This is a genomic window from Candidatus Acidulodesulfobacterium acidiphilum, from assembly GCA_008534395.1.
Classification (GTDB): Bacteria; SZUA-79; SZUA-79; order Acidulodesulfobacterales; family Acidulodesulfobacteraceae; genus Acidulodesulfobacterium_A; species Acidulodesulfobacterium_A acidiphilum.
Map to the genome: position 1 here is coordinate 1 of SHMQ01000011.1, position 57671 is coordinate 57671.

A 57671-nucleotide genomic window follows, 5' to 3' on the forward strand; every position below is an offset into this window, starting at 1 on the left:
TTAAATAACGACGGAAAATCAAAAAAAATAGGATTGTCTATAGGAATATCAGGATTTAAAAAAGGGAAAAAAGCGGATGAAATAATAGAAGAAGCCGATATTGCAATGTATAGGGCAAAACGCGGAAACGGAAACCACGTTTTTATATACGAAGAATAATAAAGCAATATTTTAATATATAACAACATACGCAATTTGATTATAAATTGATATAAAAGAAGCATATACCACTCCCCATTTTTCATAATTATCAATAATTTTTTAACGTTTTTTGAATAATTTGTCAATAATATTTACAAATTATTCCAATCGTTATATAATTTATACATTATGATGATAAAAAGGGAATCTTCATCAAAAATTATAGAATTGTCGAAACATTATCCTGTAATAACTATAACCGGACCCAGGCAGTCTGGAAAAACGACTTTATGTAAATATCTGTTTCCCGAAAAAGAATACGTCAATTTAGAAGATCCTGAAATAAGGATGTTTGCATCTAACGACCCAAGAGGTTTTTTCGGCAGGTTTTCAAAAGGCGCCGTAATAGACGAAGTTCAGAGAGTGCCGGAACTGCTTTCATACTTGCAGGTAATAGTCGATGAACATAAAATACCAGGGGAATTTATAATAACGGGAAGCCAAAATATTCTTCTTTTGTCGGCTATATCTCAATCTCTTGCCGGAAGAACCGCAATTATCCATCTTTTGCCTTTATCTGTTTTTGAACTGAAAGAATACGGCGGATATGAAGTTCCTTCTGAATTATACGAATTTATGTATAAAGGTTTTTATCCTAACGTTTATAACTCTAATCTTAATCCTTCCGAAAATTACGGTTTTTACGTATCTACCTATTTGGAAAAGGATATAAGAGATTTGCTTCGTATTTCCGATTTAAATAAATTTGAACTATTTTTGAAAATCTGCGCTTCCAGAACCGGACAAGTTGTCAATCTGTCGTCCATAGGAAACGATTGCGGTCTTTCGCATAATACGATAAAACAATGGCTGTCGTTGCTAGAAACTAGTTACATTGTAAAATTTTCCAATACATACTACAAAAATTACGGCAAAAGATTTATAAAATCTCCTAAACTTTATTTTATAGATACCGGTCTTTTGTGCTATCTCCTAGGCATAAGGAATAAAGGACATATAGACGTTCATCCGCTAAAAGGGCAGATTTTTGAAACGTTTGTTTTTTCGGAATTTTTAAAAACTCTTTATAACAAAGGGAGAGACGAAAACATATATTTTTTAAGAGATACCAAAGGTTACGAAATAGATTTTATTTTCGATGAAGGTATAAAATTTAAATCGATAGAGGCTAAACTGTCGCAGACGATAAACCAAGACTTTTTTAAAAATATGAATGCCTTAAGCGGCTTGACGGGTACGGATGTAGAAAAATATCTTATATACGGCGGGGAAGAATCGAAAAAATATAAAGATATAAGCATTGTTTCATGGCAAAATATTCATAGTATTTTTTAACGCAATAAAAATTGTGTAAAGATATTTAATATTTACAACTTATATGGTATGGCGAGGTTAGCGAACCTGCCTATATAAAAAATATATAATATTATCTATAAAATACGATTATAAATTATAAGTAATACGGTCGTATAAAAGACTGCAATAATTACAGACGATACCTTCATTATCCTTACGGTTTCAATTATATTTTCTTCATTGGGATTATTATAGTTTTCAAATCCGATAACCGGTCTTCTGCTTTCGACGCCGCCGTAATAATTTACGCCGCCTAATTTAATATTAAGTGCGCCTGCAGTTACGGACTCCAGTTGTCCTCCGTTTGGACTAGGGTGATTTTTCCTGAATTTTATAAAAGATAAAACGGCATCTTTTGCATCATATTTATTTAAAGCAATACTTAAAATAATAGTAGATAACATCATGAATAATGCCGTTATTCTGAACGGTATAAAATTTAACGCATCGTCTAAACGAGCAGAAAATTTACCGAATTTTTCATATTTTTTATTTTTGTATCCGACTATAGAATCTAAAAGATTTACGGTTTTATAAATTACGGCAAATAAAACGCCGAAAAATATAATGAAATTAATCCGTGAAAATCCCGTCTTTAACGTTAAGAAATGTTTGTAAAATAACAATGACGATATTGCTCCCAAAGTGAAATAAAAAACGACGGAGCCTATTCCGTCGCCTGTATTTTCGGAAACCGATTCGACGACGGCTCTGGAAATTTCAGAGCCGTTCAAATTATCTGCGTCTCTGCCGGCAAGAGACGGAAGATTATTTCTTGCGCCTTTTATGTCGCCGGCTTTTAGCATTTTATATATTTTTAATGCTTCGTGTCTAAGTCCTCCGGTAGAAAGAAAAGAGGATATAATATAAACACAAAAAATATCAAATAATATATTGGAAACTTGATAGATTAATAAGTCTAAAAATAAAAATAATATTGAAATAGATATAATGGTTGCAATGTTAAAAAAAAATCCCGAAATTATACCTCTTGAAAGCTTATAGAACTTTCTTTTTAAATATACGGCTATTAAACCAATTATATTTAAAGGGTGTGCCTTATATTTTACATGTCCGATTAAATATTCGACAATAAAGGCTGAAGGCACTATAATAAATATAAAAATAATATTCATTTATTATAAAACTTAAAAAACTTAAAATTTATTATTATTAAATTGCTTGAGATTATTATAAAAAATATTAATCTATTTTGCTTTATAAATTTTATAAAGTCAAATTTAAATACGGCTTAATAATTTAATTTTATGATTTTCGCAAATTAAAGAAATTATTTATAAAAACATGCAATGCACAAATAATATTGGTTCACAAATAATATTGACTATTAATAATAATTATAATAAAATTTATTTCGATTTTTTCTAATTTTATTATTTATAATTCAAAATTATTTAATTATAATTTATTTATATTTAAATAATATATTGATAAATTTAAATTATATATAAAAAATTTAATGAAATTTAAAGTAAATTTTAGAGACGTAAATATAAAAATATTAACAGTTGAAATATTCATTTTTTTTGCAGTTATAGTATTTTCAGGATATTTTATAAATAAACATAATCCTCTTGGTTTAAAAGGAAGCGTAAACTATTTTTTAATATTTTTGACTGTAATAACTTTGTTTTACGGTATTGTCGCAGGTTTGATATCTTTAATTTTGTCTTTGCCGATATTATTATACTTTTATTCGCCTTTTCCTACTAATTTTTTCTTATTCAATCTGCTAATGGTTCTGGTTTTTGGAGAATTTTATTTTTATTGGAACCGTAACGTAAAAAAAGCCGAAGAAAAAAGTGAATATGTTGAGGAAAAATTTAACGAGTTGAGAAAAAATTTTTATTTCTTAAAACTTTCATTCGATCAGATTGAGAAAAGCTATGTTACTAAACAGGTTACCGTCAGAGGTATGATTCAGGATATTAAAAAATTGTTCGCTTACGGCGAAAAACCTTACTCAGAAATGGTTACTATGTTGTCGCAACTGTTTAAAATAGAAAGAGCATCGCTTTTTATAAAAAATAAATCAGGCAAAAAATATGAAGATGTCGGTGATGTAGGAGAGCCCGTAAAATTTGAATTAAACGATTATCTTTTAGAGGAAGCATTTAGAGAAAAAACGCTTACCTATCTTCCTTCATTATTAAACAAAGATGAAAATGAACATTCTGAATATCTTGCAGTAATTCCAGTTTTTAATTTGGACAATTTAGATGCGGTTTTTTTGATTAAAGAGATTGCCTTTGTTGAATATAATAAAGAAAATCTGTTGCTTATATATCTTTTTATTTTTTATTTTTTTGAAAATTTAAAAAATATAAAAGGTTTAAGCCAAGAAACTAAAAAATTTATAGAACTGTTCGATATAGATTTTTTGTTAGAAATTGAAAGACTACATAAAATTTGGGAAAAGTTTAAAATAGAAAGTTCTATTGTAGCTTTTTATTTGAAAGACGATAAGTATTCGAAAGATTTTTATTCTATTATGGAAGACAAGGTTCGAAATCTTGATATGATTGAGGCTGTTGATAACTATAAAATTGCAATAGTAATGTTACCTTTTACGCCAAAATCAGGATGTAAAAGTTTTGTAAGCAGAATAAGCCGCGGTATTATAGACAGGTTCGGCGAAACTTTTTATAAAGATTTAAGACAGGAAATTTTTCAAATCGATAAGGAGCCTGCAGAATTAATTGAAAACATAGTCGTGAAAAAGAAATGATAAGAATATTTTTTATATTTTTATCTCTGGCATGCGAAATTTTAGCAATTATTTCAATTATTTACTGTCACGGTTATTTTTATTCAATATATTTTTTTATTTTTTTACATGCTTTTTCGGCAATATCTCTTGCTTATGTATCTTATATTTCTTTGCCTATAAGAAGATATAAGAAAAACTATCAAACAATATTTATTTTCTTTTTTATATATTTTTTTATACCCATTTTTGAATTTTTGTGCTTTTTAATTATATATCTAATTTTAAAACGAACGCATTCAGAAAAATCTGAAATATTTCATATAAATCCGGAATTTGAAATAGGACATAAAATAATATCGGTGGCAGGAAGACAATATGGAGAAGGTTCCGTAGTATCAAGGCTTACAGATACAAAAGTTCCGATAAATCTCCAGCAATCTTCTTTATTATATCTCATTAATAAATCGCCGGACTTGTCTTATAAGTTCGTCAAACAAAGCCTTTATAATCCGCAAGATGAAATCAGGCTTCTTGCTTTTGGACTCATTTCAAATATCGAAAAAGATATAAATAGTAAAATAATGGAATTGAAAAAATACTTAAACGATTCAAACAATAAAAATAATAAAGGCGAAATATATTTAGATTTAGCAAACTTATACTGGGAATTGGTCTATAAAAATATTTCAGATAACGAATTCGACGATTATAATTTAAAAAAATCTAAACAGTATGCGCTTGAGTCTATAAAGGAAAATTATAAAAAATTTGAAAATTTTTTTCTGCTAGGGAAAATTAGTTTAAAATTGAATGATATAGAACAAGCGCAGAAATATTTTGCTGAATCCTTACATTTTGATTATTTTAAAGATAAAACCATACCTTATATTGCAGGAATATATTTTAACGAAAAAAAATATTCAGAATCAAAAAAAATATTTGAAAATATGAAATCGCATACGCTTAACAATAAACTTAAAAATATTATAGATTTATGGAAAAATCAATAATAGAAAATAAAAATAAACCTATAAAAGTTTTGCTTGTCTGCGAAGGAACATTTCCGTATGTAAGAGGAGGCGTTTCTACATGGATTTATCAAATTATAAAGGGTTTGCCGCATATTAATTTCGGAATAGTTTTTATGGGTGCAGGTAAAAACGACTATAAAGGACTTGAATACGACATACCGGATAACCTTGTTTATATGTCTGCATCATATTTATTCGACGATATTAATAGACAAAATCATAAATATTCGCTTTTAAAAGAAATAATTCCTATAAGAAAAAAAACGCTTTCGGAAAAATTTAATTTTATTAAAAAAATGCACGCACAATTTAATGCACAAATTAAGTCTGATTTTCCGGATAGAATTAAATCTTTAGACTTTTATTTTAATTTTATTAGCGAAGATTTTTTTTTGCGGGACAGAAAGTCATGGGAATTTATAAAAGAAGAATATTTAGAATTTGCTTACGATCTGTCTTTTACTGATTATTTTTGGACTATAAGAAATATTCATGCGCCTATATGGAAAATAGCAAATATTGCACGAGAAATTCCGTCTTTTGAGATAGTCCACAGTCCTTCGACAGGATACGCAGGATTTCTTTCGTCTATACTTAAGCATAACAGGAAATCTCCGTTTATTCTGACGGAACACGGAATTTACGTAAGAGAAAGAAAAATAGATATACTTAACAGCGACATGGCTTCAGTTAAAGAAACCGTTATGAATACTCTTTTTAATGCCGAACATTTAAAAAACGTATGGATAAAATTTTTTGAAGCCTTAGGAAAACTTTCCTATGTATCTGCGGACAATGTTATTTCTTTATTTAACGATGCAAGGACGTTTCAGGTTAATTTCGGAGCAGATTCAAATAAAACGCAGGTCATACCAAATGGCGTAGATATTAAAAAACTGTCTTTGCTTCTTAAACAAAGACAAAAAGAGATACCTAAAATCGTAGCGCTTATAGGACGAGTAGTTCAAATAAAAGACGTTAAGACTTTTATTAAAAGCATTAAATTGGCGTCGGATGCCAATAATCAAATACAGGGCTGGATTGTAGGCCCCGAGGATGAAGATGAAGATTATGTCAAAGAATGTAAAGATATGGTGGCTATGCTTGGCATGGAATCTAACTGTTTATTTTTAGGCTTTAAAAATATTTACGATATATTGCCTAAAATTGGACTTTTAACGCTGACTTCTATAAGCGAAGGCATGCCGCTGGTCGTTTTAGAAGCATTTAGCGCAGGCATTCCCGCAATTTGCACAGATGTGGGAGCATGCTCTCAGCTCATAAACGGCGGATTGGACGAAGACGATATGGCAATAGGCAAAGCAGGAGAAATAGTTCCGATTGCAAATCCGCAAATTATTGCAAAAAATTATGTAGCGTTTTTAACCGACGAACAAAAATGGAGAAAAGCCCAGTCTGCCGCTTTAGAAAGAGTAAACAGGTATTATTCCATTGAAAGTATGCTTGAAAATTATAACCATCTATACGAAGAGGCGTCTTAATAAAAATGGCGGGAATTGCTTTTGAACTTAGAAAAAAATTAGGTAAAAAAAGTTTATCTTCTTTAATTCAAACTTTTGCATATTCTGCGTTTTTAAGTTCTGGAGCTTGGATAATATCTATTTTTAGCATTATTTTAGCATCTTATATTGCCGAAATTATTTTAAAAAACGACAAAATAGTCGCAGATTTTCAAACTTCTATTACTTATCTTATATCATTAAGCCTGATTTTTTCAGGAACTTTTCAATTTTATATATCCCGTTTTACCGCAGACAAAATTTTTACTAAAGAGTATAAAAGCATATTGCCAAATTTTTTAACGGCGGTTCTTTTAAATATGATTATAGCTTTTATAATATATTTTCCTTTAAGTATTTACCTTTTTCATTCCGTATCGTCTTTTTATACTTTACTTTCGCTTCTTTCGTTCGTTGTTTTATGCGGAGAATGGATAGCTGCTTCAATGCTGACAGGATTAAAAAGTTATAATTTGATAGTTTATTCGTTTATTTGCGGTTACGCTTTAACCATTGCAATAGTTTATTTTTTAGGACATCTTGGATTAGATTATCTTATGTTTGCTTTTTTTGCCGGTCAGGCGTTAATATTTGTTTCAATGATAGTTTCTATAATGAATAATTATCCTTCGGATAAACTTTTTTCTTTTGATTTCCTAAAAAGAAAAAATATTTATTTTACGTTAATATTAACCGGTTTTTTTTATAATGCAGGTTTATGGATAGATAAATTTATGTTTTGGTTTTCTCCTTTGACCGGAAACAATGTATTTAGTCATTTAAGAGCCTCTGTAGTTTACGATGCGCCTGTTTTATTGGCATATTTTTCTATGATGCCCGGAATGGCGGTTTTTTTTCTAAAATTAGAGGGAGAATTTGCGGGATATTATTCGGCATATTATGATACTATAACGGAGGGCAAAACATTAGAAGATATATATGAAGCAGGAAATAAGATGATTTTATCCGCAAGAAGCGTTTTTTTTGACGTGATAAGAATACAAGCTATAGCCGATATATTAATAATTCTTACTGATAATATCATATTTGATTTTTTACATATTTCTTATATCTATATTCCTTTATTTCATGTACTTTTGCTAGGAACTATGCTGCTTCAAATATTATTGGTATTAATAGGATTTATGTTTTATTTCGATAAAAGAAATTTTTCCCTTTTTATTACATCGCTTTTTTTTATTCTAAATTTTATTTTTACATATATATCAATTCAGTTAGGTCCTTATTATTATGGTTACGGATTTACTTTAAGCCTTTTAGTCTGCGTAATTTTAGGATCTATTTATATAAGGAGGTTTTTAAATGAAATTCATTATTTTACTTATATGTTTATTTAGTATTATTATTTTATTGCCGTTTAAGGTTTCGGCTAAAACCGAAACTCATGCGGCTATTAAAAATCCTAAGTATGTAGCAATTATATATAATGAAAACATACCTACGGACGTTTATCATTTGTATAACTGGATAGTGACCAATCCCAATAATCCTAGTATTAATATTCTTAAGCAAAAATTTTATTTGAAACATACGGCAAAACTTATTGCATACGTTAGTTTCGGAGAAACCGACAAATCGGTAAATTACTATGAAAACGTAAAACGTTACGGCATAGGAAAAAATAGGGTTTGGCATTCCGAAATCATGAATATAAGAAAAAAAGGCTATAGAAACTATATTCTTAACAACGTTTTACCGAAAATTGCCAAAATGGGTTTTAAAGGATTTATGTTCGATACCCTCGATTCATATAAGCTGGTATCAAATAAAAAAGACTGGCCGGAATTTCAAAAGGCCGAAATTAAATTCATTAAAGACGTAAGGAAAAAATTCCCCAATAAAATCATTATATTAAACAGAGGATTTTCTATTATAGGTAAAGTCCATAAAGACGTAAACGGGATAATAGCCGAGTCTCTTTACAGGGGCTTGGGCGGAAAAAGCGGATTGCATTATGTTAAAATGAGTAAGAGCAATTCGGAATGGATGCTTAAAAAACTAAAAGTTATAAAAAATAAATATAAACTTCCGGTTATAATAATAGATTACGTCAACCCTAAAAACAGGCAAGAAACTAAAAAAGACGTCGTTAGAATTGCAAAAAATGGTTTTATACCATGGGTTACCGACAAAGATTTAAACATAGTCGGAACTACCGATTTTAAATTCATAAAACGAAGAATAATTATAATATGCAATTCCAGTTCAAATCCAAACAGGATTGATCCTGCTTTTTTTATGGCGCCTCTCGAATATATCGGATTTACGCCTGTTTTATTTCAAGTTAATAAAAAACTACCCAAAGGTTTTGTCGCCGACAGATATGCAGGAGCGCTTGTTATAGCAAATTCTATAAAAAATCAAAAAAAATTTTACCGCTGGGTTAGAAAGTCGATTAATAGCGGATTAAAGATATTTTTTGTAAATACTTTCGGATTTCCTAAAAAAAACCGGTTTCTTAATAGATTAGGCATTAAGCTATACAACAATAAAGCCGATATTTCAGACGGCTATACTTATGTTTTCAAATCGAATGGCGGAGATTATGAAGTTCCTTTAAACGTCAGCTACGACAATGTATACTTAATACCTAGAGACGGAAAGCCCGTCGTATGTATAAAAAATAAATATGGACAAAAATCGGTGCCTTTTGCCATTACTCCTTGGGGAGGCTATGCATTAGACAATACTTTGATGAATTCTAAAGGTCTTTGGATTTATAATCCTTTTAAAATTTATAAAAAAATATTTTATAAAACAAGCTTTCCGGTTCCGGACGTTACTACGGAAAACGGAAGGAGAATGCTTTTTGCCCAAATAGACGGCGATGGCGATTTCGGTTATGCTAATTTTAATCCTAATGAATTTATAGCTAGCTACGTTGCAAAAAATATTTTAGAACATTACAAAGTGCCGGTAGATGCATCCGTTATAGTATCCGACTTAATAGGAAAACCTTACGGACTTCATTTAAAAAGAGCCAAACAACTGAGAGCAATATTTAGGAAAATATTTAAATATAAAAATGTTCAGATTGCGAGCCATACTTTTTCCCATCCATTTAATTGGCCGGCGCTGGTAAAGGGGATAGATAAGCCTGGATACGAACTACCCGTTCCGGATTATAAATTCAGCGTAAGAAGTAACGTAATCGGTTCGGTAAACTGGATAAACAAGCATCTTGCGCCTAAAGGAAAAAAGGTAAGGGTTATACTGTGGTCAGGGGATTGCGACGTTCCCGAAAAAGCTGTAAGAATGGCTTACGATATTGGAATTTATAATGTTAATTGGAAAAATACTTCAATTAGATACAGCCATCCATTTTTAAAATACCTAAAACCTATGGGAAGAAACGTAGGAAATTTTTTCCAAAATAATGCGGGAATAGCAAACGAAGACATATATACGCATCTTTGGAGGGGGCCTTTTTACGGATTTGAAAACGTTATACAGACATTTAAAATGACGGACAAACCATATAGATTGAAACCTATTTATATATATTACCACTGGTATTCAGGGCAGAAAGTGGCTTCGGTGAAAGCTTTAAATAAAGTTTATACATGGGCATTAAAACAGCACCCGATACCTATGTTTCTTTCCCAATATGCCAGAAAAAATTTGGATTTTAGAAGCACCGCCATAGCAAAAAAAGGTAACGGCTGGATAATAAAAAATAGCGGTAATTTAAGAACGCTAAGAATTCCTTTAAAATGGGGCTATCCTAATATGAAATTAAGCAAAGGCGTCGTAGGATACAGGATAATTAACGGAAGAGAGTATATAGCTTTAAGCAATTCCGGCAGTTATTACCTAATACTAAGTCATAAAAAACCTAATTTTAGGTTAATCGAAGCAAACGGTATGATTAAATTTTTCAAAAAAACCAAAAACGGTTATCTGTTTAAGTTAAAAAGTAATCCATATGTGCCGCTGCATTTTAAAATACAGTCTTCCGAATGTAAAATTAAGATAAAAGATTCTAAAAAATTTATTAAAACCGTAAATGGAAATATATTTAGCTATAAACTAATTAACGGCAGGAAAGCTTATGTCGAAGCAAAATGTAATTAAAAATTTCTTAGAATACAAAGAGATAGCTTTGTTTTTTTTGATAGTAGTTATAATGCTAATACTGTTATTCCCTAAGAAAGAAATTATAACTACTATCTTAACCGATACAAACTATATTCCGCCTGAATTCATAAAAGCGGTTATAAGGGTTGACCCGAAATCAAATTTAAAAATTGCGCTTATTAAAGATTATTTAAAAGCAAAAAAATTTAAAAAAGCAAGTTTTTATTTTAAAAAAATAAAATATGACGTTAATAGCGCAAGTTTTTTTGATTACGCAAAAATTAAATTTAAAATATTGGAAGACGAATATTATTATACTAAAAATAAAGGCATAAAAAAAAGATATATAGAAAAGTCTATAAAGTCTCTCTTGTCAATTATTGCAGGTACTAAAAACTATAAGTTAAGAAAATATATGGCTGTTAAAGGAAGAAAAAATCTGAAATGGTTGCATGACGGATATAAGTTTGAATCTGATTTAGGAAATAAAATTTTAACTTTGGATCTTTTAAAAAAATATTTGATAGTTTATCCTCAATATAAAAATAAATATTTATCAAAATTAACGGTTTTATATTTAAAATCTAATAATTATATAAAAAGTTATAAGTTACTGATAAAATATTTTAAAATTCATAAAAATATCAAAAAAAAAGAAAAATTATTTGAAAAAGTCATACAAAAATCTATATTAAAAAAGAACCATAAATTTACCTTTCTGTTTTTGAGAATTTATGAAAAGTTTTTTTTACACAGCATAAAAGTTCAATCTTTTATATTGACCTGCGCTTTGCAATCAGGAGATCCTTATTTTGCCAGAGATATTGCGCTTAAAATTATAAAAAGTTAATTTATTTTATTGTAATTTATGTTCATGAATAACAAATCGAAACTTATATCTTATTTATTAATTTTTTTTACGGTATTTTTGCTTGTTTGTTTCTTTTTGCCGGTAAAATCTCAATCTTCTCAGTCAATCATAAGCAATAAAATTATAAAACCATATGTATATGGCAATGCAAAAAAAAATAAACTTTTACGCACACATTTATTTAAAGTAAAAAATAAATTAACTAACAATAAGTATTCAAAATTTAATATATTATTTAATCTTGAATTTAAAATATTTTTAGGAGCCGGCGATTTAAAAAATGCCGCAAAAATTTGTCGTGAAGCGTTAAATATGTTTCCCGGTTATTATCGCTGGTGGCAAAAATGCGGACAGGTTTACATTTGGATGGGAAATACAGAAATAGGTTTGAAATTTTATTATAAGGCTTTTATGCTAAACGGGGATAAAAATATTGCCGAAAAATTATATAAATTTTATATCGGCTCTCATCAGTGGAACATGGCTGTAAAAATGCTGGATACAGGGATGATATCGTCAAGTTTAAAAGATAGGGTTTTCATATATACTATGGCCGGAAGCACAAAAAAACTTATAAATTATTTGACTAATCTTTATAAAGAAAAAAAATCAAAAAAGGTTTTAAATTATATTATATATACTTATTGGCAGTTAGGCAAAATCAATAAAACTATAAAAACTATTAAGCTTTTAAGAAAAACGTTCGGTCTTGGCCCAAAAGATATAGTAATGTATTCTAATATATTGGCTATAAAAATGAATTATAAAAAAGCGTTCGACGTTCTAAAAAATTTTGTATCTAAAGCTCCTTACAACGATTATATATACTGGGATAAACTATCAGATATAGGATGGATGCTGGGACATTATAAAACTGCCGTAAAAGCTTCAATGCATCTGGCAAATTTAAAAACGGTAAGAATAATAGAAACCAAAGAGGATGCCAACGGAAGATTTTACAAAACTTCGGTTAATTATACTCCGGGCAGAAGGCGCGATTTCGAAAGAATTTATCTTTATTATTCGAATATAAATCCTCAAATAGCTATAAAATATGCATTGTCTGGGTGGAAAAAATACCGTATAAAAAATCTTTTTGACGGCGTTATTTATCTTGCTTCAAAAGAAAAAAGAAATAGATTCGTAATAAAATTAATTAAAAGTTTAAGCGTTAAGGATTTTACGGAGCTTTCAAAAAATACTTATTTTGTATTGAATTATGCAAACGCTTTAGTAAAAACGGGACGTTTTAAAAAAGCCGAAAATATATGTTTAAAAGAATTAAATGCGAAATTTAATTCTGCTTTTTTATCGGAACTAATTTATATGGAATTAAATGCCGGTAATATAAAAATGCTTAAATATATATCTTCAAGGTGGGGCGAATATGCCTATGACTATCCCAGTCTTGCCGCTCCCTTTGCTTCATTAAATATGTACTTTGAAAACAGCAGGAAAGCGCTTATGTTGTCTAAAAATTTAAAGAAAAACCCAACCGAAGACAATCAATTAGTTTACTCAGATATACTTTCGCTAAGAGGCGACGTCTACGAAGCAAACGGTATAAGACACGGTATATGGATAAAAATGAAAAAACGGTTGCAAAAAAACCGGAAACTGAAAAGAAACGTAGCTTTCATGGAAAATTTTTTAAGCGTATCTATGAAATTTGAAAGCGGAAAAAATTTTTTAAAAATGCTTAAAAATTCTAAAAAAATATTACCCGTAAAAACGTATAGGGATTTTATTTTGTCTTATAAGTTATACAAAAATGAGCGCGATAAAGTTAAATATTTACGAAATAAAAAAGGTTATAAACTTAAGCCATGGATGAAACTTGATATTGCTATGTCAAGAAAAAATACCTATAGCGAGCGCAAGTTATTAAAACATTGGATATCAACGCTGCCTATAAGAGACAGGGTGGAAGCGCTAAGAGAATCGGGAGATATCGGCGGCGCTTTTACTTATGCGTTTAAAGGGTATGAGGAAAACGGAAAAGATTACCTATTATACAGGCAGTTTAGAGCCTTAGCAGACGAATATTCAAACAGGGCGCACATATCTTTTAAGTACATTAATTGGCAGGGTTACAGGGAGGTATATGAAAATATGTATTTAAAATACAACCTTGCCGACGGTTTTAGCTTAACACCCAATATTAACATAGGCAAAGAAATTTCTTACGACAACGGAGATATAATAGACGCTCCTTATAAACATTACGATGCCGGAGTTACATTAAAAAAAGAGTATTCAGATTTTAATTTTAAAGCATCGGCTGGGGTTATATCGTCTATAGGAACGAATCCTTATTTCAGTATAGAACCTGAGTGTAAAATTACGGATACTACGATTCTAAAACTATTTTATGGAGAGCATATCAAAGACGACGACACATTGTTTACATACTTAGGCGGTTTAAAAAGAGAGATAAAAGCATCTATTTTCCAAAATATAACGAACAGAGCTTCTTTTACGGGATATATTTCTCAAGACTGGTACATGTCGCAGAATAACGTAAATATTGGAAACGGGAACGGGGTTTACGGCGAATTTGATTATAAATTAACGGGAGAATATACAGATATCATATTAAGAGCTTTTGCGCAGTCAAACCGCTATTACGACAGCGGCAACGACGGGGATATGTCTGAAATTTTTCCGGTAAAAGGAACTGCTGCTTTGCCTTCTAGTTATAATCTGGCCGGCGGCGGTTTTACATTGGGAAGTAATTATAAAAATAAGCTTGAAAAGTCATGGCATCCATTTTTATATACCGATATTTTATACGAAACAGGTTCTGGTCTAGGATATGATATGGGTGCCGGTTACGGAGGTTCAATACTCGGTTACGATAACTTAAGCATAGGGTTCAATTATTATTCAGATTTTCAAGGATCTTCGGCTCCTTATATGAATATTTTCTTAAGTTACAGCTTATTTTATTAAATAAATAAAAATAAAATTAAAAAAAAAAAGAAAAAAGGAGGCAGAAATGAAAAAAATGTTTATTTTTTTAGAAATGTCGTTATTTGTGGTATTATTATCTGCATGCGCTACAATGGTAGTAAATTCCGACAATTCCAGATTGCAAAAAAACGGATCGTATTTAGTTGCCGTATTTAAAAATTTTACCGAAACTCCTCATGCAGGATTAAGAGTATCGTCTATGATAGACAGTATTATGGCTTCAAAAGGTTATAAGACCTACAATACGTCTGAAATTTTAAAAAGTAACGGTAACAATAAAAATATTGATAAATTAATTAGACGCGCAAAAAGAAAAGATATAGAATACGTAATTTCCGGAACAGTAAACGAATTTAGATATAAAACCGGTATTGAAGGAGAACCCGCAGTAGGAATATCAATTTTTGTATATAACACTTCAGACGGAAAATTAGTTTGGAGCAGTACGGGATCGGCTACAGGTTGGTCTAATCAATCAAGGACGACTATTTTGCAGAATCTGATAAATAGGTTAATAGATAAATAATAAAATATTTTGCAGTTTACATAATGTATCTTATGGGACATCATACAATCCAGTTCGCTATTTCAAAGTTTGTATCGGGTATCGTCGTTTCAAAATAACCGCTGACCGGAAAACGCTCTATTTCGACAAGCGGATTATTTTTATAAGTAAGGACGGCGTAAAAGTCGATTTGATTGCTTGGGGCTACGCCTAAGGTAAAAGTTTTAATGGATAATTCGAGAATTTTATTATATGCGGCTTTCAAAATATTGCCCGTATTATGTTTAGTCGCGGATTTTCCGTCTTTAATATAAGGCGAATTTAATAGTAAATTTAATGAGTTATTTATATTAAATTCAATTTTTACTTCAACATCAGAATTATTTATAAATTTTATTATAAGTACTTTTCCTAACAATTCTGAATAGTCTTTTTTAAAGAAATCAAATCTCATGAAAAAATATTCACCATTAAATCCGTATTGCATTTTTCTTATAAATCTGTCGGTATGCGCCATTGCCTTACCGGATAAGATACTTGGGAAAAATACCGCGCTTCCGAGCCATTCAAAATAATTATCTGCTATGCCGTCTATTTTCGGATAAATATACGATACTATATCCATATTAGGTTTTACTGCTTTTTTACCTTCTAACAAAGGTATAAAATATTCGTCGGGCGGGGTTTCGTTTAAAAATTTGTACACGTTTATAAGATGTGTTCTGTAAAGGAAATCATATTCTTCGTCTATGCCGGACGTTCTGTCTTCCCCGTACCACCAGTTATAATCGCTTCCTTCCGCTATAAATATTTGTTTCCATGCCGCTTTAAAATTTGGTCCGGCGCCGTTTTCTATATTAACCGGCGCCGCTGCGTCATTTTTGTCGGCATATGCTTCTTTATCTTTCTGTAAAAGATAATCTCTTGTTTTAGAAAGAATATCCCAAGCTCTGTTGTCTTCTTTATCCCCTATCCATATTCTGAAATTATGGTTAATCCATGAACCCGGGTATATCATAGGTATGTTGTATATTTTAGAATAATCGAAATCGCTATCTTTGTCAGGGTCGGTATTCCATTTAATATCGAAAAACGATTTAACTTTAACTCCGGTTTTGCCGTTTTCATAGGTACCTGATTCCGGTTCGGCATCGGTTATTTTTAAAGTTTCTTCCGTTTTTTTAATATATTCGCTAACGGTAAGCGTTTTTATAATTTTTGAGTTTTTAGTAATATTTTCATAAAGATAATTAAAAAAATCGTATGCGTTATTTTTATAATATTCCCATGCATTTTCGCCGTCCAATATTATCGGTACTGCAGATAGTCCATTTTTATCGTAATCTTGAATACTTAATGCTATATTTTTAAGGTTATTTATTAAATCTTCCGCCGCGGCTTTAGGTTCGTAATTTGAATATTTAAAACCTATTAAATCCGAAAGCCCTTTATCCCTAAAAAAAATATATAAAAATTTGTCGTTTCTTTTTATTACATATGGCCTGTATAATAATTTTCGCAATCTTAAATCCTTTAGATTTGTTCCTATGGAGTTTTCTAAGATTTCTTCATCCGTAGCTATCCAGTTTATATCGTTGTCCATAAAAAGTTTTAAAGCCTTTTCGCTAACGCTTCCTTCTGACGGCCACATTCCTTTAACTTTATATTTTAATTTGCCGCTGAAATAATCCAATGCGCTTTTAATTTGATAATCTGCATCTTCAGGATGTCTGAAAGGCATAGGCAGTTTTATGCCGTCGTGAAAATCGGCTATATCGGTGTCGCACAGCAGAGGCAGTATTGGATGATAGTAAGGGCTTGCGGAAAGTTCAATTTGTCCGTTTTTTGCAAGTTCGGTTATTAAGGGAAGTATTTTATTTAAAACCTGCGGAATTTTTTCTTTAATTAATCTGTCTTTTTCTTCTTCAGTAAATTTTTTGTCTTTATTTTTTAAAGCGGTTAAAAACTCGTCTTCAGCTATGGAAACAGGGTCAAACCACATAAGATTAAACAGGACAACAATATCTAAATAGTCCTGAGTATCGAACATATCGACTTTTTCCTCAAGTCCTCCGCCGTCTGCCGTTTTTAATCTTGCATAAAGTTGTTTAAACCTGGCGCTTTTTTCTATGAAATTATTGCTTGAAGAACATGCGGGAAAAAATTTTTCTATAATAAAAAGTTTGTCCTCAAGCGAAAGTTTCGATATTTTTCCATCGGATATGCTTAAAAATTCTTCGTTTTTAAGAAGTGCGCCGTAATTGCCGGTATAATCTTCAAGCTGACTGAGCAAGGACGGCGAATAGTTAAAAGTAGCGTGTATTTCGGGATGATTTTTTAAAAGCGCTCCCATGTAATAGTAGTCTTTTGTTGCATGCAGCCTCGTCCACGGCATCAGCATTTCGCCGGTAAAATTATCTTTGTAATACGGCTGATGAAAATGCCACAAAAATATTACGTTGATAGGATTATTTATCGAATCCACTATTTTTTTTGCCTGTTGTAAATATTGTTCGCTTTGACTTTATCGTTTAAGTCGTCGATAGTTTTTATTACCTGATTTTTGTAGCCTATCAACTTGTCGGCTAAGCTATTTGCTTTATCCGTGTCTTTTGCGTTTAAAGCGTCGATTAGAGCTTTTCCGGTTTCGTGGACTTTCGGATGGATCTGCCCTAATTCTATAAATTCTTTATAATCTCCGTATTTCTGTCTGCCTATGCCGTCGTACCACTTGCCGAGCCTGCACTGATGATGGTCGGTTAATTCTGAACTGCTTAAAGATATCTGTTTATTAGAAAGTGCGTCCAACACTCTTGTGACCCACAATAAATGGTCCGCCTTTACTATGTTTAAAAGCATGCAGTCAAATTTCCAATCCGAAAAGGTTTTTAACGAATTAGACTGTTCTTTAATTATCTTATCGAAATAGGAACCGATGGTGTCGAAGGTATTTTGTATTTCTTCCATGCCCGAGGACAGAGATGAAAGATTATTGGCCATTTCCGCGGCGACCTGGGACTGTTCTTCCGCCGCGGTAGCGATATACGTTACCTGTTCGCTCGTCTGGGTAGCGGCTTTATCGGCTATCGACATAACGTTCGTTACGACGTCCAAAGATTCCTGCGAGTTCTTAAGGTGAGAAAGCCCTTCATTGACTTTAATTTCTACTTCTTTAGACTGTCCGCCTATGTCCTGGGTAACCTGTTCTATCTCTTTTGCCGCCTGAGCGGATTTTTCCGCCAGAGTCCTTACTTCGTCGGCTACTACCGCAAATCCTCTGCCGTGTTCACCTGCCCTTGCCGCTTCTATCGCGGCGTTTAAAGAAAGAAGATTCGTCTGCGCCGCGATTTCTTTTACTTTATCGGTAAGTTCGACTATTTTCTGCGTCCTTGTTACAAATTGATTTATGGATTCCCCCATAGTTTTAACGGCCTGTTCGACCTGCTCCATTCTTGAAACAAGTTCTTCTAACGCCGCCGAGCCTTCTTTGGTTTTTTTAACGGTATCTCCGGCTTCTCCCGCCGCCGCCTGCGCGTTTTTGGCTATTTCCTTCGCCGTGGAAGACATTTCTTCCGTTGCGGCAGCCACGCTGGTTATCCTTTGAACCGCCGTTTCTATCTCGCCTCTGAAAACCCCCGCATTCTTTTTGGTATCTATGGTGATTTCCATTATATCTACCTGGTCGGAAGCAAGGGATAATATTCTGTTTCTCCACTCGTTGACTAAAGATAACGCCGGAAAAGAAGCGTCGAACAGTCTAGTATCCGACTTTTGAACTTTTTCCAATTCGTCGTCGTTGTCGGTTAAGGCGGAATTCATTACGCTATAGCAACTTTTGTTATTTAACTTGTTGAGTAATCCCATGTTTTTTCTTTCCCTAGTTAATTTTTATTGTATTTATTTTTCCGGTATTTAATTAAATCTAGCGACAGCTTATAATTGTTAAGAATTAAGCTGAATTAAATTTTCTATATAACCCCTGTCTTTAGTCATTGCATCGTTTGTAAGCATAGCTTTATAAAGCGCAACCGCTTTTTTGGGTTCTTTTATTTTAGTATAAACGGCGGCTTCTTCAAGCATGGCATATTCCTGAAGCTTTACGTCGTTTATTTTGGACATGGCGGCAAAATCTGGTATTGCGCTTTTATAATTCTTTTCCAGCATAGAAACCGTTGCAAGATTACTGTAAGCTAGATAAGTTAAGTTGTCTGAACCAGGTTTTGGATAATATTTGACGTATTTGTTAAAATAAGACGACGAATTTTTAAATTTTCCTATTCTCATATAATCTAAACCCGCATAAAAACAAGATATTTTAGCCGCACTGGTTCCTCCGTATTCGCCGCGGAGTTTTTTTAGGTATGAAATAGATTTTGTAATAGCTGAAGGATTTTTTCCGTCGTAAGACATATAAAGCCTTACGCCTTTCCATAAAAGTTTTGAAGCTTTTTTGCTTTGCACGCTTTTATAATATCTTATGCCGAAAACGGCGCCGGCTATAAGAATAACCAGTATGAGAACGGCTATTAACGCAATCTTATTTTTAATAAAAAAGCCTTCCAAATCGATTTTATCCATTAATATTTTCCTTTTTTAATCATTAAAGATAACTAATATTATAAGATAACAAAATAAAAATCAAGCGTTTTTTTTCAACAAATTCAATGCATTTTCTTTAATTTTTATAAGTTCTTCGGCGGTCAGTCCCGCCCCTAACCCGACCGCATCGTATTCTTTTTCGCTCATTATATCTGAAGGCGAATGAGTATCGCTTGAAATTATAAGCCCTGCCCCTGTTTTTTTCGCAGTGGCGGCGACGTATCCGTTCGCGAGACAGTGTCCTTTTCTGTACGACAACTCTAAATATATTCCGTTTTTCTTTGCCGCAGAAGCTTCCGCTTCGGTAATTAAACCCGGATGCGACAATATGTCTATATCTGCTTTGAGCGCCGCGGCGTTAGTGCCTTTTTCGACCGGTTCGCTTAAGGTTTCCCCGTGAACAATGATTATTTTTGCTCCGGATTTTCTTGCAAGAATAGCGGCGTCTTTTATAAGGGCAGGCGGTACGTGGGTAATTTCGACGCCCGGCAGAACTTGAAATTTATTGCCGTTTTTTTTATTGCCGTAAAGAGAATTTATCTTTTCGCATATTTTTTTTAAGCCTGATAAATTATGCTCTATATTTGAAAAATCGGCATGATCCGTTATCGCTATGCCGTTAAGACCGGCATAAATCGAACGCCTTATTAATTCGGCAGGAACAAGTTCTCCGTCCGAAAATACCGTGTGCATATGGAAATCTATAATCATATAATATATTTTATACCTCCGGTTTTGTTTTTATAAAGATATGCTTGTAATAACGACGAAGATGCCTATTACGGTTGAACTATCTATCGCCCGCAATGACGAAGACTTATTTCTTTGTATTTTTGAAATACCTTTTCAAGCCTTTCTTTTTTAACCTCCAATAAAATATCGTCGTTAAATTTAGAAGCTTTAGTAAAAGGTCTCGGCGAATATTTGAATGCGAAAATAGAACTAAACTCCGCTTCTTCTATTAATTTTAATGTATCTTCAAAATCTTCTTCGGTTTCACCCGGAAAACCTACTATTATGTCTGTAGAAATAGAAATATCCGGATGCCCGTTCTTTAATTTGCGGACGAGTTTTAAATAGTCGGCATTGGTATATCCTCTGTTCATCATTGCAAGTATTTTATCCGAGCCGGATTGAACCGGAAGATGAATTTCTTTTGTAATTTTATCATTGCCGCAGACCGTGTCTATTAATTTATCGTTGAAATCCTTAGGATGAGATGTTAAAAATTTAATTTTAAAAGACCCTTCTATTCCGGACGCCGCATTTAATAAAAAACAAAAGTCTTTCTTGCAGTCGTCCGGCGACATGTAAGAATTAACGTTTTGACCTAAAAGAGTAATCTCTGTAGCACCTTTATCTATGAGATTTTTAACGGTCTTATATATAATGTCTATAGGAATAGACCTTTCTCTTCCCCGCACGTAAGGCACTATACAGTATGAACAAAAATTATTGCACCCTTCCGTTATTTTTACGGATGCGGTTCCGTCGTTTTCCGGCTTTTTGCCGTAAAAATATTCTTCGATTTTTTTGGCGTTTTCTAAATATTCCTCCGGCCGTTCCGTTAAGGAATAATTTTGGCTTGTTTCGTTTGAACCGCCTGTATCGTTGACGGCTGTATTATTTATAAGTATATCGGGAATGGAAAAAATTTCTTCCGGGGCGAAACAGTAATCGAAATATATACTGCCGTTTTGTTCTTTTTTCAGCTTAATCTGTTTAGCAAAACACCCTGCAAGAACTATTTTTTTATCGGCATAGTTTTTTTTAAGCCTTCCAAGTTCGGAAATTACTTTATGGTCGGCATTATCCCTTACGCTGCATGTATTGAAAACCACTATGTCGGCGTCTTCGACCGAGCCGGCTTTTTTAAATCCTTTTTTTACCAGCCCGTTTTCTATTAAATCCGAGTCGTGCACGTTCATCTGACAGCCGTATGTTTTAATGAAAAATCTATTATTTGCTTTAATCTTCGACGAGGTCATTTTTATAAATTTTACTAACTTTAAACTGAGGAACTACTTTTTTATCTACCTCTATTTTTTCTCCGGTTTTGGGATTTCTGCCGGTATAAGTATCGTATTCCTTAACGAAAAAACTCCCAAATCCCCTGATTTCTATTCTTTTACCCTGAATTAAAGTTTCTTTAATTTCATTAATTATAGTATCGATTATTCTGTCAGCCAATTTAATTGGTATATTGTTTTTAGAAGCGAATTTTTCCGTAAATTGAGCTTTATTCATTTAATCGTAACCTCGAAGAGATAATTTAGTTTATAGTTTATTATATTATTATATAATTTTAAATAATTTATTTTATATTTACATTGCAGATACCTTATATTAATCTTAACTTTAGAATATTTATATATGCGGAATAGTTTTTTAGTTTATCACATAAGAACGTCGGGGTCAACATCTACGACAATTTTTCTAGAAGAAAAACTTTTAAAGAGATTAGCGTCCATTTTTAAGGCCGATGCGAGTTTATGCAGATTTGCCGCAGGCGGAGGCGATTTTAAAATTAGCTGATACCTGTAGTCGTTATCTATTTTCTCTATTGGGCAAGGCGAAGGTCCCAAAATACTTATATTGCCGTTAACGCCGCCGGAAAAATCGCCGGATTTTATTTTTATATCTATAATATTTTCGATGCTTTTTTTTAGGTTTAAAGCGGTTTCTATCAGAGCGTCGATATTTTTATCGGTTAGTTTCAGGGCAATTATCTTAGAATAAGGCGGATATCCATATTCTTTGCGTATATCAAGTTCTTTTTCGTAAAATCCTTTTATATCGTGAGCCGCAGTATATCTTAGCAAGTAGTTATCCGGTATAAAAGTCTGAACGGCTATTTTGCCTTTATCCGTTCCCCTGCCGGCTCTTCCGGCTACCTGCGTTAGTATTTGAAAAGCTTTTTCTGCGCTTCTAAAGTCGGGCAGATTAAGCAGGCTGTCGGCAAAAATTACCACCACGAGACCGACGTCGGGAAAATCATGCCCTTTGGCTATAATTTGCGTGCCTATTAGTATGTCTATTTTCTTATCGTGCATTTTTTTAAAAATTTCTGCGCCTGTTTTACCTTTTTTTGCGATATCCGAATCTATTCTCTCTATTATTATCCCGTTTTTTTCGCCGTTTAATTCATTTAAGGTCATGTCTAAGTCTCCGCAGGCATCTTTATATTCGTAAGAACTGCGGGAATAGTTTGAAAATAAAGACTTAACGTGTTCTTCCAATTTTTGTACGCCTATGCCGTAAGGTTCTATAGTATCCATGCCGCATTCCGGGCAGAGTTTTGGAACTTTTTCTTTATAGCCGCAATAATGGCATTCTAATATTTCCTGCGATATATCGGTATGAATTTCCTTTTTCCTTCCGTCTTTATGTTTATGGTAAACCAAAGATATAGCGCAATTTTTACATAAAAATTGATGTCCGCAAGAAGTGCATATTAAAAACGTGGAAAATCCCCTTCTGTTTAGAAACAGCAAAACCTGCTTTCGGGCTAAGATGTTTTCGGTTATTAATTTAATAGTTTCTTCCGATAAAATTTTATCTTTAAATTCTTTTTTGGTAAGCGTTTTAAATTCGGATTTTAAATTTATAAGCTGTATATCAGGGAGCGTTTTGCCTTTAACCCTGTTTTTTATATAAATATATTCATATTTTTTTAATACGGAGGCATTATAATAAGACTCTAAAGAAGGCGTAGCGGAACCGAGTATGCATACCGAGGAAGTTTTCTTAGCTATCATAACCGCAACGTCCCTTGCATTATAAAGAAGACCCGACTGCTGCTTATAAGAACCGTCGTGCTCTTCGTCGATTATTATAAGTCCGGGATTTATTAAAGGAGAAAAAACTGCCGATCTGGCGCCCAGAATTAGCTTGACGCCGCCGTTCATTATCCTGAAATGGTTTATTAGCTTTTCTTTTCTTGAAATTTTACTGTGAAATACCGCAAATGCATTTTGTTTTATTAGGTTTTCAAAACGTTTTTTTATAAGATAAATAAACTGGTTCGTTATAAAAATTTCGGGAACGGTAATTATAATCTGTTTATTTAAAGACAATACATAATCTATAAGATTGAAATATACTTCGGTTTTACCGCTTGCCGTAACGCCGTGAAGCAGAAAAGTTTTATAAAATCCGTTTGATATATATTCTTTTATGAAATTTACGGCGTTTTCCTGGTCTTTAGTAAGTTCGTATTCAGCTTTTGAAAGGAAGCCGTTTACCGGTTGTCTCTCTGAGTTTAAAATATCGGGATTATTTTCTTTAAGGAGATGCTTTTCCTGTTTTGAAACATCGGCGGGACTTTGATTAAAACTTTCGGCCTCTTCAAAGTATTTATCGAGCAGGTCGAATCTTTTTACGTCTATAGACGGCAAAACGGCATCAAAAACGCCGGATATATTTTCGTGATAATATCCGGCTAAAAAATTAAAAATATCTTTACGCGATTCCGTAAAAAAAGTTGCCTTTGAAATACGCAATACATTTTTTAATTTTATAGGTTTACTATCTTTTACACTTTCCTTTTCTTCATCGTCGGTTTTTTTTATTCCGTAAATAAACCCGTAAACGGTTCTGTTTTTTAACTGAACAAGCACTGCCCTGCCGGTTTCCGCTTCGCTATTAAGATCATCGGGTATTATATAGGTAAACTTTATATCCGTTCCGCTTTTAGGTATAACAATCTCTGCCGTGGTCATAGTTTTATATTATAATATAAATGGAAAGAATATAAAACTACTTAACCCAACATAAGAAAAAGGCGTCAAATTAATTTTACGCAACATCTTTTATCGTTAATTATTTCTTTTTGTATGCGTAAAATAAAATCCGACGCCTTTTTCTAAAACATTTTTCTTATCATTATAGTATATTCAAGATGTTTTGTCGTTCTAGTGAAGGATTAAAGTTAATTATTATTTATATTTTTCTCGCTATCTTTATTTTTACCTCCGTTAAGCGGATACAGTTGTTTTCTATAATAATCTTCTTCGTTTAATTCTAATTTTTTGCCGTCGTAGGCAGTGAAATATTTACCGTTTCCAAATTCCGTTTCCCATACTTTGTCGGCAATTTTGCCGTAATTTTGGGAGTATTCGTCCATCTTGTCTTTAAGTTCCGTAATTATAGACTCTCCTCCTTCCTGCGCAGCCTTTGCTCCGCCTTCGGAAACTACTTTTCTTAGTATTTTGGGATGGTCTATTATCATGCATGGACGAAGCCTGTTCTTGACCCCCATCTGCTCTTTTCTGATTGATTTAAAATACATGGAGTTTAAAATTTCTTCCATAGATTTATCGAAAATATTGTCTGCGGCAAATTGGGCAAATACGCAAGGTTCTACTCCGCCGTTCGCGTTTACGTGAAGATATACGCGCCCGCCCGAAAGACAACCGTGGGAAAGTACGCCGTCGTTCCAAAAGTCTGCAACCACTATCGGTTTTGTTTCCCTAATTTCTACTACCCTCTTTCTTCTAAAATTGCGCTGTTCCGGCGTAGGCATAAGATTTACGTCGGGTTCGCGTCCAATGGGTATATAATTAAAATACCAGCCCAGAAATGCTCCCTGTTTAATGTAAAAATCTATAAATTCGTCGCTGACTATTACTTCGTTGTTATAGCGGGTAGCAGTCGCCGAAAATCCGAACAATACTCCGTTGTCTTTAAGGTTGTTCATAGCGGTTACTACTTTTTTAAAATGCCCCTTACCTCTTCTTTCATCCGTTTCATTCTCGAACCCTTCGACGCTAATGCACGGAAAAACGTTCCCAAGGTTAGACAATCTTTCCGCCGTTTTACCGTCTATAAGCGAACCGTTTGTATATATCTGAAAATAGCAGTCGTTATTTCTTTCCAGTATATCGAACAGGTCTTTTCTTACGAAAGGTTCTCCGCCCGATATAGTATAAAAGAATATGCCGAATTTTTTGCCTTCGTCGATAATTTCGTTAATTTTTTCAAAAGAAAGTTTATCGCTGCGGGTATAATTGGCGGAATAGCACCCGTAACATTTTAAATTGCAATGCATAGTCGGACTGATTACGTAAAAGAGGGGCGGATAAAATCCGTTTTTTTCTATAAACGCTTTTCTTCTGTCTCCGCTGAGCAAAAGAAAGTTTGAAATAAAATTATCCAGTATTCCTTGTTTTACGTTTTTAGATAAATGCGGAAACTTTCTTTTTAATCCGATAAAAATATGGTCGAAAAAAATTTTACCGGCAGGCGCTTCAAAATTATTTATTTTATCGGAAAGTTTAATTATAGTTTCGTCGCTTAATTTAGGCAATACATAGTTGCCCGCAAAGTGAAACACGTTTTTTACGACCGAACTTTTAACCGACTGTTTAAACGAGGCTAATCTCTCCATTTCCCCCTCCTGATTTAATTATTTAATTGTTCATATTTTATAATTAAACTTTATATATCAATTAATTATATTAATTCAAGAAATTATTAAGCGTTTAAAACAGGTAAAATATTTATCGTTTCTAAATAATATTTTATCGCAGGTATTCAAAAAGTCAAGAACGAGGTTGCAATTTTAATTTTTTTTTGGGATAATTATTAAATACGGTGACAGAATTCAATTCTGTTACCGTCACAAATTGAAAGTGACAGAATTCAATTCTGTTACCGTTATGAATTGTTAAAAGTGGGGGGTTAGCTCAGTTGGTAGAGCGATGCCTTCGCATGGCATAGGCCAGGGGTTCGAATCCCCTATCCTCCACCAATTATTTTTACATAATTAGTTATTGCAAATTATTTAGCAAAGGTCATTACCGGTAATATTTCTTCCAATCTTTAAAATCTAAATACTTTAAAATACTTTTTTTATCGCTTCCGAAATAATTGCAACTGTTTTGTCTAAGTCCGCTTTAGAATGTTTGGAGCTTACGAACATTGCTTCATATTGGGACGGAGCAATAAATAATCCTCCGTTTAATACAGAGGAGAAAAAATCTTTAAATCTGTTTGTATCGGATTTCATAACGTCGTTAAAATTAAGAACTCCCCCGCTCTTAAAAAATATAGTCAGTATCGAAGAAATAGAATTTACGGTTATTTTGTCGTTAAAATTTTTAAGTTCGTTTTTTAAACCGTCTATTAAATAATTAGCGGAAGAATTAGCCTTAGATACGGCGTCGTCTCTTTCTATAGCTTTTAAAGTCGCAATGCCGGCGGCTACGCATACCGGATTGCCGGATAAAGTACCGGCCTGATAAACAGGCCCAAGCGGAGATAGAAATTCCATTATGTCTTTTCTGCCGCCGAAAGCTCCTATAGGAAGTCCTCCTCCTATTATTTTACCGAGACAAGTAATATCCGGTTTTAAACCGAATAATCCCTGCGCTCCGCCGTTAGAAAGCCTGAAGCCCGTTATGACTTCGTCGAAAATGATTAGAGAACCGTTATCGTGAGCTAAATTTATTAATTCGTTTAAAAAACCTTCCTTAGGCAAAACGACGCCCATATTTGCCGCAACCGGTTCTATTATAACAGCCGCTATCTCTTTTTTGTTCGCGGAAAAAAGTTCTTTAACCGATGATATATCGTTGTAAACAGCGACTAAAGTATCCTTTGAAAGGCTTTCCGTTATGCCGGCGCTTGAAGGAACGGACGTAGTCAGCGCTCCGGAGCCTGCTTTAACAAGCATAGAATCAGAATGTCCGTGATAGCATCCTTCAAATTTTATAATTTTGCTTTTTCCTGTAAAACCCCTTGCAAGCCTTAGTGCGCTCATAACGGCTTCCGTTCCGGAATTTACCAGCCTGACGGACTCTATGGACGGAAAATGCTTATTTATTAAATCGGCAAGTTCGATTTCGGCTTCCGTCGTGGCGCCGAAACTGAAACCTTCCGACGCGGCGGACCAGACGGCTTTGACTACTCTTTCGTCGGCGTGTCCAAGGAGCATAGGGCCGTAAGACATTACGTAATCAATATATTCGTTTCCGTCTATATCGTAAATTTTATCGTCTTTAGCCTTTTTTACGATTATCGGCGATAACCCGACTGATTTAAATGCCCTGACCGGACTGTTAACGCCTCCGGGCATAAGCAATTCTGCATGTTTTACCGCTTCTAAGCTTTTATCTCGTTTCATAAAATTCCCTTTAAATTTTTTTTAAAATAAACAATGATATAGAAAAAGGTGTCAGATTAATTTTACGCAACGTCTTTTATAGTTAATTGTTTTTTTTCGTATGCGTAAAATAAAATCCGACACCTTTTTCTTGACGCCTTTTTCATATATTCGATATTCAATAAGTTTTTGTGTTGTATTTATATTGATTATTATAAAAATTTCCTTCCGTTTTTATTGCTTTTTATATTTTTTTTAACGGCGTTTTTATCGTATTTTGGCAGATAAGGAGCAAAAAACTTAAAAACTTCCATATTCCAGCCCGGAAGCACGACGTGACCGCTGTTTTTCGCGACAAAAAGCTTTTTCTTCGATTTAATCATTTTATAGACTACCAAAGTGCCTTTAGGCGGACAGTCCTCATCTTTAAGTCCTATGCCTATCATTACCGGAACTTTTATCCATTTTGCAAAGTGTTTGGTATCCACGTAATATAAAGAGCGCATAACTTTAGATTTGTCGTCCGGATGTTTTTTTAGAAAAGCCTTAACTTCCATATAAGGACCCATTTTTGCGAGCGGCATCTGTACCGGAATATCGCTTAAAAACGGAACGTCCCCAGCTGCAGCGGTAACGTGTTTATCGATAGCGGCGTCTATTAAAGACAGCCCTCCGCCCATACTTCCGCCGGTAACAAAAATATACTTATTGTTTATATCTTTATAGTGTTCAAGGAATCTTAAAGATGCAAGGGAATCCATAACTATTTTAACCATAGAAAAACTTTTTACGTGAAGAATTCCGTTAGTCATAAGACCCGGAAAACCGGGATGATAAACCGTCGCGCTTCTGCCGTGACCCCTTAGGTCAATCGAAAGAGCGGCATATCCCCTTCTTGCAAAAAAATGCGCCCAGCCCGGCGTTCCATAAGAGCCGTAGCCGTGCAGAAGCAGAACCCCCGGATATTTTTTTCCTTTGACCCCGTAAGGAATTGCGAAGTAACCCTTCAGCTGAAGCCCGTCGTAAGAAGTAAGGGTTAGGCTGTATGTTTCTATTTTATTAATTTTATCGTTATAAAGCGGCCTTAAAGAATAAATGACTTTTTCGGTGCGAAGATGGGCGTACATTTTATGCCAAAATTTTTTAAATTTTTGATATCTAGTAAGTTTAATTTTAGAAATTTTTGATTTTGAGGCAGATGTAGAGGCGTTAGGTTTTGCGTTAAAATTTTTATACAGCAGCGTTCCTGCGGCTAAAACGACTGCGACTATTAATAATATTATTAATACGGTTTTATTTTTGTTATTTGTTTTCATAATAAATTTTTCTAATTTTTGTATTTGTATATATATATTGTTAAGATTAATATAAAGAATCATATAAAAAGGCATCTATGAATTTAAATTTATTCAATTTATTCATAGATGCCTTTTATTGTTATTTATGTTAATTAATTTTGCGCGATGATACGATTGTAAAAACTTATTTTAAAGATTCAAGATATTCCGCAACGGTTTTTAACTGAGTCGGATTTAGGTTATGATTTGGCATCATAGTGGTCTTATCGTGAACTTTAGGGGTATTGATCTGAACTTCAAGCCAATGTATAGAATGGCCTTTTGTTCCTTCTTTGTCGAGATTTGGACCTATAGTTCCGCCTTTCCCGTTAATTACGTGGCATCCCGTGCATCCCTGAGCGTTAATAATTTTCAATGCGGCGGTTTTTAAATTTCCGGCTGCCGGTTTGGGAGCGGATGCAGTTTTTGCTTTTGTTTTAGAAGTTTTCGATGTTTTTTTAGCTGCTTTTTTAGCGGCTTTAGCTGCTTTTTTAGCGGTTTTTTTGGCCGGTTTAGTCGGTGCAGCCGGTTTTTTTGCGCAACCGTAAAGACTGAAGCTTACCAATACTAAAAATAATGCGGTAAATAAAACGGTTAATCCTTTTTTTCCTTTCAATGCTTTCAATTTCTTACCCTCCCTAATTAATTAAAAATTAAATTAAATTTATAATCGTATTACCATCACTTGTTAAATTAATTCAAAAAAAATGATTAAAATTATATGAAGTATATACTATACTGCATGTATCGATATGTAGTATGGTATATTTATAAATACGATATAACATTTGTTTCAGTCTTTCATTGACTTATTATTTTAATATATAATATAACTATTTTTAAATTTGTCAATAAATTTTTTTTATAAATTTATATTTATAATTTTTAATCCTTCAGGCAGCAAACCATTTATTTTATCTTTTAAATCGGTCAAATTCATAGATGCGGCATGAATTTTTGGAATTCTCCCCTTAATGTACAGCTCGTCGCTTTCCGACATAAAAGGTATCGGGTTGGAAAAACTTAGTTTCGGTCTCAAAGTATATTCGGATTCTTTATATAACAGCGGAATTTTTATTATCCTGAAAGCTTTAAGCAGTATTTTAACGGTTTCCAAATGTCCGAGATATTTTGCTATTCCTCTTTTTGAATATGTAAAAGTTATTTCTGAAAACGGAACGGTTTTAACTTTAATATCATTATTGCCGTTAAAATTATAGAGTTCTACGCTGTTTATGCCGGTTTTATTAAAAAAGACGTCTTTATTTATACTGCTGTCATAATTATCATTTACGCCACTATTTTTATCTTTTTCATTTTCATTATTTTTAATATTATTTTTATGCATTTTTACATTTGCGGCTTTTGATGAATAAACCGGACTTACGGTTTTAAAATCGCATACTCCGCATAAGCAGCATATTTTTCTGCAGTTTTGGGTAGAAAGGTATTCTCCGTCTATTTCGGAATTAAAATAATAAATAGATTTAGCATTTTGCATGTAAGATTTTTTATATTCTTCTTTCAAAAATTTTTTATCGACCAGAATATCGATAAAATCCCACGGCAGCGAGTCGTTTATATTTTTTTCTTCATATAGATATTTAAAATAACCCTGATAAGATTGATAATCGTTTCCATGGCTAAACTTGTTTTCGTTTTGATTCCGGTTTTCGGTTTCTATCGCTTTTATCCATGCATCAAAGTTGAAAAGCCTCGACTCGCTGTCGTAAACGGCTCCCGATTTGTACGCCTTATAGATAATTTTAGACGTAAATTCATCCCCTCTCGATATCAGCGCTTCTACAAAACTCACCCTGGGATCCTGATATTTAAAATTTACGTTCAGCGGTTTTAATATCTTTTTTAAATAATTTATTTTAAAGCTAAGCGCTTCTTCTTTTTCCATAGGAAACCACTGAAAAGGAGTATGCGGTTTTGGAACGAAGTTATTGACGTTCACGGTAACGTTAAGTCCTTTTGCCGCTTTTTTTATTTTTACTATTAAAGAGGCTATTCCGTCCAAGTCGGCGATTCTTTCAAAAGGAAGACCTATCATAAAATAAAGTTTTAAAGACTTATATCCTTTTTGAGAAAGCCCTGCTGCTTCATTAAGCAGATCAGTTTCGGATATATTTTTATTTATGATATTTCTTAGTCTCTGGGTTCCGGCTTCCGGAGCCAGCGTAAAATTTGTTTTTTTTACTGCGGCGGTTTTTTTAAGTATATTTTCGCTTAATGAGCCGATTCTCATAGACGGAAACGACATCGATATCCTCTCTTCGGTAGTTAATTCCGCTAACTCGGAAAGAAGCGGTTCTATTTCGGAATAATCTCCGGTAGAAAGCGAAGACAGCGATATTTCCTCTAAACCGGTCGTATGCAACCCGTGTTTTACGGCATTTACTACGGTATCTTTTTTCCTTTCCCTTACCGGCCTGTAAATATAACCGGCCTGGCAGAACCTGCATCCGGAAGAACAGCCCCTCGCTATCTCGACGGCAAGCCTGTTGTGGACGGTTTCTATAAGCGGTACGATATGCTTGTTAATATAAACATACTTGTTGGTTTTAAAATCAAAGTTATAATTTAAATCTATATCGTTAAGTAATGATTTTTTTACGCTTTTTGAAATTCCAGGCACATAAACGCCCCGTATTTCGGCAAGTTTTCTTTTAACGTAATTTCTGTAATCCGATATATCGACAACGCCTGATTTTAGGTCGTTTTTTGCTTCCAATACCGCATCGCATACCAGGGCGGTAGCAATTTCGCCGTCTCCTATTATGAAAAAATCCATAAAGTCATTTAACGGCAGAGGGTTAAAAGCGCAAGGTCCGCCCGCTCCAACGAAAGGAGAGTCCGTTCCGGTTCGGTCTTTAGAAAATAAGGGAATACCCGAAAGTTCAAGCATTAATAATATATTCGTATAGGATAGTTCATACTGAAGCGAAAAACCTGCTATGTCGAAATTTTTAATTTCTTCGAAAGATTCTAAAGAAAATAAAGGAATATTATGCTCTTTAAGTTTTGCGTTCATATCCGGATAAGGCAGGTAAACCCTTTCGCAGGCAATATAATCGACGGAGTTTAAAATATCGTATATTATTCCCATTCCTATATGGCTCATGCCGAGTTCGTAAAAATCGGGGAAAGCCAAAGCAAATTTTAAAGGAATATTTTTGATATCTTTTATGGTAGTTCCTGTTTCCAAACCCAGATATCTAACCGGTTTCTGGACGAAAGGCAGAACGTCGCCGTTCAGTTTGCTATAAAGTTTATGGTTTTTTTTCATGCTTATGTGATTATGTAATATATTATCATTATATAATATTACGGACAAAAAATTAACGGAAAAATTAAAATAAAATAATAAACATTGCTAATAAACTAATAAAATTATGTTGATTTATAAGGAAAAATAATCGTATAATGGTTTAATATGAATAATACGATTCAGCTTATAGTAATTGCAATAATTCCGGTTTTATTCGCCATTATACTTCACGAGGTTTCACACGGCTACGTGGCCCATATTTTCGGCGATGATACCGCAAAAAACGCAGGCAGGCTGACGCTTAATCCTATTAAACATATCGACCCTTTTGGAACTATACTCCTCCCTTTATTATTAATTTTGGTAGGTTCTCCGTTTTTATTCGGCTATGCAAAGCCTGTTCCGGTAAATTTTAACGGGCTAAAAAATCCGAAAAGAGATACCGGATTCGTTGCGGCGGCAGGACCGGTCACTAATTTTATTCTGGCTTTTATATGTTTTGTTTTTTTAAAGATTATACTTTTTGAATTTCCGGTTATGAATTTATATCTTGCATATTTTATAAGCCATCTTCACTTTCAGGCAGTGCACGGCTCCTCTGTTTTTAAATTTTTCGTTTATCCGGTAACTTTTATGCTTTTTATCGGCATAATGATAAATGTAATACTTGGAACGTTTAATTTGATACCTATTCCTCCTTTGGACGGCGGCAGGATAGCCGTCAGTCTTTTACCAGAGCCTTTTTCTGGTTATTTAAACAAATTAGAACCTTTCGGCATATTTTTAATTTTAATACTGCTTTTAATCGATCCCGGCAATTTTTTAGTGGTTTCTTTTAACTTTATAGTAAACGATATAGTTTTAAAAAATCTTTATTTTTAATGAATTTACTGTATTTTAATTCCGTTATATATATTATAGTTTATAATCATGCATCCGATTAAACGGCAAGATACCGTAACTACTTCTTTAAATTCAAATTCCTTTTATCCCAAAGTAAACCTCGAAGCCTATAACGGACCTTTAGACCTGCTTTTAACTTTAATTAAAAAAAATAAAATCAATATATACGATATTCCGATAGTCGAAATAACGAACCAATATTTGGAAGCTATAGGCATCGGCGAAAAAAGCGGAATTTTGACTAAAGATGAAGACACGGTGGAAGGCATGAACGGAGGCGGCGCCTTAAATTTAGATTCCGGCGGCGATTTTATAGTAATGGCGGCGCAGCTTATATATATCAAATCGGTAATGCTTCTGCCTAAACGCAATACCGAAAACGGCGAAGACGATGACGGCGATATAGAAGACCCTAGAGCCGAATTGGCAGATATGCTTTTAGAGTATAAGAAAGTAAAAGAAGTTGCCGAATTTTTAAATAACCGCCCTATACTCGGGCGCGACGTGTTCGGAGTTAAAATTATTCAAAACGATGAAGGTGAAGACGAAAACGGCGCTCTTATCGCGCAAAATCAGAATAAAAATAACGGAGTCGTTTTTGAAGCAAATATATTCATACTTTCTAAATATTTTTACGATAAAATAAAAGAAGCTCAAAACAGGATTAGCGTATACGAAATAGCTAAAGAAAACTTTTCCGTAAAAGAAAAAATCATAGAAATAATGGAGAAATTTAACGATAATATTTATTATTTCGAAAATTTTAACGCCGCAGGAAATAACAATAATGCTATTGCTAATACGGGCAATATAACTTTTGGAATAATCGTAAAAAACAGCCGCACCAAAGATGAATTTTTTACATATTTTCTTGCTGTATTAGAAATGGCAAGACTGCTCCTTATAAGTATCGATCAGATTCAGCTATTCGGCGATATATATATTGCTCCCGTTTCCGGCAGCCTCGAAACGTACCGTTCAAAAATAGCAAGCATGAACTAATTTTTAAAGGGGACAGATTTATTTATTTCTTTACTCCCGACTGCGTTTGCTAGTTTAGTCGATAAATCGAAAAAGGTGTCATGAAAAAGGTGTCAGATATTATTTTCCGCATACGTAATAGTCAATTTATAAATAAACTACTTGCGGAAAATTAATCTGACACCTTTTTCGCTTGACGGCAAACCGAAGCAGAAAAATATTTATTTATTTGCGCTGCCTCATATTAACATATTAATCCGAGTCTGCGTTAGAAATAGCCAATTCCGCTGTTTTTTTGTTCAATATGCGGTATTCGCCGGAAGGCAGGTCGCCTATATATAGTCCGCCTATTCTTACTCTTTTAAGCATTAAAATCTTAAGATTAAAAAACTCCATAAGTCGTCTTATTTCACGGTTTTTTCCGTGGGTTAAATCGACCGACAGTATAAATTTATTTGGATTTTTTCTGACTATTTTTACGTCGTCAGGTTTTAAAAGACCTGCTTCTTCAAGTCTGACGCCTTTTTTTATCCTGTTGAAAAGGTCTGAGGTCAGTTCTCCTTTAACTTCTACTATATAGGTTTTTAATACGTCGAATTTTGGATGCGTTAATTTATACGAAAAATCGCCGTCGTTGGTAAGTATCAGCATGCCCTCACTCATAAAATCGAGTCTGCCCGCAGGAAATATATGCTTGTATTTCAAGGTTTCTTTTTTCACCAATTCCATGACTGTCTTAAAACCTTCTTCGGATTTTACCGCGGTAATATATCCTTGGGGTTTGTTAAGCATGATATAAATTTTAGGTTCTTCTTTGAATTTAATTTTTTTACCGTCGACGGAAACTTCGTCGCCGGGTTTAACCGAAACGGCAAGTTTATTTATTTTTTTTCCGTTTATTACGACCCTTCCCTCTTCTATAATTTCGTCTGCATTTCTCCTTGAAACGCCGGTATGCATAGCTATAAATTTATTTAATCTTATTATTGCGCTTCCTGTGCCGCTTCCCGTGTCTGACGCAGGCAACGCCGATTTTACAGACTTTACAGATTTTACAGACTTTACAGGCTTTGATTTTTGCGGATTATTATTAGCAGATTTAGGAATCGCGGAATACTTGGAAGTCTTGTTTATTTTTTTTTCTTTTGTCAAAATACTATTCCCTCCATTTGGGTTGAAGCCTGAGCATAAAGTTTCATGGGGATTCGTCCCGATAGGTACGCCTGTCTGCCTGCTTCTACAGCTTTTTTCATAGCGTCTGCCATATTAACGGGATCTGCAGCTCCGGCTATCGCCGTGTTAATGAGAATTCCGTCAACGCCGAGCTCCATGGTTTTGCAAGCATCGGATGCCGTTCCTACTCCAGCATCGACTATTACGGGAACAGAGACCGTTTCTTTAATTATTTTTATGTTATACGGATTTTTTATGCCTAAACCTGAACCTATAGGAGAAGCAAGCGGCATAACTACAGGACATCCAATGTCTTCAAGTTTTTTTGCAAGGACAGGATCGTCCATCATATAAGGCATAACCGTAAATCCTTCTTTAACTAAAATTTTTGCCGCCTTTAACAGTTCTTCATTGTCGGGATAAAGGGTTTTTTGATCGCCTATCACTTCCAATTTTACGAGGTCTGTTCTAAAAACGTCTAATTCTCTCGCAAGCAACAAAGTGTTTACCGCGTCTTCTGCCGTGTAGCATCCTGCGGTATTCGGTAAAAGAATATACTTATCAAGGTCAATATAAGACAATAAATTTTCTTTGGCGTTAAAGTTGATTCTTCTTACGGCGACGGTTATTATTTCTGCTCCGGAAATATCCGCCGCCTCTTTCATTGTTTGAAAGTCGGGATATTTTCCTGTTCCGATAAGCAGTCTCGAGTCAAATTCGTATTTTCCTATTTTTAAAATATCGTCTTTTTTTTTCATCATTTTATATAACCTCCTCTTTTATTTAAATTAAAATAAATAAATCTGACACCTTTTTTTGACACCTTTTTTTCCTTTTTTTATCCTCCTGGAGCTATAGTTACCATGTCTATTTTATCGTTCTCTTTTAACGTGAATTCTGCGTAACAATTTTTGGAAATTATGGTTTTATTTACTGCAACGGCAGTGCTTTTTATATTAAGTTTGAGTTCGTCGATTAGTTTTTGAATCGTAATACCGTTTTGTTCGACTATATATTCGTTTCCGTTTAATTCTATTTTCATAAAATTTTATTATTATTTTTTTCGTATATATAATTATATACGGTATCCCTTCTGACCGGAGTTTTGCCGGCATGTTTTATTAAATTTATTATTTCTTTTTCCTCTAAAAATTCACCGAATTTACCTCCGGCGCTTTTAGTTATGTTTTCTTCCATTAAAGTCCCGCCGAAATCGTTAATGCCGCAATCAAGAGATTTTAAAGCCGCGGACACGCCTATTTTAGGCCAGCTTGTCTGAATATTTTTAAAATTGTCCAAGAAAAGCCTTAAAATTGCATAAAATTTAAACACTCTTTTTTCGCCGATTATTTTCTTTCCGTTTATCGACTTTCCTAAAGACGTTTTGGGAGAAATAAACGGCAGAGCTATAAATTCCGTAAATCCGCCGGTTTCATCCTGCAAACGTCTTATAATACTTAAATGATAAGCCAAATCTCCGCTTGATTCTATATGTCCGAAAAGCACCGTAGCAGACGTTTTAACGCCGAGTAAATGCGCCGTTTTTATTATTTTCATCCACTCTGCCGTATTTATCTTTTGCGGGCATATCTTTTTTCTTGTTTCTTCGGCTAAAATTTCAGCGGCAGTTCCGGGCATGGAATTAACGCCGCAATCAACTAATTTTTCGATAACCCGCGCATACGTCATACCCGTTGTTTCGGAAAGTTCGTAAATTTCCTGAGGCGAAAAAGCATGTATATGAAGTTTCGGAAAATTATTTCTTACCGTTTTAATTAAATCAAAATAATAATCCGGATTTAATTTCAATTCCGGATTTATTCCGCCTGTTACGCATATTTCGTTAATACTGATGCTTTTTACGCCCTCCGAAATTTTCTCGATTATCTTATCGTAATCTAATAAAAAAGCGTCTTTAGAATTTTTTGTTCTTTTGTATCCGCAAAATTTGCAATTTAAACCGCAAATATTAGTAAAATTAATATTTCTGTTAACGACGTAAGAAACTTTATCGGAATTAATTTTTTTATTTAGCGTATCTGCCGTAAAAATAATTTCCTCAATAGCTTTCTCTTCCTGCTCTTCAAGCAGTATAAGCAAATCATCGCTATCAAGTCTTTTGCCGGATAAAGCTTTTTGCAAAATATAATCCGGTTCGATTTTATGTGTTTTACTATTTTTATTATTCGACAAATTAAGCATTGTAATATATCTTCAATTTATTGCTTAAAGCTTAATGTATTATGCCTGAAGATAAAGCTTTTGGAAAGAAAAACTGCAGAAAAGAAAAAGTAAGCAGAAAGTCTATCTTCCCTACGACGGCATTATCCGTATCAGGTTCAAAGGGTTGCGTGCTTTAACGGCTACGCTCTCAGCCATAGTTACAATAATACGGCACCCCTGATTTCATTGCATACCGACCTAAAACATATAAACTATCGATATATTATAAATTATACCATTATTACTTTATAATTCCAACCAAAAAACTTTTGCTTTTATTGTTGTAAACCTTAACGCAAAAAACTTTTACCGTTAAAACGTCGTGTTTTGCCGTTAAAGGAATAAAATTATAGGATAGAAAAACGGATTTTTTAATATGACCGAATGTTCCGGTTCTTTTATTGATAAACTTTTCCGCTCTTTTTGCCGGAATACTTAAAAAATTAAACTTTCCCGCATTTTTAAAAACTATCGTTAAACGCTTTGAAAAATGATATATATTTCCGTGTTCTATCTTTACGAAATCGATATTTCTGTCCGTTCTCATGCCATTCATTATAACTTTCTTTTTATTGCGGTACGTTAAATAGAAACCGCCTTTATTCATTATATAGCCGCTAAGCGACGCTTTTACGTAATTTTTAAAATATTTTACTGAATCGACGTAGCTCATAAGTTTATTCAGCCTTGTCTTATCTTCAGAATATAGCTTATTCCATAAAAACACGTTATTCCTGTCATGCTTATATTTTGCCGGATTAACTATTTTTATATAGGTAACCACGTCGTTTTTACTTATAGCCTGTCCTTTCGCCTTTAAATAAAGCGCATAAATTATAGGATTTGTAGCATATACTCCATTACAGTCCGTATTGCCGTTTCCGTCGGCAAACGACTTTCTGACCGACGCCGGATTAAAATTAAGAAATAAAATTGCCGATAACACTAAAATAAATAAAAATGAGGTCTTAAAAATAAATATACCGTTTTTAATAATTTTATCTGCAATCATTTTATGATGCTCCTTGTTTTTTAAATTTTTAATGAATTTACTTAATTTTAATAAAATTAAGTATAATTTGTCAAATCAATAAAATATTACGTCGCAAATAATAAAAAATGTCGCTTATAGTAATTTAAGCAAAATTTTATTTAAATCTCGCAAAATATTCGTCTATCTCAGGCCTTAATTCGATTCCGGCAATTTCAAAACAATTAAGCAGTTCTTCGTAAGTACCGTCGCCGCCAAGAAAATCCCAAAATTCTTTCCCTACCTTTAGTTCGCAATCTAAATCCAACATACCCTTTAGCGTCCATCTTTCGTAAGGTTTGGGTTCGTATGGATTATATGGTATTGCTATATACGAGTTTATATCGGCGTCTGGATTTTCAGCAAGATAAATTGCTGCCCATTCAAGCAAAGTATGTTTAAAATCTTTAAAACTGCTTATGTTCGGTTTGACTGTTTTTAAATCGAATAAATGTATTTTACCTTCTTTATCATTAATAAATAAATCTACTTTAACCGTCTTTAATTTATTCATTTTCCCGTCTTTGCAAACCGCTCTTATTCTTTCTATTTCTCGTGCTTTATTCGGAACGCTTTCTATTTCCGAAGCAAGACCGTTGATTATAGATTGAATTTCATTTTGGGCTTTTTCGCTTATAAAGTCTCCAACCGTATATTGTTTTTCGGCAAATCTAAAATTTGGATTAAGATTAGCAAGGGTTTTGGCGACCGGTTCATAAATAGATATTCCGAAAGTCGTATTTAAAGAATGAATAAAAGAAAATAATGCCATTCTGTCTTTGCCAAGCAATAAATAATGAAACGGCATTTGTTTAGTTTCCGGCTTATACGTTTTAAACTTCTTTTTTAAACTTTCTTTTATAATATTTTTTATTAAAGCGATTCTATCATTAGATTCCAATCTATTTAAAGTCCTCCCGAGGTTTAAAGCTTTGCTTATTTAAAATCCTTACTTATTTTGCTTTATATGAAATATCGTTTCTGAATAAATATTACTCCTATCTTTTTCTACCCTGTTGAGTACCGGACGGTTAAACCTATTGACTATTTTCATTCCGGATAACTTTACTATTTCAGGGTATATGTTATATTTATCGTTTGCCACTAAGAAAATATCGTAGTCTTCCTGCAAGTATTTTGCCGAATTAATTAAAACATCGGAAATATCTTTAATATAAGCTTCTCTGGCTTTTTTACCAGAACCTTTAGAAAGCGAGCCTATTTCCATTTCGTCTTTTTTTTGAAAGCCGAACAGTTCGTAAGCGTAAGCATGTTGTTCATGATAATCTATCAATCCTACGTAAGGCGGACTTGAAAAGATTCCTCTTATTTTTTGATTTTTTAATATTTCATAAAAAAGAACATTTTTTTTATTTACTTCGGCATATATATCCAAATTTCTACTGTCACCGCACAAACATAATTGAAAAGTATTCGTTTTTAATTTTTGAAACTCTTCAAGCCTTTGTATCGTATCTTCGGAATAAGTTTTCCACCAGTCTTTTATAGTCAATAAAGGTTTGCATATTTTACCGTGTTTTTTGCAGTAATAAGGACTTACTATCGGCTCCTTTAACGTTGCTAAGTCGGCATGCGTCGTAGCCCTGCAAGAGCGCATAGTTCTGCTTAATATGGCCGCTAATACTTTTTTTACGTCCGAGTTTTCTATCTTTTGAATCTCGCCGAAAATAAAATCTATTTCTTCTTTTACCGGCCGCAAAAACCATTTTCCGTTAAAACTGCTATAGTCGTACTTGTTAATTATCTCGACTTTATACTCTTTTACCAATCTTTCGTATTCTACTAAAAACTCTTTCTCTTTTTGCCCGCCGTATTCCTTTTCGTTTATACCTCCCTCTCTTACTTTTATTTTATATTCCGGTGAAGGGAAATATTTATTATTAAATTTTGATAAAGAACGATTTAAATTTTCGATAAAAAAATCGTTATTTTTCTTCTTTCGAAAATCCGTAAATTTATATGTTATATCTGAAATATATTTTCTGATTTCAGACAAAGGATGCGTTCCTATCTTTATATTACTTATTAAAGCATTAAAGGGCGAAATCTCGATTCCAACGGCATGCAGATTTAATTCGTTAGATTGAACCAAAGTAGTTCCGCTTCCGCAAAACGGGTCAAGAACTATATCTCCTTTTTTAAAATACGCTTCTTTTTTAAATTCGTCGATATGGATATCAAGAAAATATTCAACTAATTGAGGTATAAACTTTCCTTTATAAGGATGTATCCTATGAACATGCTTAGTTCTTTCGGATTCTGTATAACGAGAAAAAGACAATAGCGGATTCGCAAAGTCATTCAAACGCTGACCGTCGGAATTGCCTAATCTATTTTTATTATCGATGTTCTTAACAATATTCTCGTTGATTTCTGATCTGTTAATAATATATTCATCTTTAGTTATATTTTGTAAATTTAAAGGATTTTTGGTTGTAAGTTTATATTCAAAATTATTTAAAGAATCATAATATTTTATTAATTCTAAAACATCTACCAATATATTTCTTTTATCGCCATATTTTTTAATTCTGCCGTATTGCAATAGATATGAAATATTAGAAACGGAAACCGGCTTATTTAAATATGCAGAAGCAAAATTGCTTGTCTCAGACAAATTTAGAAACCTTTTTTCCGGCGCGGTAATATTATTTTCATTTAATAAGGTATTAACATTATCGGTCATTTTATGATTCCTTGTTTCTATTCAGATAAAATTTATTATACGCTGGATATATACTATGATATGCTATGCTTTATCTCTCTTAAATTCGCATAAGTTACAATAATAATATTGCATTATCCGGTAAAAATTTTTATTATCGTCAAAGATGATTAACTCAAGCTATTATATCATTTTTTGGCGGTTTTGTTTATAATTACCTCAATATTTTTCTGTAATAAATATAATACCTATAAACCCGCATAATATAAATCTCAGTCTGCCGGTACGGCGGAATTATAAATTTGCGGCGGTTTTTGATATATACCGTGCGGACAGAATCTGGACCTGCGTTATAACAGGCTAAAGCAGTAATAGGTTTAAAGCCGAAACGTTTAAGGCAGTAATGAAGATACTTTGCGCCGGCAATAATGTTTAATTCAGGATTTTCGACGTTAATATCCATTTCTTCGCCTGTCTTGGGCATAACCTGCATAAGCCCGACCGCGCCTTTAGGACTTAAAGCCATAACGTTAAAGCCGCTTTCGGCTTTCATAACCGCAATAAAAAAAGGAAGCGGTATGCCGTATTTTTTTGAAGCGTAGACTATGGTTTCGGCCAATCTTTTTTGATTTAAACCGGCGGCATATACAGGACTTAAACATATTATAAAATTTGCTAAAAAGATGCAAAGCAGCAAAACGGAGAAAATAAAAAACGGAGCCGAAAACTTTTTAATTAATCTTGTATTTAATAAAAAAATTGATAACATTATCGATAGATACCAAAGTCTGAAAATTAAAATTATTTTAGCCAAATTATTCATAATCTAACGGGCAGTTTTATAAATCTTACTCCGCCGTAATTGTTTTTATATAACGCTTCGATAAACAAAACCGTTTTATGCAAAGCCGGTTTCTCAATGCTTTTTTTATCTTTTAAAATGCAGATAAGTTTTCCTTTGATTTTGCTAAAGCCGGATAAAATAAAGTAATTTTTACCGCCTTGTTTTTTAATATTTGATTTAAAAGGTATTTCTATGTGTTTGTTTTTACCCGATTTTTCAAACAGCAAAGGCTTATATCTTAAAGGCAATTTGTAAAAATTAGACAGCGAAAACGAAATAATTTCTAAATTGCCCGCAGCTTGAATGCCGTTTATGTTTAAAACTATTTTACCGTCGTCGGCCTTAGCGGTTTTACTTAATTTAATAAATATCGGGGTTATTTCTTTTTCTTTTTGTTTTGACGCATTGGCAGCCGCAGCCGTATTTACATTTTTATTCACGTCTTTAGCCGATTTGACCTTTCTTATTTTAACGGTAGCAGTAGCATTATAAGCGTAATTTTTTGTATTTTTTTTAATTTTATCGGTAATGCCGTGTTCTTCCTTCATAAAGGAAGGCACAATATAACCATTGTTTAAGCCTGTTTGCTTAATTTTGCCCTTATGCCCGTATTTTTCCGAACGTTCTAAATTCTTAATTTTTCTTCCCGAAACTTTGTTTAATTTTAAAGAATAGTATAATACGCTATTTTCCAGCGCTTTTTTAAGGTTTTCATTTTTTTCTAAAAAAGCGCCGCTTCCGTTACTGCCGCTTTCTTTATTATTATAATTATTATAAGTCGATGCAGAACTATTTCTAAATAAAGAATTTGAAGCGCAACCCGAAAGAAAAAATTGCATCGATAAAATTAATGTAAAACATAAAATATATATCTTTATGTTATTATATTTAATAATTTTTTTTATTATTTTTATACCTATATACTTATTATTGATTTTCATTTTTTTATTTAAGATTTTTATTTAAGATTTTAGCTATCGAAATATAAATTAAAATAGAGAATTAATATCGATTATGGGTTAATACCGTTAATTTTTAATTTTATTAATCTTTTACCGTATAAAATATGAAAAGAAAGCCTCATATTCGTATATCCCGACGATTGCGCCGAATAACCGCCGCCGTTCGAGCCGCTTTTGCCGCCTTTTTTAAAAATTATTACGTTTTTTATTATTTTATAAGGCATATAGTATTTATTATGAGGCGTTTTATTTATAACCGGAATTTCTTCTAATTTATCGGGCGTGTATCCGTTGAAAAAATTGCCGCCGTATTCTTTATACAGATAGACGTTTCTTACGAAAAATTTTCTGTTTGAATTATTAGTCAGCTGATACTGCAGGTAATAAAAATTTTTTATCCTGCTTACGGCAAGCGCAGTCAGCGTAACACCGTCTTCGGTAAACGACTTGTTGATTATTTTTCTGTTAATCATAAGGATAAGATTCATAACGCTTCTTTTTTCTTTTTTTAATTCTTCGGCTTTTTTGCTTAAAGATAATTCACGAGTTTTATATTTTTTGGACAAAGTCGTTTTTAAAGCGTCAATTTTGTTTTTAACGTAATTTTTGACGAAAACGTTTTTTATAGTATTTGCAATGTTTAAATTATAGGTGACCGATTTAGCGTTGCTTATTCTTAAAAGTACGTTTATTAACCCGTATTTAGTGTATATCTCAAGGTTGCCGGTTTCTTTATAATCGTATGTAATTGGTTTTATAAATATCTGCCTGCCTACTATCTGTTCCGAAAAAGCTCCGGTATTGCCCAGCGCAACGTCCAAAGGTATAACGGGAAGAGTTATAACGGAAACATATCCCGGCGACGTGTTTAATTGATATATTATGCCGGATTTTATTCGCAGTTTATGCACCCAAAGTTTTTTCCTCATCGTATATTTTTTTAAAGGCGAATAACTTACGGCGAATGAAGGCTTGGCAGTAAAATTTATATAATATGACAGAAATAAAATTAAGAAAAAAGGCAATATTTTATATAATTTAATGCCGTTAATACAATAAGTTATAGTATTATATTTAAATGTAAACTTTAATTTATATTTATAATTTTCTTTCAAATTTTGGTTTGAATTTAATTTCAAAATATTTCCTCCTTTTTATGGTTTCATGCCGTTTTCTTCGTTATTGCCGCCGTTATATTTTTCTAATTTATTAAACATTTTTAGTTTAGAACCGCTGACCCTTATTTCAAAAATTCTAACGTATAAACCGTGAAGTCCCGCTAAAAATAAAAACAGGTTTAAAACGTATAAAATTACGTCTGCAGGATAAACTTTAAAAGAATAGGCTATAAATGCATAAAACGAATTTATATAATACTTAAAATTTAAATTCGTAAAATAGAAAAGAGCGAATAATCCGCTAAATACTAAAAAAGCTATCTCAATAATATCCAGATCTCCTCCCTGCCCTCCTCTTCCGTTTCCGCCGTAACCGTAATTGCCCATAATATATTATCTAACCCCCAACCTTATTATTTCAAATTTTAATAATAACAAAACTAATCGAAATAGCTCTTAGTTTTAGGCCTGTATATAGGATGAAGATATACTACGCCGGGTCCTTTTACTTCGCCGCCGGAATAAACTCTGTAAACGGCCTGATTTAATTTTAAATTTGCAAAACCGTCGGTATCGAAAGACGGCATTTTTTCGTAAGTCTTTGTGGTTCCCTGAGAAATAGTATTGTCGTCGGACAGCAGTTTTCCTATATAAGGATTAAATACCGCCCTGTCGTCCTGCTCGGTTATATTTTCCGTAATTTTAAGCTTATACTCCTTATCGCATATTTTAGAAGCTTTTTCTCTCGAATAATCGTCGCTTAACGCAAGCCAAATAGTCGATCTTATATTTCCTATTAAAGAATTTAATTTTTCTTCGGAGCCGAGTTTCAACTTTAAAGAACTGTAACTCTGGGTTAAAACTATATTAATCGCTTTAGACTGTCTGCATCTTGCGAAAAATTCAGCGTCCGATTCTATATCGCCGGAAGTCACATAATTCTGATATTCGTCGCATATAAACAAGACCGGTCTTTTAGTATTTACTTTATCGTCTATGACCGATTTGTAAACCCTGTTGAGAACCGTCCTGAAGTAATCTAGTTTCATCATTATGCCTATAATTTTTCCGGTTAAACCGTATTTTGATTCCGGCATGTTTAATATAACTATTTTTCCGGAATTAACGACTTCATGAAAGCCCGGAAAATTTAGCTTTTCCTGAGGAGCGCAGAAAGTATCTTTAAAAACAGGCTTTATAAAATCGCTGCATACCCTTAAAGATTCGCTCTTAATAATGGCTTTTGTCCTTTCGTCGAGACCTGCGTAATCCGCGCCCGAAAAATAAGATACCGCTAATTTAAGTTCGTTTGCGTAAGTTTCGGTTTTATTCGATTTTATTTTTATTAAATTTTTTGCATAATCTATAATGTTGCCAAGTTTATTTTCGTCGGACAATATTTCGTAAATATCGCTTAAGGTAGCGTAATCCATGCAAAGCCGTATTATATCTATGGAATTCGCCAAAAGATTTATGGATTTATCTTTCCAGAAACTGTCCTGTCTTCCGTCGTTTGAATTCATATTTTCTAAAACGGAATATAATCTTTCTGCAATAATTTTGGCATCTAGATGCGGATAATGTATGGGATTAAAATAGTAACCGGACCCGGGTTCGATTATAACTATATCTTCTGTTCTTTCATTTCGTTTTAGTATGGAAACCGCCTCTTTCCAAAAATCGCCTTTAACGTCTAGTATAAGCCCGCCTATCTTTTCTTCCGGCGACTTGTTTTTATATTTAGCCAACTGGTCTAAAAAAGGGTATGCGCATGCGGTTGTTTTTCCGGTGCCCGTAGAGCCAAATACTAATATTCCTGTATATAGACCCTTTGCGTCTATTGTAAGCCAATCCGGTTTTTCTTTTCTGTTTCCGTTTTTTTCGTGAATTTCTCCGACTACCAACTGAAGTTCCGGGCTTTCCGGCCATATCATAGCGCCTGTATTTTTTGATTTTTTGCCCGTTAGTTTATTTTTATTTTTTTTATCGTCGTCGGGTTTTAAATATAAATATTTGTTGAAAATTATATTAGTCAAAGTGTATGAAGACGCAAACCATGTAGTTAAAGGAATAAAAATAAACGCAAGCTTTACTCCTTTAAAATAAGCAAAATAGTTAGATATTTTTTCATCGAAGAAAAATCCTGATACAAGAAACAGATAAACTAATTCTATTGCGAAAATTCCGCCCGAAACCGATAATTTAACGATAAAAGCGCCGTTTTTTTCGCCGTTTTTCATTTTAAAACTCTCCCTACGACGTTTTTTACCGCCCTTATATCGGAATAATATGTCCATAAAGAAGGTTCGAGCATTTTTAAGTCTTCAGCCGCAACATTAGACCTTTTATTTAAAACCGCGGCCGTTTTTAAAATTTTAACCGTTTCGCGCCATCTTCTGTCGGAAACTATCACCTGCTTATTTTTTAATTCTTCCCTGATTAAATACATTTTATTTAAAATTTCGTCGCTAATTTCTATGTTTTCCGCCGTTTTATTTAGGATATTTATATCTTCCCTTTGCAAAAAAACTTCTTCTCCGTATTTAGAAATTTCACATTTTTCAATATCTCCGTCTTTAAGTCCGAGTAATTTTTTAAAATTTTCTTCGCTTCTGACGGGCAGAATTTCCATTCTGAATAAAAATCTGTCGTAAAGAGGCAAAAGATTTGAATCGGAAGACTTGTCCGTCCTCTCGTTAGACGACGCAAAAAGACTTATTAGCGGAATTTTCACGGGTTCGGAGTTTCCGTTATAAAATATTCTTTCATTCATTATCGATAACAATGAGTTTAACGTGGAATGATGACCTTTAAAAAATTCGTCTATCAAAGCAATATCGCAATTGTCGATGCCGATTTTATTTTTATTCCGGCTGCGGCTATCGCCTGTTCCTCCGCAAGAAAGAAGTTCCTCTATTTTAGTTGCAGGCGTCATTTGAAAATCAAAAAATTTTAAACCTTTTATCCTGCAGGCAAGCGCTTTTAAAACAGCCGTTTTTGCGAGTCCGGGGCCGCCTATTAAAATTGAATGTTTTCCTGAAATAACGGATAAAACTATCATATCTACGGCATTTTTTCTTTCCAGAAAATTTACGTTTAAACCGTCTTTTATAGCGTTGATTTTATCTGCTATCGTATATGCATTATTATCGTTCATAATTTTATTTTGCGTTCAAGCCGTTAAATCCCGTTCATATATAAAGGTCTTAAAAAAATTATCTTAATAGGAGTACCCGCCGGCAAAGTAATACTAATGTTTTGATTGGACTGCGCATAACCGTTAAGTCCGTTTTCTGCGTCGTTAAGTTCGTTCTGCGCTATATTTTGCCGAACCTGATCCTGAAAAGTATATGGATTAGAGGAGTTAACGCTCGACCCGCCTCCTACGAAAATAGACGCCGCGCCGACTATGCCCTGCGCTATAGAAGTTAATATATTTCCGGTATAATGATTATGGACGTCGCCTTTTACGCCGCCTGAACCGTCGGGCATCATCGCTATTGCGTCTATGGTTAAAGATTTTCCGGAACGCTCTATAATCTTATTAAAATTTATGTTCAGTCTGTTTAAAGAATGTTTTACGCTTACCGTTCCAAAAAATTCGGCTCCTTTTTCGAAAACACGTTTGCCGCCGCGGTAATAACCTGAAACCGATACGGCTATTACGGGAACGGACGTATTATACGAAAAAATTTTATATTTCGTGTAGGCGTTTATTACTGCGCCTTGCGGGACGGCTATTTCCGAATAAGCTGTTTTCTGCGGAAAACCGGCGTTTTTTCGCGGGCCTTTGACGATTTTTAAACCTCTTTCTTTATCTAAAATATATTTTCCGTAGCTTGCTTTTATAAAAACTACGGTTTTTTTAGTTATCTGAGCCGCCGAACCGCTTCGAGAGTTCGAGTAGCGTCCGCCGTATCCGTTACCGTTACCTCCGTCCGAATTAAATTTTATCCTGCGGTTCAAATTATCCGCTTCTTTTTTAAATTTAACGTTAAATTTTTTTCTTCCTATCTCGTTCGACTTGGAACTTAAACGATTTTTTTCTACGGAATTATTTTTACCGCTTTCGTTAAAAACCGCAGGAGAAAACATTTTTTTATCGTTTATAACGGTATTGTTCTTCACGACTTTTTTCACGACTTTTTCCGGTTTTCCGCTTAATATAATATACTTTATAAAAAGCAAGACGGCAATTAATATAACTAAAATTATCAGCGGCAATTTAAAATAGCGTAAAAAATCTTTTCCCGATAATTTTTTTGGGACCGCAGGGTTTGAATTATAAATATCTTTGCCGTCGTCGGCTCCGTCGTCATATATAGCGTCGACCGTTTCATTTTTGTCTTCGCTTTCATTTCCGCTTCCGCTTCCGCTTTTACTTTTTCTTTTACTTTCGTTAAAATCAACGTAATTATAGCTATCGCTACCGTTATCGTTATTGTTATAACTGTCGCCGTTCTCTAATTCTTCTTCTTTGATTACGTTAGAATCGTTCAAATTTTTAAACATCCTTTAAGCTCCTCCAAGTTTTAAACTGCTGAAATAGACTATTTCCAAACCGAAAGGATACTGAACGCTTCTTTTGATTCTTTTAAGAATCAATTTGTCTTCGTAGGCCGCCGCATTCTTCGCGGAAGTATCGGTATTAGATATTACGGTTCGTATGACGTAAAGTTTTAATTCGTCGTGATTGACGGTCTGCTTAATTAACTTTATTTTTTTAAATTTTATTTTTGAAGTAATATCGGCTTTTTCCATTTTTTGAATAAACCTGCTTCTTATTATAGCCCTGAGCGTTTTTTTGCCGTATGTTTCCGACATTTTATTTAATGCGCGGGAAAGTTCCGTTTTTATCATTATCGAATTAAATCCGGTAAATTCCCTTACGAAACTTTTTGAAAAATATACTATTTCGCCCATTCCCGTTTTATTATTAAAGGGCAGATTTCTCAATACCTTTGCGTTTCCAGCCGAATTAACCCTTATTACTACCGGAATCCTGTTTGCTTTATAAGTATAAAAAGCAGTCAATAAAGACGTCGAAGTAATTAAAGACATTAAGACTATTATTATTTTTAGGGTCGTATTCTGGGCTTCCAAATCGCCCCATATTTCGTAAAACAATCTGCCGTTTCTTTTTTTATAATCGTTTTTATAATTAAACAGATTAGACATATAGTATTTACCCTAATTTTTTATCTTTATAGTTTTTACTATTTATTTTTTATAACTTTTTTAATAATATTATGAAACGGCGGCAATTCCTGCAGAAACGACTTTTGATTTTACGTTTTTAATTTTTTCATGCGCTTCGCCGCTTATACCTTCAAATAATTTTGCTACTAAAAAAGGAACCGAAACGTTTATTGCTATCATTACGATAAAAACTGTTATAACTTCCGCAAAAGTAAACAATCCTATAATATTGCCTATTCCGCTTCCCGTAGAAGGCATATTTGCAGATTCCATTTTGCTTAATATAGTAAAAAAAATAAGCTGTTCGAGAGCGACCATAACCCCCCAGAACGATATTTCTACAAACATTTTAAACCATTTACCGAATATTCCTCTCATATAAGGTATAGTTTCAAAACCGAGTATTATAGGACACATCGAAAATAAAAGCCCTAAAAATACAAGCTGAATTAACGCCATAAAAAGCTGTATCGCAAGATAAATTATATTAAACAAAAACCAAATTATGCCCATAAGAACCGCTCCCGTTATCGCATGCATAGCGCCGGCAAGCCAGGAAACGGGATTTAAATTCCAGCCGCTTTTTACGGATGCGGTGCCGTTAGAAGAAACGGTAGGTATCGAAACGGAATGAAGACTGCCCGAAATAGAAGACACTATCTGCGAAACAGACTGACCTATCCCCAATATGTTTTGCTTTATCAGATAAAGCTGAATTTTATCGGCTAAAGTCAATATAAGCTGGGCAAAATTAGACTGCCCAGTCTGCTTCCATGAAAGAAAGCCTATAGCTATCAAAGCCGTCCTTAAAAATAATCCGTAATAATTAAAAACGGCTCCCGTTAATTCTGCGCGGTATCCTTCAAAAAAAGAAAGGACTATTCCAAGCGCAAATAAAAAATAGAAAATATATGTAACGAAAGTACTCAGTTCGGAGTCGTTATTTAATGCCGAAGGAATAGAATCGATAGAAAGCATGCTTAAATCTTCGCCGTTTTTAAGTTTTGAAATAGAAAGGGCGGATTGACTCACCGCCGTATCGTTTGATTTTGCCCCTCCCTTTTTAGAAGAAGCGGCTGAGGCGGGAGGGTTGGACGCATAACATTTTTTTGCGTTAAAAATAGAGGAAACAGACCAAAAAATTAAAAATATAGATAAAATTGCCGACAAAAATGCAACAAGGGTTATAAAAAAATTATAGCGCAAATTATGCTTTAAACCTGTATATATTTTCATTTTCATATTTTTTAGTTCCATTTTTTTAAACATTTTTTAAAAATATTTGTTTAAATTTTTTCTTAATTACTAAGAATCGGTTGATAGGTAATAAGTTGAATATAAAATTTACATAGTAGTTTTAGTATAATAATTTAAACCGGGGGTCGGATTTGTTTGCGGCATAATAACCGAACCGATATGTTCTTTTTTAATTTCTTCCGCCGATTTGTCTAATTCTATCTGCTTAAGCTGACTTTCCATATATCCTAAATTCTTTAAACTCGATGCGTTTTCTTCAGCCATAATAGTTAAAATAGAACTTTGATATGCATAATAATTTGAGCTGTTTTTTAATGCCTCTCCGGAAATTTCGTTCATAAATTCTGAGCCTTCCAACTCCGCCTTGTGAGCTCTTGCCGCGGATAATCCCGCATTATAAAGCCCTGAAGATGCGGTATCGCTTATAAATCCGCCGGCTAAATTGGTGCATCCTCCTACGGGATTTCCGCTTGAATCAAAAGTATAGCCGACATCAAGCGACGAACAGTTTATATTTTCTGAAGGATCTCCGGAATTTTCCGCCGAATTAAAAATTGCCCCCTGAGAAAATAAAGCGGAACCGTTTTCGAGATCAGATTTATTTAAAGAACCCGACTGCCCGCCTGCAGAACCTCCCGAAACAAAAACCGACGGATTATAAGCGTTTTCATCTGAAACCGCCGAAGCAATATTTCCGTATTCGGAAGATTCGTAATTAATGTCCGAATTAATGCCTGATGCCGCATTTTGCAATGAACCGGTTTGAACGTCGCTTGCCGTTAAATCTTGCGGAATCTGATTAAAAGCCGAGTTAATTTGATTATTCAAATTATTTATATTGTCTACGGCATCTTCAACCGAATTCGCTAAATGGCTTATTTTATCGAAATTTATTAATATGTTTTGATACTCCTCCTGCATATTAGAAACATCTGCCGTCAGTTTGTCCACGGTAGCCATTGCTTCCGAAAGTCCGGGTCCGGGATTAAAAAGAGGTCCTCCACCAGCCCCAGGAGCATAGCCGAGAGTTCCGGCCAATCCCTGCAGCGCCGAAAACGCTCCGTTTGCGGCAGTTTCTACCGACTGGATCTGTCCCGATATAGCGGTTATATCCGGAATAGGCAGGGGCAAACCGTACGAAACGCCGGTTAAATATGTCGAAACTGTAAAAATAGCTATAACCGAAGCTATCAGCGGTTTATTTTCAATCAATTTCTTCATTTCATCCTCCTTAAATTTTTGAACTGCCGCAATGGCTGCATACGCTATATTCCTGAATAATGCCGTATAATAGCTTATTTATCCGGCATATATTGTTTATACGTTTATTCCGTTTATCCCATACGGTCCGTTCGGATATTTTTCCGCAAGAATATAAAGCCGTTCTTTTAAGGTTTTATCCGGATAAAGCCGTTCTATCCGTCTTTCTAATTCTTCGTCTTCGGACGATTTACAACAAAGCCAGTATTCAAAAGGGTCGGGGGAATTTCTTATAACCGACGAATCTTTTCCGAATTTTAAAAGATATTCCGAATAATGTCCTTTGACTACCTTAAGATTTTTTACGGTGTTTATCTCTTTTTCGTTTAGTCCGCATATTTTTAAGTCGTTTTCCGAAACTCCTCCGTCAAGCTGACAAAATATTTTAACCGACGAATTTTCTATTATGCTTTTACCTACGGCGCCGGCCTTTAACAAATCGCCAGGCTCCTGCGTAATACTCCATACCATAGAACCCCATTTTGCGGATGTTTTGTATAGATGCATTATCAGCTCCGCAAGTTTAGGGTCTCCCATAAATTCCCAGCATTCATCGTAAAAGAAAAAAACTTTTGCCGATTTGTCGTACATTTTTTTAAAAGATATATTTTTTATAATAGCAAATACTACTTTTTGCAGGTCTTCATGGCCTTTTAACTTTTGCAGGTCGAATATTACTATTTTATTATCTATATTTATTCCGTTTTTTCTGTTTATGAGCATTCCGTACGGCGAAGAAATATCCGTCCACTGAAACAGATTTTTCCCCATTTCCATAGCCCTTTGTTTATCTTGAATATCCCTGGCTTCGCCGTAATCGAATAAAATGTTGTTTATATCGGATATTATAGGCATATCTTCATAGTCGTCTATATTATCGTAAACCGCCTGCACCGCCCTCGATATTATGGTTCTGTCGTTGGGCGATAATTTTTTTTCCGGTTCTACCATTAGTCCTATTATACCCGTCAGAAAAACCATAATATCGGGGTCGAAAGCCTCTTCTCCGTTTATTTCTTTGACGAAGTATTTTTTCGGAGGGAAAGGATTTATGCAGTAAGAGCCGTCGAGGTCTATTTCTATATAATCGCCGTTAAATATTTTGCAGAATTTTTTGTAAGTTCCGCCTATGTCAACCCCTACTATATGGTAATCGTCGCCGGATATGTAAAAATTGCTTAAAAATCCGTTAAGCATAAAACCTTTTCCGCTTCTCGTTTTGCCGAAAACTATTCCGTGCTTTGAAGGCAGGCGGTTTTCGTAAAGGTCGAGTCTTACCGCTTCCCCTCTGTCGTTTATTAACGGAATAGCGCATTTTTCCGTCCCCTTAAACCCTTCGTTAAGCGGTATGAAAGGTGCCGCCGCCGTAGAAATAGACGTTTTAAATCTCCTGTTAAAGCGCGATTGACCGGGTAAAAAAGAAAGATAAAGTTTATGATGCTCCATGTCGTCTATTATTCCTTCCATTCCGTTCAAATTTTTAAAAGATTCAAGGAGTTTTACCGCCCTTACATTCAGGTCTTCTAAATTTTTAGACTTTATTCGCGCGCATAAAGAAAATTCTACGACTTTCTTTTTAAGTTTTGAAACCGATTCCAAAAACTCGTCTAACTGTTCGGTAATATTAACCCCTTTATAATCCGTATATCCGCCGTTTACCGCTTCCGTCAAACTTGCTTTTATATTTCTGTCCGTCTGTATTTTTTCCATAGTTTTTTCCTGTTCTGGAATATTAAAGGCGACTGCTATATCATAAGGGAAAAAATCATCTTCCGTCACAGACCCGTTTAAGTTTAAAAGGGGCGTTATACCGAATGAATCTATTTTTGACGGAAGTCTGTGCATGTTTATAAATTTATAATAATATCCGTCTATATAAAAAAAATCTTTTTTGATTTCGGCATATGAATATACAAGCTGGCTTCTGAACGTCGAACCGTCCATCATATCTTCCCATTTCGGCGCTTTGACTCCGCAGGCAAATCTTAAAGGATTTAATTCTTCGTAAAAATAGTCCACAAGCTCCTGATTATTCATTTTTTTTAAGCTTAAATCGAGTTTTGAGGATATAAAACCCAGATTGTTTTCGACGTTTCTTAATTTTCTTTCTATTATTTTTTTATCGCAGCCGGCGTTTAGTTTTGCGATAGAATTAACGGAAGACTTTAAATCAATTTTGGCAAGCCTGCCTGCAAAACCTGCAAATATAGAAGTTAAGTTCGTTTTGTCGGTATTTGAACGAAGGCTTAAACCGTTAATTGTGCAAAAAAGGTATATATTAACGTTTTTAATATTTTTAGATTCCAGATGCTTTATTTTATTATCTTTTATATATTTAAAATTTACTGGCGGCACGGAAGAGTTTTCGTAGTTAGAAATAAATTTTTCATTTTTGTCGCCTATTTTGTAAATCCATTGAAGACTGATGTTTTCGTCCATAAGATTGAGCAGAAGATCGTTTACGTAAGCCGTATCGTTAACTATTTTATTTTCGGAAAGATAGTAATCGAAGCCTTTTACGGAAAAACCTATTGTAAAAGACCCGTCTACGCCTGCGGCTATACCGTCGTTTACCGACAAAAGATTAACGTATTTATTTAATGAACCGGACGGCTCTATTTTTTTTAAAACGGAATTTAACAGCATAAATTTATTCTTATTTCTCCTTTTCAGAATTTAAAACGTACAGCTCTTTTTTTGCGAATATAAAAGATAAAAGCGAATTCGTATAAAAATCCGGTTTATTTTTCTTATACTTTTTTATAAATATTAATGTTGCGGTATCCGACAATATCGCTATAATAATAGCTTTTTTAAATATTAATATAGAAGCCGTAGTCAAAAAAATAAAAAATGCCCAGTCGTAAATTTCAAGCCCGAATCTCGTTATTTTTCCGTGTATTTCGCTGTATATTTTAAATTCGGTATATCCTTGCGCATTTATTGCTTTGTTCTGTTTTTTTTGAGTCATTTTTTATTTTATTTATATATATGTATTGTTATAATTATTTTTATTTATGCAGCATTTTAAGGCTGTCCTATCGTCGTTGCGCCGTTACCGGCTCCAATATTCATACCGGCGGCAGCGCCTCCCGCATTCTGGACTATTCCGAGTATTGCCCCTGTTATAGTCGGAGCAAGCATAACGCCTGTTCCTGCCGCCGCAGTTATAAACGCTTTTCTTGCGGCATCCGGTTTGTGCTGTTTTATATCGTAAAAGCCTTTAACGAGTCCTATGGTAAGAGTAGCGGGAGCAAGCCTGTAGCATATCCACGTCGTAGCTTCGTTTAAAATGCCGGAAGCGCCTATACCGAGCGAACCCTGATTTAAGTTTATCATAGCGGAAGCGCATGAAGCGACGGAGATAATACTTCCGAAAGCAAAAACAGATAATAAAACCTTGCCGTAAGATACATTAGTTGCCTTATTTTTTTTAGTTTCGGACTGAATTTTTGCGGCGATATTTACAGAAACGTTAAAATAAAAATTTTTAAACCTTTCAATCTTTTTAAATGTTTTAAGCGGATTAAAATAGTTAAAGTAAACGGCGTTTTCTAATTTTCTTGCGGACATTTCTGCGTCCCTCCTTAAACTTAACGATTAAATTAATTTAATATCAATATTAAAAACTGATATAATTGAGATAATATTATTTAATCATTTTAATGTTTCAGGATTATGACGAAAATGTTAAAAATATGTTAATTTTTTGTTACATTTACGTTACAAAATTCCGCAAATAAGGAAGGAAACGGCAATAGCGGGAAAAGGATATAATTGATTCTGCCCACGTCAAAAAAATATTAGAATTTTTCGAAATCCTTAATAGCTTTTCTAAGGTATTCTGGAATACGCTTAGGTTTAAAATCTACGTTGTCGACGCAGACTAAGACCGTATATCCGGAGGCGATCTCGGTATGTATTGAAGGCAGAGTTTGTTTAAGTTTCGAGGTCATAGGGTATCCGCCGTCTTTCGGCGGATTTTCCGTCTTATTTTCTCTTACTATTTTATAAATAAAGTTAAAACTAGAATTTTTTATATATTCTATTTTTGTATATATCTTTAAATCGTCGTCGTATTTCGCAGGATTAAAATATTTACAGTTGGATTCGGCTACAACGAAGTAAAAGCCTTCTTTTTCTATGTCGGTATATTTGTAGCCTATGTTTTTAAGATACTCCGTTCTTGCCACTTCGAAAAATACGAAATATTTACCGTAGTAAACGACGGACATAGCATCCGTTTCTTCGTATCTGACCTTTAGTTTTGTGTAAAATTTAAATTCTTCCGTTTTATCCTTCAATTTTTAAATATTCCCTTATTTTTTCGTAAAGTATGTTTTTATCTATAGGTTTTGCGATAAAATCGTTAAACCCAAGAGATATCAGATGTTCTTTATTGCCTGCCATGGCGTGAGCCGTAACCGCAATAACGGGAATATTTTTGTATGCTTCATTGCATTTCAACCTTTTAAAAACTTCTATTCCGTCTATCCCTGGAAGTCCTATATCGAGAAGAATTAAAGCAATATCGGGATTTTCATCCGTTTTTTTAAGCGCTTCGTAACCGTCTTCAGCCGTTACTATATCTAAATCGAACGGCTCCAGCATTGCCGTAATTAAATCAAGATTTATAGCATTATCTTCTACTATAAGAATTTTATGGCGCATATTATATAATTAATTTAATTTAATAATGCAACGTATCAATAATTAATATTAATTTATTTCTTTATTTTTTTTAATTATTCAGTTTACTTCCGCTACGGCATTTCCTCCCGAACTCTTAATATCGCAAAGCTTGTTGTATATTTTAGAAACAAGCTCTTCCGGAGTCTCTCCGTCTTTTGGGAACGAAGCGACTATAAAAGAAGCCGTTAATTTTTTCGAGTTCAACTCTTCTTCTTTATAAAAAGGATAATCCCTTATAACGGAACAGAACCTGTTTGCGACGAATACGGCCGCATCTTTTAATGTATTATTTAATATTATTGCAAACTCGTCATAGCCGAATCTTACTATCACATCTGAGCCTCTAAGCATTTTCTTTAACATTTCCGATATTTTTTTAAGCGCTATATCGGAATGAAAATTTCCTACTAAATCACAGTATTCTTTAAAATTATCTATATCTAAAAATATTACGCTGAAAACTATATTGTATCTTTTTGCCCTGTTAATTTCCTGAGCCAATCTTATATTAAAATAATTATGGTCTAAAAGACCGGTAATTTCATCGAATAAACCTGCTTTTTGGGGATAGATAAGCTCCAATTCCCTTATAGAGCGGCTTAATTCTTCGGCGGAAAAAGATTTTTTGCCTATTATTCTTTCAATATTGCCGGAAAGTTTAAGCCTTTCTTCCACCGTCAAATCTTTGGACGTTATAATGAATATAGGTATTTGAGCAGATATAGGATGTTTTTTTATGTTTTCGGCTACTTCGAATCCGTCTATGTCCTGCATTATCA

Annotated in this window: 48 protein-coding genes, 1 tRNA gene and 1 riboswitch (1 of these 50 running past the window's edge); of the genes, 13 read left to right on the plus strand and 36 right to left on the minus strand. The window is 33.6% G+C overall.

What is annotated here, in order from left to right; all coding sequences use genetic code 11:
• Together EVJ48_04880 and EVJ48_04885 are read left to right on the plus strand one after the other, a co-directional pair.
• Positions 1–159 (plus strand): diguanylate cyclase (locus EVJ48_04880; GenBank protein ID RZV39266.1); only part of this gene is annotated, 159 nt, incomplete at its 5' end.
• 171 nt (positions 160–330) lie between these two features.
• Positions 331–1497, plus strand: coding sequence for an ATP-binding protein (locus EVJ48_04885; GenBank protein ID RZV39267.1), 1167 nt, complete (start codon positions 331–333; stop codon positions 1495–1497).
• A 95-nt stretch (positions 1498–1592) separates the two neighbouring features.
• Here the strand turns inward: EVJ48_04885 and EVJ48_04890 are convergent, their stop codons facing one another.
• Positions 1593–2654 carry a cobalamin biosynthesis protein gene (locus EVJ48_04890; GenBank protein RZV39268.1) on the minus strand — a complete coding sequence of 354 codons (1062 nt, stop codon included), beginning with the start codon at positions 2652–2654 and terminating at the stop codon, positions 1593–1595.
• 344 nt (positions 2655–2998) lie between these two features.
• Here EVJ48_04890 and EVJ48_04895 point away from each other — a divergent pair, with 344 nt between their 5' ends.
• Genes EVJ48_04895 through EVJ48_04930 form a run of 8 tightly spaced genes read left to right on the plus strand, consistent with a single transcriptional unit; the run spans position 2999 to position 15268 of the window.
• Positions 2999–4267: a hypothetical protein gene (locus EVJ48_04895; GenBank protein ID RZV39269.1), complete on the plus strand. Its 1269-nt coding sequence runs from the start codon at positions 2999–3001 to the stop codon at positions 4265–4267.
• A complete protein-coding gene (locus tag EVJ48_04900) occupies positions 4264–5259 on the plus strand; it encodes a hypothetical protein (GenBank protein RZV39270.1) in 996 nt (331 codons plus the stop codon). Before EVJ48_04895 ends, EVJ48_04900 begins: the two co-directional genes overlap by 4 nt.
• A complete protein-coding gene (locus EVJ48_04905) occupies positions 5244–6782 on the plus strand; it encodes a DUF3492 domain-containing protein (protein RZV39271.1) in 1539 nt (512 codons plus the stop codon). Before EVJ48_04900 ends, EVJ48_04905 begins: the two co-directional genes overlap by 16 nt.
• Before the next feature lie 5 nt (positions 6783–6787).
• The gene (locus EVJ48_04910; protein ID RZV39272.1) at positions 6788–8158 is read left to right on the plus strand and encodes a hypothetical protein; all 1371 of its coding nucleotides are present in this window, start codon (positions 6788–6790) and stop codon (positions 8156–8158) included.
• Complete coding sequence (locus EVJ48_04915; protein RZV39273.1) at positions 8124–10895, plus strand: polysaccharide deacetylase; 2772 nt, start codon at positions 8124–8126, stop codon at positions 10893–10895. The genes EVJ48_04910 and EVJ48_04915 overlap by 35 nt, the downstream gene beginning before the upstream one ends.
• Positions 10873–11748 (plus strand): hypothetical protein, encoded by an 876-nt coding sequence (locus EVJ48_04920; protein RZV39274.1) that lies wholly within the window; start codon positions 10873–10875, stop codon positions 11746–11748. The genes EVJ48_04915 and EVJ48_04920 overlap by 23 nt, the downstream gene beginning before the upstream one ends.
• An 18-nt stretch (positions 11749–11766) precedes the next feature.
• Entirely contained in the window at positions 11767–14721 is a 2955-nt protein-coding gene (locus tag EVJ48_04925; GenBank protein RZV39275.1) for a tetratricopeptide repeat protein, read from the plus strand.
• Between the two features lie 46 nt (positions 14722–14767).
• The gene (locus tag EVJ48_04930; GenBank protein ID RZV39276.1) at positions 14768–15268 is read left to right on the plus strand and encodes a hypothetical protein; all 501 of its coding nucleotides are present in this window, start codon (positions 14768–14770) and stop codon (positions 15266–15268) included.
• 40 nt (positions 15269–15308) lie between these two features.
• Here the strand turns inward: EVJ48_04930 and EVJ48_04935 are convergent, their stop codons facing one another.
• From EVJ48_04935 to EVJ48_04970, 8 genes are all read right to left on the minus strand, one after another.
• Positions 15309–17735, minus strand: a complete 2427-nt coding sequence (locus tag EVJ48_04935) for a hypothetical protein (protein RZV39277.1) — start codon at positions 17733–17735, stop codon at positions 15309–15311.
• Positions 17732–19111, minus strand: coding sequence for a hypothetical protein (locus EVJ48_04940; GenBank protein ID RZV39278.1), 1380 nt, complete (start codon positions 19109–19111; stop codon positions 17732–17734). Before EVJ48_04940 ends, EVJ48_04935 begins: the two co-directional genes overlap by 4 nt.
• Before the next feature lie 78 nt (positions 19112–19189).
• Positions 19190–19825, minus strand: coding sequence for a tetratricopeptide repeat protein (locus EVJ48_04945; protein ID RZV39279.1), 636 nt, complete (start codon positions 19823–19825; stop codon positions 19190–19192).
• Positions 19826–19885: 60 nt separating this feature from the next.
• Positions 19886–20554, minus strand: coding sequence for a histidinol phosphate phosphatase domain-containing protein (locus tag EVJ48_04950; GenBank protein ID RZV39328.1), 669 nt, complete (start codon positions 20552–20554; stop codon positions 19886–19888).
• A gap of 86 nt (positions 20555–20640) precedes the next feature.
• Entirely contained in the window at positions 20641–21834 is a 1194-nt protein-coding gene (miaB, locus tag EVJ48_04955; protein ID RZV39280.1) for a tRNA (N6-isopentenyl adenosine(37)-C2)-methylthiotransferase MiaB, read from the minus strand.
• Positions 21815–22093 (minus strand): integration host factor subunit beta, encoded by a 279-nt coding sequence (locus EVJ48_04960; protein RZV39281.1) that lies wholly within the window; start codon positions 22091–22093, stop codon positions 21815–21817. Before EVJ48_04960 ends, miaB begins: the two co-directional genes overlap by 20 nt.
• 149 nt (positions 22094–22242) lie before the next feature.
• Positions 22243–24567 carry a primosomal protein N' gene (gene priA, locus EVJ48_04965; protein RZV39282.1) on the minus strand — a complete coding sequence of 775 codons (2325 nt, stop codon included), beginning with the start codon at positions 24565–24567 and terminating at the stop codon, positions 22243–22245.
• A 209-nt stretch (positions 24568–24776) separates the two neighbouring features.
• Positions 24777–26234, minus strand: a complete 1458-nt coding sequence (locus tag EVJ48_04970) for a radical SAM protein (GenBank protein ID RZV39283.1) — start codon at positions 26232–26234, stop codon at positions 24777–24779.
• 287 nt (positions 26235–26521) lie between these two features.
• Here EVJ48_04970 and EVJ48_04975 point away from each other — a divergent pair.
• Positions 26522–26597: transfer RNA gene (locus tag EVJ48_04975), tRNA-Ala, on the plus strand.
• 87 nt (positions 26598–26684) lie between these two features.
• On the opposite strand, the gene hemL is transcribed toward EVJ48_04975, so the two are convergent.
• The 4 genes from hemL to EVJ48_04995 form a co-directional block, all read right to left on the minus strand.
• Complete coding sequence (gene hemL, locus EVJ48_04980) at positions 26685–27971, minus strand: glutamate-1-semialdehyde-2,1-aminomutase (GenBank protein RZV39284.1); 1287 nt, start codon at positions 27969–27971, stop codon at positions 26685–26687.
• Between the two features lie 191 nt (positions 27972–28162).
• The gene (locus EVJ48_04985) at positions 28163–29341 is read right to left on the minus strand and encodes an alpha/beta fold hydrolase (protein RZV39285.1); all 1179 of its coding nucleotides are present in this window, start codon (positions 29339–29341) and stop codon (positions 28163–28165) included.
• 91 nt (positions 29342–29432) lie between these two features.
• A complete protein-coding gene (locus EVJ48_04990; GenBank protein RZV39329.1) occupies positions 29433–29663 on the minus strand; it encodes a cytochrome c in 231 nt (76 codons plus the stop codon).
• Positions 29664–30149: 486 nt separating this feature from the next.
• Positions 30150–32582: a TIGR03960 family B12-binding radical SAM protein gene (locus tag EVJ48_04995; protein RZV39286.1), complete on the minus strand. Its 2433-nt coding sequence runs from the start codon at positions 32580–32582 to the stop codon at positions 30150–30152.
• Positions 32583–32729: 147 nt separating this feature from the next.
• On the opposite strand from EVJ48_04995, the gene EVJ48_05000 reads away from it, so the two are divergent.
• Entirely contained in the window at positions 32730–33446 is a 717-nt protein-coding gene (locus tag EVJ48_05000) for a site-2 protease family protein (protein ID RZV39287.1), read from the plus strand.
• A gap of 48 nt (positions 33447–33494) precedes the next feature.
• A complete protein-coding gene (locus EVJ48_05005; GenBank protein RZV39288.1) occupies positions 33495–34469 on the plus strand; it encodes a hypothetical protein in 975 nt (324 codons plus the stop codon).
• A gap of 231 nt (positions 34470–34700) precedes the next feature.
• Here the strand turns inward: EVJ48_05005 and EVJ48_05010 are convergent, their stop codons facing one another.
• The 23 genes from EVJ48_05010 to EVJ48_05120 all read right to left on the minus strand — a co-directional run.
• Complete coding sequence (locus EVJ48_05010) at positions 34701–35600, minus strand: rRNA pseudouridine synthase (protein RZV39289.1); 900 nt, start codon at positions 35598–35600, stop codon at positions 34701–34703.
• A complete protein-coding gene (locus EVJ48_05015) occupies positions 35597–36379 on the minus strand; it encodes a thiazole synthase (GenBank protein RZV39330.1) in 783 nt (260 codons plus the stop codon). Before EVJ48_05015 ends, EVJ48_05010 begins: the two co-directional genes overlap by 4 nt.
• Positions 36380–36459: 80 nt before the next feature.
• A complete protein-coding gene (gene thiS / locus EVJ48_05020; protein RZV39290.1) occupies positions 36460–36663 on the minus strand; it encodes a sulfur carrier protein ThiS in 204 nt (67 codons plus the stop codon).
• A complete protein-coding gene (cofH, locus tag EVJ48_05025; GenBank protein RZV39291.1) occupies positions 36660–37823 on the minus strand; it encodes a 7,8-didemethyl-8-hydroxy-5-deazariboflavin synthase subunit CofH in 1164 nt (387 codons plus the stop codon). The genes thiS and cofH overlap by 4 nt, the downstream gene beginning before the upstream one ends.
• 90 nt (positions 37824–37913) lie before the next feature.
• A riboswitch (TPP riboswitch) is annotated at positions 37914–38033 on the minus strand.
• Between the two features lie 52 nt (positions 38034–38085).
• Positions 38086–38856: a DUF4852 domain-containing protein gene (locus tag EVJ48_05030; GenBank protein ID RZV39292.1), complete on the minus strand. Its 771-nt coding sequence runs from the start codon at positions 38854–38856 to the stop codon at positions 38086–38088.
• Positions 38857–38992: 136 nt separating this feature from the next.
• Positions 38993–39775, minus strand: a complete 783-nt coding sequence (locus tag EVJ48_05035) for a TdeIII family type II restriction endonuclease (GenBank protein ID RZV39293.1) — start codon at positions 39773–39775, stop codon at positions 38993–38995.
• A 48-nt stretch (positions 39776–39823) separates the two neighbouring features.
• Positions 39824–41581 carry a site-specific DNA-methyltransferase gene (locus tag EVJ48_05040; GenBank protein RZV39294.1) on the minus strand — a complete coding sequence of 586 codons (1758 nt, stop codon included), beginning with the start codon at positions 41579–41581 and terminating at the stop codon, positions 39824–39826.
• 193 nt (positions 41582–41774) lie between these two features.
• Positions 41775–42383 (minus strand): lytic transglycosylase domain-containing protein, encoded by a 609-nt coding sequence (locus EVJ48_05045; protein RZV39295.1) that lies wholly within the window; start codon positions 42381–42383, stop codon positions 41775–41777.
• A complete protein-coding gene (locus EVJ48_05050) occupies positions 42380–43243 on the minus strand; it encodes a hypothetical protein (GenBank protein RZV39296.1) in 864 nt (287 codons plus the stop codon). The genes EVJ48_05045 and EVJ48_05050 overlap by 4 nt, the downstream gene beginning before the upstream one ends.
• A gap of 173 nt (positions 43244–43416) precedes the next feature.
• Positions 43417–44505 carry a hypothetical protein gene (locus EVJ48_05055; GenBank protein RZV39297.1) on the minus strand — a complete coding sequence of 363 codons (1089 nt, stop codon included), beginning with the start codon at positions 44503–44505 and terminating at the stop codon, positions 43417–43419.
• A 15-nt stretch (positions 44506–44520) separates the two neighbouring features.
• A complete protein-coding gene (locus EVJ48_05060) occupies positions 44521–44871 on the minus strand; it encodes a hypothetical protein (GenBank protein RZV39298.1) in 351 nt (116 codons plus the stop codon).
• Between the two features lie 53 nt (positions 44872–44924).
• A complete protein-coding gene (locus EVJ48_05065) occupies positions 44925–46781 on the minus strand; it encodes a hypothetical protein (GenBank protein RZV39299.1) in 1857 nt (618 codons plus the stop codon).
• Positions 46721–47641, minus strand: a complete 921-nt coding sequence (locus EVJ48_05070) for a MoxR family ATPase (GenBank protein RZV39300.1) — start codon at positions 47639–47641, stop codon at positions 46721–46723. The genes EVJ48_05065 and EVJ48_05070 overlap by 61 nt, the downstream gene beginning before the upstream one ends.
• A gap of 23 nt (positions 47642–47664) precedes the next feature.
• Positions 47665–48996, minus strand: a complete 1332-nt coding sequence (locus tag EVJ48_05075) for a hypothetical protein (GenBank protein ID RZV39301.1) — start codon at positions 48994–48996, stop codon at positions 47665–47667.
• A gap of 3 nt (positions 48997–48999) precedes the next feature.
• Positions 49000–49662 (minus strand): hypothetical protein, encoded by a 663-nt coding sequence (locus EVJ48_05080; protein RZV39302.1) that lies wholly within the window; start codon positions 49660–49662, stop codon positions 49000–49002.
• Positions 49663–49731: 69 nt separating this feature from the next.
• Positions 49732–50940 carry a hypothetical protein gene (locus tag EVJ48_05085; GenBank protein ID RZV39303.1) on the minus strand — a complete coding sequence of 403 codons (1209 nt, stop codon included), beginning with the start codon at positions 50938–50940 and terminating at the stop codon, positions 49732–49734.
• An 87-nt stretch (positions 50941–51027) separates the two neighbouring features.
• On the minus strand, positions 51028–52161 hold the full coding sequence (locus tag EVJ48_05090; GenBank protein RZV39304.1) for a hypothetical protein: 1134 nt from the start codon (positions 52159–52161) through the stop codon (positions 51028–51030).
• A 96-nt stretch (positions 52162–52257) separates the two neighbouring features.
• Entirely contained in the window at positions 52258–54846 is a 2589-nt protein-coding gene (locus EVJ48_05095; protein ID RZV39305.1) for a hypothetical protein, read from the minus strand.
• Between the two features lie 10 nt (positions 54847–54856).
• Positions 54857–55171, minus strand: a complete 315-nt coding sequence (locus tag EVJ48_05100) for a hypothetical protein (GenBank protein RZV39306.1) — start codon at positions 55169–55171, stop codon at positions 54857–54859.
• A 56-nt stretch (positions 55172–55227) separates the two neighbouring features.
• Positions 55228–55773 (minus strand): hypothetical protein, encoded by a 546-nt coding sequence (locus tag EVJ48_05105; GenBank protein RZV39307.1) that lies wholly within the window; start codon positions 55771–55773, stop codon positions 55228–55230.
• A 230-nt stretch (positions 55774–56003) separates the two neighbouring features.
• Positions 56004–56504, minus strand: coding sequence for an acyl-CoA thioesterase (locus EVJ48_05110; GenBank protein RZV39308.1), 501 nt, complete (start codon positions 56502–56504; stop codon positions 56004–56006).
• Positions 56494–56871: a response regulator gene (locus tag EVJ48_05115; GenBank protein RZV39309.1), complete on the minus strand. Its 378-nt coding sequence runs from the start codon at positions 56869–56871 to the stop codon at positions 56494–56496. Before EVJ48_05115 ends, EVJ48_05110 begins: the two co-directional genes overlap by 11 nt.
• Positions 56872–56949: 78 nt before the next feature.
• Positions 56950–57671, minus strand: the final stretch of a protein-coding gene (locus EVJ48_05120) for a response regulator (GenBank protein ID RZV39310.1). Its footprint extends 2215 nt past the window's final position; 722 of the gene's 2937 nt are visible here — the last part of the coding sequence; its start codon lies off the right edge, out of view; the stop codon is at positions 56950–56952.

What these genes read in the sequence shown, in the direction of transcription:
- EVJ48_04885 (RZV39267.1), top strand. Translation starts at nt 331, where the DNA reads ATGATGATAAAAAGGGAATCTTCATCAAAAATTATAGAATTGTCGAAA.
- EVJ48_04890 (RZV39268.1), bottom strand. Translation starts at nt 2,654, where the DNA reads ATGAATATTATTTTTATATTTATTATAGTGCCTTCAGCCTTTATTGTC.
- EVJ48_04895 (RZV39269.1), top strand. Translation starts at nt 2,999, where the DNA reads ATGAAATTTAAAGTAAATTTTAGAGACGTAAATATAAAAATATTAACA.
- EVJ48_04900 (RZV39270.1), top strand. Translation starts at nt 4,264, where the DNA reads ATGATAAGAATATTTTTTATATTTTTATCTCTGGCATGCGAAATTTTA.
- EVJ48_04905 (RZV39271.1), top strand. Translation starts at nt 5,244, where the DNA reads ATGGAAAAATCAATAATAGAAAATAAAAATAAACCTATAAAAGTTTTG.
- EVJ48_04910 (RZV39272.1), top strand. Translation starts at nt 6,788, where the DNA reads ATGGCGGGAATTGCTTTTGAACTTAGAAAAAAATTAGGTAAAAAAAGT.
- EVJ48_04915 (RZV39273.1), top strand. Translation starts at nt 8,124, where the DNA reads ATGAAATTCATTATTTTACTTATATGTTTATTTAGTATTATTATTTTA.
- EVJ48_04920 (RZV39274.1), top strand. Translation starts at nt 10,873, where the DNA reads ATGTCGAAGCAAAATGTAATTAAAAATTTCTTAGAATACAAAGAGATA.
- EVJ48_04925 (RZV39275.1), top strand. Translation starts at nt 11,767, where the DNA reads ATGTTCATGAATAACAAATCGAAACTTATATCTTATTTATTAATTTTT.
- EVJ48_04930 (RZV39276.1), top strand. Translation starts at nt 14,768, where the DNA reads ATGAAAAAAATGTTTATTTTTTTAGAAATGTCGTTATTTGTGGTATTA.
- EVJ48_04940 (RZV39278.1), bottom strand. Translation starts at nt 19,111, where the DNA reads ATGGGATTACTCAACAAGTTAAATAACAAAAGTTGCTATAGCGTAATG.
- EVJ48_04945 (RZV39279.1), bottom strand. Translation starts at nt 19,825, where the DNA reads ATGGATAAAATCGATTTGGAAGGCTTTTTTATTAAAAATAAGATTGCG.
- miaB (RZV39280.1), bottom strand. Translation starts at nt 21,834, where the DNA reads ATGACCTCGTCGAAGATTAAAGCAAATAATAGATTTTTCATTAAAACA.
- EVJ48_04960 (RZV39281.1), bottom strand. Translation starts at nt 22,093, where the DNA reads ATGAATAAAGCTCAATTTACGGAAAAATTCGCTTCTAAAAACAATATA.
- priA (RZV39282.1), bottom strand. Translation starts at nt 24,567, where the DNA reads ATGACCACGGCAGAGATTGTTATACCTAAAAGCGGAACGGATATAAAG.
- EVJ48_04970 (RZV39283.1), bottom strand. Translation starts at nt 26,234, where the DNA reads ATGGAGAGATTAGCCTCGTTTAAACAGTCGGTTAAAAGTTCGGTCGTA.
- hemL (RZV39284.1), bottom strand. Translation starts at nt 27,971, where the DNA reads ATGAAACGAGATAAAAGCTTAGAAGCGGTAAAACATGCAGAATTGCTT.
- EVJ48_04985 (RZV39285.1), bottom strand. Translation starts at nt 29,341, where the DNA reads ATGCCTTTTTATATGATTCTTTATATTAATCTTAACAATATATATATA.
- EVJ48_04995 (RZV39286.1), bottom strand. Translation starts at nt 32,582, where the DNA reads ATGAAAAAAAACCATAAACTTTATAGCAAACTGAACGGCGACGTTCTG.
- EVJ48_05000 (RZV39287.1), top strand. Translation starts at nt 32,730, where the DNA reads ATGAATAATACGATTCAGCTTATAGTAATTGCAATAATTCCGGTTTTA.
- EVJ48_05005 (RZV39288.1), top strand. Translation starts at nt 33,495, where the DNA reads ATGCATCCGATTAAACGGCAAGATACCGTAACTACTTCTTTAAATTCA.
- EVJ48_05015 (RZV39330.1), bottom strand. Translation starts at nt 36,379, where the DNA reads ATGAAAAAAAAAGACGATATTTTAAAAATAGGAAAATACGAATTTGAC.
- thiS (RZV39290.1), bottom strand. Translation starts at nt 36,663, where the DNA reads ATGAAAATAGAATTAAACGGAAACGAATATATAGTCGAACAAAACGGT.
- cofH (RZV39291.1), bottom strand. Translation starts at nt 37,823, where the DNA reads ATGCTTAATTTGTCGAATAATAAAAATAGTAAAACACATAAAATCGAA.
- EVJ48_05030 (RZV39292.1), bottom strand. Translation starts at nt 38,856, where the DNA reads ATGATTGCAGATAAAATTATTAAAAACGGTATATTTATTTTTAAGACC.
- EVJ48_05040 (RZV39294.1), bottom strand. Translation starts at nt 41,581, where the DNA reads ATGACCGATAATGTTAATACCTTATTAAATGAAAATAATATTACCGCG.
- EVJ48_05045 (RZV39295.1), bottom strand. Translation starts at nt 42,383, where the DNA reads ATGAATAATTTGGCTAAAATAATTTTAATTTTCAGACTTTGGTATCTA.
- EVJ48_05050 (RZV39296.1), bottom strand. Translation starts at nt 43,243, where the DNA reads ATGCAATTTTTTCTTTCGGGTTGCGCTTCAAATTCTTTATTTAGAAAT.
- EVJ48_05060 (RZV39298.1), bottom strand. Translation starts at nt 44,871, where the DNA reads ATGGGCAATTACGGTTACGGCGGAAACGGAAGAGGAGGGCAGGGAGGA.
- EVJ48_05065 (RZV39299.1), bottom strand. Translation starts at nt 46,781, where the DNA reads ATGGACATATTATTCCGATATAAGGGCGGTAAAAAACGTCGTAGGGAG.
- EVJ48_05070 (RZV39300.1), bottom strand. Translation starts at nt 47,641, where the DNA reads ATGAACGATAATAATGCATATACGATAGCAGATAAAATCAACGCTATA.
- EVJ48_05075 (RZV39301.1), bottom strand. Translation starts at nt 48,996, where the DNA reads ATGTTTAAAAATTTGAACGATTCTAACGTAATCAAAGAAGAAGAATTA.
- EVJ48_05080 (RZV39302.1), bottom strand. Translation starts at nt 49,662, where the DNA reads ATGTCTAATCTGTTTAATTATAAAAACGATTATAAAAAAAGAAACGGC.
- EVJ48_05085 (RZV39303.1), bottom strand. Translation starts at nt 50,940, where the DNA reads ATGGAACTAAAAAATATGAAAATGAAAATATATACAGGTTTAAAGCAT.
- EVJ48_05090 (RZV39304.1), bottom strand. Translation starts at nt 52,161, where the DNA reads ATGAAGAAATTGATTGAAAATAAACCGCTGATAGCTTCGGTTATAGCT.
- EVJ48_05095 (RZV39305.1), bottom strand. Translation starts at nt 54,846, where the DNA reads ATGCTGTTAAATTCCGTTTTAAAAAAAATAGAGCCGTCCGGTTCATTA.
- EVJ48_05100 (RZV39306.1), bottom strand. Translation starts at nt 55,171, where the DNA reads ATGACTCAAAAAAAACAGAACAAAGCAATAAATGCGCAAGGATATACC.
- EVJ48_05105 (RZV39307.1), bottom strand. Translation starts at nt 55,773, where the DNA reads ATGTCCGCAAGAAAATTAGAAAACGCCGTTTACTTTAACTATTTTAAT.
- EVJ48_05115 (RZV39309.1), bottom strand. Translation starts at nt 56,871, where the DNA reads ATGCGCCATAAAATTCTTATAGTAGAAGATAATGCTATAAATCTTGAT.